The organism is bacterium (assembly GCA_037127815.1).
GTDB lineage: Bacteria > Patescibacteriota > Minisyncoccia > Phycocordibacterales > CAIZLB01 > CAIJKW01.
This window is the reverse complement of the sequence record JBAXXP010000004.1, coordinates 1-57252: the sequence shown is the minus strand read 5'-3', so window position 1 is coordinate 57252 and position 57252 is coordinate 1. Positions and strand designations below refer to the sequence as shown.

At 36.3% G+C, this 57252-nt stretch carries 62 protein-coding genes, 7 tRNA genes and 1 other RNA gene (1 of these 70 only partly in view); 29 read left to right on the top strand and 41 right to left on the bottom strand.

Translation table 11 applies throughout. The annotated features are described in order from the left end of the window. The 3 genes from WCQ00_03665 to WCQ00_03655 all read left to right on the top strand — a co-directional run. Positions 1-1114 carry the 3' portion of a hypothetical protein gene (locus WCQ00_03665; GenBank protein MEI6042632.1) on the top strand. 980 nt of this gene lie to the left of the window's left edge, so 1114 of the gene's 2094 nt are visible here — the last part of the coding sequence; its start codon lies beyond the left edge, outside the window; the stop codon is at positions 1112-1114. Positions 1115-1192: 78 nt separating this feature from the next. Continuing rightward, entirely contained in the window at positions 1193-1777 is a 585-nt protein-coding gene (gene def, locus WCQ00_03660; GenBank protein MEI6042631.1) for a peptide deformylase, read from the top strand. Between the two features lie 78 nt (positions 1778-1855). Then, positions 1856-2818, top strand: a complete 963-nt coding sequence (locus tag WCQ00_03655) for a methionyl-tRNA formyltransferase (GenBank protein MEI6042630.1) — start codon at positions 1856-1858, stop codon at positions 2816-2818. Between the two features lie 97 nt (positions 2819-2915). On the opposite strand, the gene raiA is transcribed toward WCQ00_03655, so the two are convergent. Together raiA and WCQ00_03645 are read right to left on the bottom strand one after the other, a co-directional pair. Then, positions 2916-3266, bottom strand: coding sequence for a ribosome-associated translation inhibitor RaiA (raiA, locus tag WCQ00_03650; protein ID MEI6042629.1), 351 nt, complete (start codon positions 3264-3266; stop codon positions 2916-2918). 91 nt (positions 3267-3357) lie between these two features. Further along, the gene (locus WCQ00_03645) at positions 3358-3528 is read right to left on the bottom strand and encodes a hypothetical protein (protein ID MEI6042628.1); all 171 of its coding nucleotides are present in this window, start codon (positions 3526-3528) and stop codon (positions 3358-3360) included. A 120-nt stretch (positions 3529-3648) separates the two neighbouring features. Here WCQ00_03645 and WCQ00_03640 point away from each other — a divergent pair, with 120 nt between their 5' ends. Together WCQ00_03640 and WCQ00_03635 are read left to right on the top strand one after the other, a co-directional pair. Then, complete coding sequence (locus WCQ00_03640; GenBank protein MEI6042627.1) at positions 3649-4293, top strand: NAD(P)H-dependent oxidoreductase; 645 nt, start codon at positions 3649-3651, stop codon at positions 4291-4293. Between the two features lie 204 nt (positions 4294-4497). Further along, complete coding sequence (locus WCQ00_03635) at positions 4498-4959, top strand: hypothetical protein (protein ID MEI6042626.1); 462 nt, start codon at positions 4498-4500, stop codon at positions 4957-4959. Between the two features lie 162 nt (positions 4960-5121). On the opposite strand, the gene WCQ00_03630 is transcribed toward WCQ00_03635, so the two are convergent. Continuing rightward, complete coding sequence (locus tag WCQ00_03630; GenBank protein ID MEI6042625.1) at positions 5122-5484, bottom strand: type II toxin-antitoxin system PemK/MazF family toxin; 363 nt, start codon at positions 5482-5484, stop codon at positions 5122-5124. 199 nt (positions 5485-5683) lie between these two features. Further along, the gene (locus WCQ00_03625; protein MEI6042624.1) at positions 5684-5989 is read right to left on the bottom strand and encodes a hypothetical protein; all 306 of its coding nucleotides are present in this window, start codon (positions 5987-5989) and stop codon (positions 5684-5686) included. Positions 5990-6396: 407 nt separating this feature from the next. On the opposite strand from WCQ00_03625, the gene WCQ00_03620 reads away from it, so the two are divergent. Beyond that, complete coding sequence (locus WCQ00_03620; protein ID MEI6042623.1) at positions 6397-7608, top strand: MFS transporter; 1212 nt, start codon at positions 6397-6399, stop codon at positions 7606-7608. Between the two features lie 184 nt (positions 7609-7792). Here WCQ00_03620 and WCQ00_03615 read toward each other — a convergent pair whose 3' ends face one another. Beyond that, positions 7793-8278: a hypothetical protein gene (locus tag WCQ00_03615; GenBank protein MEI6042622.1), complete on the bottom strand. Its 486-nt coding sequence runs from the start codon at positions 8276-8278 to the stop codon at positions 7793-7795. 143 nt (positions 8279-8421) lie between these two features. On the opposite strand from WCQ00_03615, the gene WCQ00_03610 reads away from it, so the two are divergent. The 3 genes from WCQ00_03610 to WCQ00_03600 all read left to right on the top strand — a co-directional run bounded on the left by WCQ00_03610 (position 8422) and on the right by WCQ00_03600 (position 10052). Next, positions 8422-9699: an NAD(P)/FAD-dependent oxidoreductase gene (locus WCQ00_03610; protein ID MEI6042621.1), complete on the top strand. Its 1278-nt coding sequence runs from the start codon at positions 8422-8424 to the stop codon at positions 9697-9699. A 99-nt stretch (positions 9700-9798) separates the two neighbouring features. Continuing rightward, positions 9799-9871, top strand: a tRNA-Lys gene (locus WCQ00_03605). A 96-nt stretch (positions 9872-9967) separates the two neighbouring features. Continuing rightward, positions 9968-10052 (top strand) — tRNA-Leu (locus WCQ00_03600). Positions 10053-10367: 315 nt separating this feature from the next. Here the strand turns inward: WCQ00_03600 and WCQ00_03595 are convergent. The 13 genes from WCQ00_03595 to WCQ00_03535 all read right to left on the bottom strand — a co-directional run bounded on the left by WCQ00_03595 (position 10368) and on the right by WCQ00_03535 (position 19951). Then, positions 10368-10661 carry a hypothetical protein gene (locus WCQ00_03595; protein MEI6042620.1) on the bottom strand — a complete coding sequence of 98 codons (294 nt, stop codon included), beginning with the start codon at positions 10659-10661 and terminating at the stop codon, positions 10368-10370. 16 nt (positions 10662-10677) lie between these two features. Further along, entirely contained in the window at positions 10678-11001 is a 324-nt protein-coding gene (locus tag WCQ00_03590) for a hypothetical protein (GenBank protein ID MEI6042619.1), read from the bottom strand. Between the two features lie 119 nt (positions 11002-11120). Then, positions 11121-11420, bottom strand: a complete 300-nt coding sequence (locus WCQ00_03585; GenBank protein ID MEI6042618.1) for a hypothetical protein — start codon at positions 11418-11420, stop codon at positions 11121-11123. A 42-nt stretch (positions 11421-11462) separates the two neighbouring features. Then, entirely contained in the window at positions 11463-11777 is a 315-nt protein-coding gene (locus tag WCQ00_03580; GenBank protein MEI6042617.1) for a hypothetical protein, read from the bottom strand. Positions 11778-11829: 52 nt separating this feature from the next. Beyond that, positions 11830-12219 (bottom strand): hypothetical protein, encoded by a 390-nt coding sequence (locus WCQ00_03575; protein MEI6042616.1) that lies wholly within the window; start codon positions 12217-12219, stop codon positions 11830-11832. A gap of 9 nt (positions 12220-12228) precedes the next feature. Then, a complete protein-coding gene (locus WCQ00_03570) occupies positions 12229-12687 on the bottom strand; it encodes a hypothetical protein (protein ID MEI6042615.1) in 459 nt (152 codons plus the stop codon). A gap of 49 nt (positions 12688-12736) precedes the next feature. After that, a complete protein-coding gene (locus WCQ00_03565; protein ID MEI6042614.1) occupies positions 12737-14083 on the bottom strand; it encodes a hypothetical protein in 1347 nt (448 codons plus the stop codon). Positions 14084-14099: 16 nt separating this feature from the next. Then, positions 14100-14765 carry a methyltransferase domain-containing protein gene (locus WCQ00_03560; protein ID MEI6042613.1) on the bottom strand — a complete coding sequence of 222 codons (666 nt, stop codon included), beginning with the start codon at positions 14763-14765 and terminating at the stop codon, positions 14100-14102. A gap of 27 nt (positions 14766-14792) precedes the next feature. Beyond that, positions 14793-15536: a hypothetical protein gene (locus tag WCQ00_03555; GenBank protein MEI6042612.1), complete on the bottom strand. Its 744-nt coding sequence runs from the start codon at positions 15534-15536 to the stop codon at positions 14793-14795. Positions 15537-15652: 116 nt separating this feature from the next. After that, complete coding sequence (gene gyrA / locus WCQ00_03550; GenBank protein MEI6042611.1) at positions 15653-18121, bottom strand: DNA gyrase subunit A; 2469 nt, start codon at positions 18119-18121, stop codon at positions 15653-15655. Between the two features lie 32 nt (positions 18122-18153). Then, the gene (locus WCQ00_03545; protein ID MEI6042610.1) at positions 18154-18666 is read right to left on the bottom strand and encodes a hypothetical protein; all 513 of its coding nucleotides are present in this window, start codon (positions 18664-18666) and stop codon (positions 18154-18156) included. A 77-nt stretch (positions 18667-18743) separates the two neighbouring features. Further along, positions 18744-19385: an MBL fold metallo-hydrolase gene (locus WCQ00_03540; GenBank protein MEI6042609.1), complete on the bottom strand. Its 642-nt coding sequence runs from the start codon at positions 19383-19385 to the stop codon at positions 18744-18746. A 173-nt stretch (positions 19386-19558) separates the two neighbouring features. Next, a complete protein-coding gene (locus WCQ00_03535; protein MEI6042608.1) occupies positions 19559-19951 on the bottom strand; it encodes a type II toxin-antitoxin system PemK/MazF family toxin in 393 nt (130 codons plus the stop codon). A 362-nt stretch (positions 19952-20313) separates the two neighbouring features. Between WCQ00_03535 and WCQ00_03530 the strand changes: the two genes are divergently transcribed. Then, complete coding sequence (locus WCQ00_03530) at positions 20314-21531, top strand: S1 RNA-binding domain-containing protein (protein ID MEI6042607.1); 1218 nt, start codon at positions 20314-20316, stop codon at positions 21529-21531. A gap of 172 nt (positions 21532-21703) precedes the next feature. Here the strand turns inward: WCQ00_03530 and pth are convergent, their stop codons facing one another. Continuing rightward, on the bottom strand, positions 21704-22324 hold the full coding sequence (gene pth / locus WCQ00_03525) for an aminoacyl-tRNA hydrolase (protein ID MEI6042606.1): 621 nt from the start codon (positions 22322-22324) through the stop codon (positions 21704-21706). A 38-nt stretch (positions 22325-22362) separates the two neighbouring features. Here pth and lepB point away from each other — a divergent pair, with 38 nt between their 5' ends. Both lepB and WCQ00_03515 read left to right on the top strand, forming a co-directional pair. Continuing rightward, entirely contained in the window at positions 22363-23004 is a 642-nt protein-coding gene (gene lepB, locus WCQ00_03520) for a signal peptidase I (GenBank protein ID MEI6042605.1), read from the top strand. A gap of 13 nt (positions 23005-23017) precedes the next feature. Next, positions 23018-24388, top strand: coding sequence for a His/Gly/Thr/Pro-type tRNA ligase C-terminal domain-containing protein (locus WCQ00_03515; GenBank protein ID MEI6042604.1), 1371 nt, complete (start codon positions 23018-23020; stop codon positions 24386-24388). A 74-nt stretch (positions 24389-24462) separates the two neighbouring features. On the opposite strand, the gene WCQ00_03510 is transcribed toward WCQ00_03515, so the two are convergent. Then, entirely contained in the window at positions 24463-24945 is a 483-nt protein-coding gene (locus WCQ00_03510; protein MEI6042603.1) for a hypothetical protein, read from the bottom strand. A gap of 160 nt (positions 24946-25105) precedes the next feature. Here WCQ00_03510 and WCQ00_03505 point away from each other — a divergent pair, with 160 nt between their 5' ends. The 5 genes from WCQ00_03505 to WCQ00_03485 all read left to right on the top strand — a co-directional run bounded on the left by WCQ00_03505 (position 25106) and on the right by WCQ00_03485 (position 29851). Further along, a complete protein-coding gene (locus tag WCQ00_03505) occupies positions 25106-25348 on the top strand; it encodes a hypothetical protein (protein ID MEI6042602.1) in 243 nt (80 codons plus the stop codon). A gap of 11 nt (positions 25349-25359) precedes the next feature. After that, positions 25360-25779: an rRNA maturation RNase YbeY gene (ybeY, locus tag WCQ00_03500; GenBank protein ID MEI6042601.1), complete on the top strand. Its 420-nt coding sequence runs from the start codon at positions 25360-25362 to the stop codon at positions 25777-25779. Between the two features lie 69 nt (positions 25780-25848). Next, on the top strand, positions 25849-27126 hold the full coding sequence (gene ftsA, locus WCQ00_03495) for a cell division protein FtsA (protein ID MEI6042600.1): 1278 nt from the start codon (positions 25849-25851) through the stop codon (positions 27124-27126). Positions 27127-27249: 123 nt separating this feature from the next. After that, positions 27250-28551, top strand: a complete 1302-nt coding sequence (gene ftsZ / locus WCQ00_03490; GenBank protein ID MEI6042599.1) for a cell division protein FtsZ — start codon at positions 27250-27252, stop codon at positions 28549-28551. A gap of 337 nt (positions 28552-28888) precedes the next feature. Next, positions 28889-29851: an FAD-dependent oxidoreductase gene (locus tag WCQ00_03485; protein ID MEI6042598.1), complete on the top strand. Its 963-nt coding sequence runs from the start codon at positions 28889-28891 to the stop codon at positions 29849-29851. A gap of 57 nt (positions 29852-29908) precedes the next feature. Here WCQ00_03485 and WCQ00_03480 read toward each other — a convergent pair. Then, positions 29909-29982 (bottom strand) — tRNA-Val (locus tag WCQ00_03480). A 54-nt stretch (positions 29983-30036) separates the two neighbouring features. On the opposite strand from WCQ00_03480, the gene WCQ00_03475 reads away from it, so the two are divergent. The 3 genes from WCQ00_03475 to WCQ00_03465 all read left to right on the top strand — a co-directional run bounded on the left by WCQ00_03475 (position 30037) and on the right by WCQ00_03465 (position 31853). Continuing rightward, a complete protein-coding gene (locus tag WCQ00_03475) occupies positions 30037-30834 on the top strand; it encodes a DUF1653 domain-containing protein (protein ID MEI6042597.1) in 798 nt (265 codons plus the stop codon). Positions 30835-30850: 16 nt separating this feature from the next. Further along, positions 30851-31420, top strand: coding sequence for a hypothetical protein (locus WCQ00_03470; protein MEI6042596.1), 570 nt, complete (start codon positions 30851-30853; stop codon positions 31418-31420). A gap of 121 nt (positions 31421-31541) precedes the next feature. Beyond that, the gene (locus WCQ00_03465) at positions 31542-31853 is read left to right on the top strand and encodes a hypothetical protein (protein ID MEI6042595.1); all 312 of its coding nucleotides are present in this window, start codon (positions 31542-31544) and stop codon (positions 31851-31853) included. A gap of 112 nt (positions 31854-31965) precedes the next feature. On the opposite strand, the gene WCQ00_03460 is transcribed toward WCQ00_03465, so the two are convergent. Continuing rightward, positions 31966-32052, bottom strand: a tRNA-Ser gene (locus WCQ00_03460). 169 nt (positions 32053-32221) lie between these two features. Here WCQ00_03460 and WCQ00_03455 point away from each other — a divergent pair. Further along, a tRNA-Glu gene (locus tag WCQ00_03455) sits at positions 32222-32293 on the top strand. 282 nt (positions 32294-32575) lie between these two features. Here the strand turns inward: WCQ00_03455 and WCQ00_03450 are convergent. The 3 genes from WCQ00_03450 to WCQ00_03440 all read right to left on the bottom strand — a co-directional run bounded on the left by WCQ00_03450 (position 32576) and on the right by WCQ00_03440 (position 36270). After that, positions 32576-34051 (bottom strand): peptidoglycan-binding protein, encoded by a 1476-nt coding sequence (locus WCQ00_03450; GenBank protein ID MEI6042594.1) that lies wholly within the window; start codon positions 34049-34051, stop codon positions 32576-32578. A 136-nt stretch (positions 34052-34187) separates the two neighbouring features. Beyond that, positions 34188-36110, bottom strand: a complete 1923-nt coding sequence (locus WCQ00_03445) for a DUF2207 domain-containing protein (protein MEI6042593.1) — start codon at positions 36108-36110, stop codon at positions 34188-34190. 34 nt (positions 36111-36144) lie between these two features. Next, entirely contained in the window at positions 36145-36270 is a 126-nt protein-coding gene (locus tag WCQ00_03440) for a hypothetical protein (protein ID MEI6042592.1), read from the bottom strand. Between the two features lie 171 nt (positions 36271-36441). On the opposite strand from WCQ00_03440, the gene tsaD reads away from it, so the two are divergent. After that, positions 36442-37827 (top strand): tRNA (adenosine(37)-N6)-threonylcarbamoyltransferase complex transferase subunit TsaD, encoded by a 1386-nt coding sequence (tsaD, locus tag WCQ00_03435; GenBank protein MEI6042591.1) that lies wholly within the window; start codon positions 36442-36444, stop codon positions 37825-37827. A gap of 99 nt (positions 37828-37926) precedes the next feature. On the opposite strand, the gene WCQ00_03430 is transcribed toward tsaD, so the two are convergent. Continuing rightward, entirely contained in the window at positions 37927-38247 is a 321-nt protein-coding gene (locus tag WCQ00_03430; protein ID MEI6042590.1) for a hypothetical protein, read from the bottom strand. A 35-nt stretch (positions 38248-38282) separates the two neighbouring features. Beyond that, positions 38283-38594 (bottom strand): hypothetical protein, encoded by a 312-nt coding sequence (locus WCQ00_03425; protein ID MEI6042589.1) that lies wholly within the window; start codon positions 38592-38594, stop codon positions 38283-38285. 196 nt (positions 38595-38790) lie between these two features. Between WCQ00_03425 and WCQ00_03420 the strand changes: the two genes are divergently transcribed. The 6 genes from WCQ00_03420 (at position 38791) to WCQ00_03395 (ending at position 44735) form a co-directional block, all read left to right on the top strand. After that, positions 38791-41196: a valine--tRNA ligase gene (locus tag WCQ00_03420; GenBank protein ID MEI6042588.1), complete on the top strand. Its 2406-nt coding sequence runs from the start codon at positions 38791-38793 to the stop codon at positions 41194-41196. Continuing rightward, positions 41181-41918: a PrsW family glutamic-type intramembrane protease gene (locus WCQ00_03415; protein MEI6042587.1), complete on the top strand. Its 738-nt coding sequence runs from the start codon at positions 41181-41183 to the stop codon at positions 41916-41918. The genes WCQ00_03420 and WCQ00_03415 overlap by 16 nt, the downstream gene beginning before the upstream one ends. 151 nt (positions 41919-42069) lie before the next feature. Continuing rightward, the gene (locus WCQ00_03410; GenBank protein MEI6042586.1) at positions 42070-42405 is read left to right on the top strand and encodes a hypothetical protein; all 336 of its coding nucleotides are present in this window, start codon (positions 42070-42072) and stop codon (positions 42403-42405) included. A 152-nt stretch (positions 42406-42557) separates the two neighbouring features. Then, on the top strand, positions 42558-43091 hold the full coding sequence (locus tag WCQ00_03405; protein MEI6042585.1) for an Hsp20/alpha crystallin family protein: 534 nt from the start codon (positions 42558-42560) through the stop codon (positions 43089-43091). 134 nt (positions 43092-43225) lie between these two features. Then, positions 43226-43699 carry a hypothetical protein gene (locus WCQ00_03400; GenBank protein MEI6042584.1) on the top strand — a complete coding sequence of 158 codons (474 nt, stop codon included), beginning with the start codon at positions 43226-43228 and terminating at the stop codon, positions 43697-43699. Between the two features lie 307 nt (positions 43700-44006). Continuing rightward, a complete protein-coding gene (locus tag WCQ00_03395) occupies positions 44007-44735 on the top strand; it encodes a hypothetical protein (protein ID MEI6042583.1) in 729 nt (242 codons plus the stop codon). Positions 44736-44817: 82 nt separating this feature from the next. Here the strand turns inward: WCQ00_03395 and WCQ00_03390 are convergent. The 13 genes from WCQ00_03390 to WCQ00_03330 all read right to left on the bottom strand — a co-directional run bounded on the left by WCQ00_03390 (position 44818) and on the right by WCQ00_03330 (position 56423). Next, a tRNA-Phe gene (locus WCQ00_03390) sits at positions 44818-44893 on the bottom strand. Positions 44894-44916: 23 nt separating this feature from the next. Continuing rightward, positions 44917-45213: a hypothetical protein gene (locus WCQ00_03385; protein MEI6042582.1), complete on the bottom strand. Its 297-nt coding sequence runs from the start codon at positions 45211-45213 to the stop codon at positions 44917-44919. A 50-nt stretch (positions 45214-45263) separates the two neighbouring features. Beyond that, on the bottom strand, positions 45264-46346 hold the full coding sequence (locus WCQ00_03380; GenBank protein MEI6042581.1) for a class I SAM-dependent methyltransferase: 1083 nt from the start codon (positions 46344-46346) through the stop codon (positions 45264-45266). Between the two features lie 303 nt (positions 46347-46649). Beyond that, a tRNA-Arg gene (locus WCQ00_03375) sits at positions 46650-46721 on the bottom strand. Between the two features lie 85 nt (positions 46722-46806). Next, positions 46807-47334 (bottom strand): FKBP-type peptidyl-prolyl cis-trans isomerase, encoded by a 528-nt coding sequence (locus WCQ00_03370; protein MEI6042580.1) that lies wholly within the window; start codon positions 47332-47334, stop codon positions 46807-46809. A gap of 26 nt (positions 47335-47360) precedes the next feature. Then, entirely contained in the window at positions 47361-47597 is a 237-nt protein-coding gene (locus WCQ00_03365) for a glutaredoxin domain-containing protein (protein MEI6042579.1), read from the bottom strand. Positions 47598-47621: 24 nt separating this feature from the next. Beyond that, a complete protein-coding gene (locus WCQ00_03360) occupies positions 47622-48005 on the bottom strand; it encodes a septum formation initiator family protein (GenBank protein MEI6042578.1) in 384 nt (127 codons plus the stop codon). A 151-nt stretch (positions 48006-48156) separates the two neighbouring features. Further along, entirely contained in the window at positions 48157-48315 is a 159-nt protein-coding gene (locus WCQ00_03355) for a hypothetical protein (GenBank protein MEI6042577.1), read from the bottom strand. Positions 48316-48385: 70 nt separating this feature from the next. Beyond that, positions 48386-49417, bottom strand: a complete 1032-nt coding sequence (locus WCQ00_03350) for a Fic family protein (GenBank protein MEI6042576.1) — start codon at positions 49415-49417, stop codon at positions 48386-48388. Between the two features lie 131 nt (positions 49418-49548). Beyond that, complete coding sequence (gene lepA, locus WCQ00_03345; GenBank protein ID MEI6042575.1) at positions 49549-51378, bottom strand: translation elongation factor 4; 1830 nt, start codon at positions 51376-51378, stop codon at positions 49549-49551. 123 nt (positions 51379-51501) lie between these two features. Beyond that, the gene (locus WCQ00_03340) at positions 51502-52164 is read right to left on the bottom strand and encodes an NYN domain-containing protein (protein MEI6042574.1); all 663 of its coding nucleotides are present in this window, start codon (positions 52162-52164) and stop codon (positions 51502-51504) included. Between the two features lie 69 nt (positions 52165-52233). After that, complete coding sequence (locus WCQ00_03335) at positions 52234-53919, bottom strand: lipid II flippase MurJ (GenBank protein MEI6042573.1); 1686 nt, start codon at positions 53917-53919, stop codon at positions 52234-52236. Beyond that, complete coding sequence (locus WCQ00_03330) at positions 53919-56423, bottom strand: hypothetical protein (GenBank protein ID MEI6042572.1); 2505 nt, start codon at positions 56421-56423, stop codon at positions 53919-53921. Before WCQ00_03330 ends, WCQ00_03335 begins: the two co-directional genes overlap by 1 nt. A gap of 199 nt (positions 56424-56622) precedes the next feature. Here WCQ00_03330 and rnpB point away from each other — a divergent pair. Next, positions 56623-56991: RNase P RNA component class A (rnpB, locus tag WCQ00_03325), an RNA gene on the top strand. A 52-nt stretch (positions 56992-57043) separates the two neighbouring features. Here rnpB and WCQ00_03320 read toward each other — a convergent pair. Continuing rightward, on the bottom strand, positions 57044-57252 hold a 209-nt coding region (locus WCQ00_03320; GenBank protein MEI6042571.1), incomplete at its 5' end, for a peptidoglycan-binding domain-containing protein.

Below are 57252 nucleotides of genomic sequence, written 5' to 3'. Positions count from 1 at the left end.
ACTTAGAGTTGAAACTTTATATAGAAGAGAACGCGGAGAAGTCTTTGATTTCTTCCCTATTTCAATGCGCATAGAGAAGCGTCCAAATACTATTATTGTCGATATGGCCGAGCCAATCAGAAAGGAAAAATCAAAGAAAGAAAAGGATAAAATAAATTCAAAAAATAATTTAATTTATTCTGAAGAACTAGAATCCCAGGTGGAGTATGCCGGTAAGAAGAAAGAGAAAATGATAATTTTCACTGCCCGCCGCGGTCTTGCCCCTCAAACTGTTTGCGGAGACTGTGGAACAACTGTCACATGCTCTGTTTGTGAAGCGCCAGTTGTTTTACATAATTCTAAAGTTGAAAGTAAAAGATATTTCTTATGTCATCATTGCGGACGAGAAAGAACAGCCCTTGAAGGGTGTAAAAATTGTACAAGCTGGAAACTTATCACGCTTGGAATTGGATCAGACACAATACATGAAGAAACTCTAAAGAGATTCCCTGATAGACAGATTTTTAGACTAGATAGAGATACAGCAAAAACGGACAAGCAAGCAAGAGACATCGCAAAAAGATTTAATGATAGTTCAAGTGGAATTTTAATTGGCACAGAATTTTCTTTAAATTATTTGAAACCTGTTAAGCATGTTGCTATTGCATCGCTTGATAGTTTATTTTCGCTTCCTGATTTCAGAATCAATGAAAGGATTTGCCACATTCTTTTACAGGCTCAAACTTTAGCTGAAGAATATTTACTTATTCAAACAAGAAATGCTACGCGCCCACTTCTTGGTTATATTCAAAGTGGAAATTTGAACGATTTTTACAAGTCAGAAATTGCAGACAGAAAAGCTTTGATGTATCCCCCATTTGCAATGTTTATAAAAATCACAATTGAAGCTGAAAAAACTATTGCAGCAAAAGAAATGGGTAAGCTTCAAATATGGCTTGAGAAATGGAACCCGACAATATTCCCTGCCTTTATTCCCTCCGTTGCAGGTAAGTCAATTCTTCATATGCTAATCTCCATGAATCCAAAAGCATGGCCCGATGATGAATTACGTGACATTCTAGTTAGTCTTCCTCCTGAGTTTACGGTTAGTGTGCATCCGGAGAGTTTGTTATAGATGGGACCAATTTACACATCTTTATCCCTACCCAATCTATGGAATTTTAATAATTTCTTAATATGCTACAATAGCAACATGCAAAAGTTTAGTCATTTTAAGCCTGAAAATAAGATTGTTACAGAAGAACACCCTGCCTTAAGACAGGTTTCTATTGCTATACCAGTAGAAGAGATCAAGGGCGAGTATATTCAAAGTCTAATCGCTCATATGGATAAAATGCTATCAGCTCAAATTGACGGTGTGGGTCTTGCAGCACCTCAGGTAGGCGTTCCTCTTCAGCTATTCATGGTATCTGGTAAGATTTTCCTTACAGCAGATGATAGAGAAAAAGTTATGGATGCTGAAAAAGCAAAAAAGAAACATAGAATAATAATTCCAGCAAATCTTGTTTGTATAAATCCTGAAATAATTAAAACGTCAAAAGACAAAAAATGGATGGACGGTGAGGGTTGTCTTTCTGTTAGATGGTTATATGGAAAAGTTCAAAGAGCACTGAGAGTCACGCTAAAAGCATATGATGCTGAGGGTAAATTATTTACAAGAGGTGCAAGCGGATTATTGTCTCATATTTTCCAACATGAGATTGACCATTTGAATGGTGTTTTATTCATCGATAAAGCAAAAGAGGTCAAAGAGTACGATCCTGAAGACATACTATAATTAGAGAAAGAATAATTACGGTATACTACAGACACTCTAAAAAAATTGTCAAAATAGCCTAACATTTACAAAATCGAAATGACTAACTCAAATCAAAAACAAAACTATTCTCCATTAATTTTCTTTGGCTCATCTGTAATGTCCGTCAAAGTACTAAATGCAATGCAGAGTTTTGGTATGCAGGTTGATGCAATTGTAACCGTTCCAGATAAGCCACAAGGTAGAAAATTAGTACTCACAGCTAATCCAACAAAGTTGTGGGCTATTGAACATAATATCCCCCATTTAGAATTTGCAAAATTAAATGACGAAGCCTTTGATAAGCTAAATAATTTTACAAATTCTTCAGGTTCACCAGAAAAACCAAAACTGTTTATTGTAGCATCATACGGAAAAATTATTCCAGAAAGATTTTTAGAAATCCCAGATTTTGGAGCTCTGAATGTTCATCCATCTAAGCTTCCAGAATTCAGAGGCGCTTCCCCATTACAATCAACAATACTAGCAGACAAAAACAAAACAGCGGTTACTGTTATTAAAATGGATAAGGAAATGGACCATGGCCCAATTTTTGCCCAAAAAGAAGTAGATATTGCAAGCATTGCAGATTGGCCAGTAAAATATTCTGAGTTTGAATCAATCACAGCAAACATTGGAGCGGAGCTTATTTCTGAAAATATAGATGCATATATAAATAGTGAATTAAAACTAATAGAACAGAACCATAGCCTTGCGACATTCACAAAGAAAATAACAAAAGAAGACGGACAAATTGACCCATGGACAACAGACGAATCAGAACAAAGACAAAATATTTTGAAAATTAGAGCCTTTGAGGAGTGGCCTGGAGCATATTTTTTCATTGATAAGTTAATTAAAGGAGAAACTAAAAAACTGCGTGTAATTATAAAGGATGCTGAATGGATAGATTATGCAGAAGATGGCCGCAAACTACATATAACCAAAGTGGTACCTGAAGGTGGAAAAGAAATGACCTGGAAATCTTTTCTTCAAAGTATGGAGGGTACTGGTAAAAACTAAAGCAAAAAAAATAGCCCTCATACTAGAGGGTTATTTTTTATCTTATTGTTTCTAATTATTTCGAATGCATTTTATATTGCCATCGCCCCATCTTTATTTATCCTCTTCTAAACATATTCTTAATCTTCTGTGCCCCTCTTTTAAATAGGGTGTGGCTTTTATCCTTTTCAGTAGACAAAAGATCAAATAATTCATTTTGCATCAAATCAATTGCAGAATATATATCTTCAGAAGTTCTCTCTACCCTATTTAGTTTTCCCTTACTCCAAACATTAACTTCTGCCATAAATATATCACCTGTCTTATGATGGTTAGTTGTCTTTTTCAATTCAACTTCAACCTTAGTGGTATCATTAATAAACTTCTCCACAGAGGACATCTTCTTATAAAGATAGTCTTCGATTGGTTCTGAAATATTAATGTTTGTACCTTTTATGATGATTTTCATATTTTTTCTGTTATCTAATAACAACTATATTATACACCCATCAATCGATTTTGTGTCAATTGAAACAAAATAGCGTTTTTTAACGTTACACCTAGAAATTCCGACCAAGTTTATACGCTAGATATATTCCAAGAAAACCACCTACGGCAGTCAGAACAACAGAGGTCATTGAGAAAAAACTATCACCCCACAATAATGGCAAATATCCACCAGCCGTTGACCCCACCACCATGAATATATAAATTAAGGTTTTTCTGCTCATGTAAACATTCTAACACATTTTTCTGTAGTAAATACTAATTTATTCAGCATATTTCGTTTACCTTTTATATCATAGGATATATAATAACTATCCATTATCAATTAATAATTTAAAATATTTATGACACAAACTTTAGATGCAATGAACTGGAGATACGCCACAAAAGCTTTTGATACAGAAAAGAAGCTTTCAGATGAGCAATTTAATAACCTACTCGAAGTTACAAGATTATCAGCTTCATCATATGGACTACAACCTTGGAAAATCATTGTTGTAAAAAATCCAGAAACAAGAACTGAGATTAAAAATAATTCATGGGGTCAGACACAAGTAACAGATGCTTCACATCTTGTTGTTTTTGCTATACCTACGGATTTGAATGACGCCTTTGTTGATAAGTTCATAGGTACTGTTTCTACAACTCGCGGAGTTGATGTAGCAAATCTAGATGGATATAGTCAAATGATTAAGGGAGCAATCAAATCAAAGACAGAACAAGGTGGAGTACAGGCTGTAAAAGATTGGGCTGCCAGACAAGCTTATGTTGCCCTTGGAACACTACTAACAGCATGTGCTGTAGAGAAAATTGATTCATGTCCAATGGAAGGATTTGATAGCAAGAAAGTTGATGAACTTCTTGGACTAGCTGAGCTTGGTCTTGAATCAGTTGTAATGTGTCCAGTTGGATACAGATCAGAAGCTGATACAAGTGCAAATGACAAGAAAGTTAGATTCTCAAAGGAGGAAATAGTCATTGAAAAATAATCGATTTTTAAAAATCACAAAACAAAAAACTCGCTAGCATTTCTTGCAGCGAGTTTTTTATTTAGACATAGATCGATAAAACTATTTAAATCTACTGGCGAACAGTTTGACATTTACCTAAAACATGTTATTGTCATTAACGAAACAGATCAGGAAAGCACACCGCTTTCCTCCTTTAAATTCAAACAAGAGAAACACAAAAAAATGATCAAACAGATTCCATTATGGCTTACCCCATACGTTATCGGACAGGCAAATCTCACTTACGCCGGAGAGATTTACACCTATGCCATAATCAGCGCAGAGTTTTCAACAGGAAAATATGCACCCGCAAACTTCGTCATTTTCAAAGATGGAGTACTTGCGATTAGCGATGCTTATCCGAAGGAATATCGGGAACTCGGGTTAATCCATGAAATCATTGAACCCACTAGAGACCACGATGACGGAGAGTGCTTATACGCACTGAAACAGGAACTGGAAATGGCAGAACAAGAAGAAGGAGTTAATTTACGCAAGTACATTAGCTTTAGACTTGCGTTCTTTAACGACTGGGTTACCTACTATGGTCAAAAGGAGCGGTCTCCAAAAGAGAGTTTCCTTCTTCGTAAGCTGGAGGTGAGTTACAACCACCTACTGTCATTGGTGGAGGCTCCAACAAAATAGCCAAATCATCAAAGAAGGATGACTTCTTGGAACAAAATTGTCATCGGAGTTTTGCAAATGCAATACTTCAAACCGCCGCCCCTCGAATGAGGGCGGTTTTTTATTCACCTAAATAAGCCTCCGCCACACCAAAGTACTTATTGAAGTTATGTAGCAATCTATTTAATCTATCAAAGTTTTAATTTTAGCTAAAATATTCCACACAACAATCTCTTTCAATCTACCTGAAAAATTAACTTTTCTTGCTTTATAGTCTGCAGACTTAATATGGTCTGTTAATACTACTCCGGAAATGTCGCTCACCAATCCCAGATTATCGTTATCAGTGAACCCCTCCATCTCGATGGTCACTTCATACGGATAATTCTTAATTTTACTAGTGATTGGACAAATCAAAATAGTATTAGATTTAGAATTATATATCTTTTTGGTTATTACTACAGCCGGTCTGTATCCACCTTGCTCGTGTCCTTTAATTGGATTGAAGTTTAGTTTGATAATATTTCCTTGTTCAGGTATATACATATTATATACATTGTCAATCTAGTGGTTATAATAAAAAGATATTCAATGCCTATGAAGAATACCAAACAGACATGAAGTTCCTATAAATAAATTCTAGAGAAAAACAAAAGATTTTCAGCATAACTAGTAAAATAACATCGAAGTCAGAAAGTTTTTGCTAATAAAAATGTGGCGGCGAGGGTTTCCCTCGCCGCCACCACTAAAGATCGTCCTCATGTCCAGTAATTCTGAAGCCCTCGACGAGTGCTTCTTGATTTTGTCTTGCGCCACACTCTATTTTTTCTGAATAGAGAAACTCTAAGATTTCCCGCCTTTCACGCAACTTTGCGGCCTGAGCCCGCAAACCTAGTTCCCTTCCAATTTCTGATGCTGTGACTCCGTATTCATTTGCCACAATGTGAATTACTTTTCCAATAGGTACGCCTTGATTTTCAGCTCTTTCTACAACGAGGTCTGCCAAATCACCTATAGACGGCAGAGTTTCATTTTGATCTGATGGTCTCATGATTTTATTCTCCTTTGATTAAGTCTTCACTCTTCCAATAATAGTATATCTTAAAAAACTAAAATATAAACAACATCACTCCACATTTAATTTTATAGAATCAAAATACTAGACATACCAACAACTCCGTGTTAGCATTTTGGTATGACTCAAAGTTATCAACAAATGAATAAAGGAAATTCACCCATTCACAACATTGGTGCGTTTTTTGCCATGTTCCTATCAACAGACGCAGGAACATCAAAACTTATATTCAGCCGTGATAATTTTAACTCAAACTCTTAGATACAAAATATTTAATCAATTTTAGAACTATCTCGGCTGAGTAAAAGCCGAGATTTTTTCTTGTATTTTTTTACTCAGCACTAGCCAAAAAAAACGACACCAACAATAGAATAAAATTGATTATGAACCTACAAAAACGGACAATCGTCCAATATGTCACACTCACGTCACTCCTGAGCTTCGCAAGAGGCGCAATTGCGGCGGTATACGTATCATTCCTCATTTCCAATGGTTTAAACCTACTTGAAGTGAATTTGGTAAATTTAGTCTATTTTTCAACCCTATTTATTTGTGAGATACCAACAGGTGCCTTTGCAGATATTTTTGGAAGAAAATCTTCATTTGTTATGTCGTGTTTACTCACGACAATCGGTGGATTCATGTACGCCTATTCAAAATCATTCTGGGGCTTTGCAGCATCAGAAGCAGTTTTGGCAATTGGTGCAACTTTTGCAAGTGGGGCCTTTAAAGCCTGGCTTGTCGATAAACTACAACATCATGGATACACAGAATCACTGCATAAGGTCTTTTCCAGAGCACAAATTTTTAGCTTAATCGCTGGAATTATTTCTGCTTTAATTGGATCTCAACTTGCAGACATCAGTATTGAATTGCCATGGATATGGCTTGGGTTTTTCTCGCTTATAACGGGAATAATCGCAATGTTCTGGCTTAAGGAAGAGTACTTCGTCAAAAAAGAATTTTCCTTCAAGCTGGGGCTCTCGGCGATGAAAGAAACCACCAAGCAAAGTATTGAATTTGGTATCAACAACAAAGTGATTAGATTCCTTTTGGTTGCTGGTCTTATTCAAGTCTTTGCCGTGCAAGCTCTAAACATGCAATGGCAACCATACTTCTTAGATTATCTTCATGACAAAAAATCTTTAGGATACATTTGGGCAGGTATGATGCTTGGACTAACGGCAGGTTCACTACTTGCTAATAAATTCCTAGCATTAGTTAAGGATGAAAAAAAGGCCTTAACTATTTGTCAGCTGTTAATTGGATTTGGGACATTAATTATTACGATAATACCATTTCCAGTAGGCATCGCAGTGTTTATTCTCCATGAAATTCCAAGAGGTATGTTTGCTCCGCTGAAAGATAAGTTCCTTCAAGATAACATTCCCTCACACGCAAGAGCAACGATAAGCTCCTTTGAAGCCATATCACCCCACCTTGGTGGTATGATTGGACTATTTGCGAGTGGATACGTTGCGAATCGTTTTGGGATTCCATCAGCCTGGATAATGTCGGGATCGCTTATGATTATTCTGACACTTATGGTTGCAAAAAATGGGCACAACAAAAAAGCCGGAACTGGAAGGCTCTAAATTTTCAGTCTGCACAGCTACCAAGCTGTGCAGTTTTTTTGCATATTTTATAACATGCAGACCGTACTTAACTTAGATAAATATTAAAATTAAATAAAACAAAAACCCCACCATACCGAAACGGAGGGGTTTCCGTTTGGATGATGAGGTAAATTTAGAAGGAATAATAATTAGCCACAAGATCTCAATCAGACGATCCTCCAAAAAAACAGACTTCATGGAACATAATTTGCTTTTCCGTGCTAATACGATACGCAACATCAAATCTGTCGCTTTCAGCTGGTATAAATGACTGAATCAATTCAACAATCAATCTCTCCAAAGTTATAACTTGGACATAAACACTACGGCGAATCGCGCCATCGTTCCGCAAAAAATTATTAAAACTTGGATTGTCATCATGAACCCCATTACCAATGTCCTCAAGAACACTTTCTTGTGACTGAAGACCTGTATTACTTTCAACTATTTTGAGAAGAGTTTGAAGACGAACGATTTTAAGCAAATCCTCCGCTAAGACATCAAATTTAGGAACGACTACTGTGCCCCAACCCGGTGAGTACGCCACTAGGCGTGACTCAGGTAAGCCGTGAATTTCTACTGTTTGAGCTAAAATATCTGATACGATTTGAATAATGTTCATACTATTATCTATTGTTTGGTACTTCATTGTTTAATTTGGGGTCAGGCACCATGGTGCCTGACCCCAAATATTATCTACCTGACAGGTTATGCTAATTGTAATCAATAGTCAATGAGATGTATTTTACTATCTATTTGGGTCAACGAGCAAAAAATGCTAATATAACCTCAATGGAAACTAATACCCCATGGGACGTAATAGTAGTAGGTGGTGGACCTGCTGGCATGATATCGGCAGGAAGAGCAGCAGAATGTGGCGCTAAGGTTCTTCTTATTGAAAAAAATGAAACACTAGGTAGAAAACTTTTAATTACAGGAGGAGGAAGATGCAATGTTACAAACTCGGAATTTGATATTAGAAAGTTTCTAGAAAGATTTAAAGACGATGGTAAATTTTTATTCTCTGCTTTCTCGCAACATAGTGTAAAAGACTCGCTGGATTTCTTTCACAAATACGGAATGGAGACAAAGGTAGAAAATGAATTACGAACCTTCCCTGTTTCGAATAAATCACAATCCGTCTTGGACGTACTAGTGAATTACATGAGAGAAAATAAAGTTGAAGTTTTATCCAACTCCCCAGTTATGGGTATTGCTGTAGAGAATGATGAAGTTGCAACTAGAAAAATAGTTGGAATAACACTAAAGGGCAAAAAAGTGATATATGGAAAAAGTGTAGTCATTGCAACCGGTGGTGCTTCCGCTCCTCTTACCGGCTCAACCGGCGATGGCTTTGTGTGGCTAAAAAGTATAGGACATACTGTAATTGACCCTATTCCCTCACTTGTTCCACTAGCAATAAAAGACGAGTGGGTTCCAAAATTAGCTGGTATTAGCATGACAGATATAAAGATTTCCATTTTTCAAAATGGTAAAAAACATTTCTTTAAGAAGGGAAAAATTCTTTTCACACACGTGGGCGTAAGTGGACCAACAATACTAAATATGAGTAGAGATATTGGAGATCTTCTGAAGTATGGAGAAGTTACTGTCTCCTTAGACCTATTACCATCAGAAGACTATGGAGTTTTAAATACTAAACTTCAAGAGCTATTTAAAGAACATGATAAAAAGAAATTTAGAAATGCTCTTGTAAATATCGTACCTTCTGCTGTCGCACCCATCATTGTAGATCTATCATTAATTGATCCAGAAAAGGCCTGCAATAGCATTACCAGAGAAGAGAGAATCAGACTTATAAATCTACTAAAGGATGTACCACTTCATGTTGAAAAACTGCTGGGAGTGGACAAGGCAATAATTACAAGCGGAGGAGTTTCTCTTGATGAGGTCGATTTTAAAACCATGTCCTCTCGCCTATTCCCCAACCTATACCTTGTTGGCGATATACTGAACGTTGACAGGCCTTCTGGAGGCTTTAGCCTTCAGTTATGCTGGACAACAGGTTTTGTTGCCGGCGAGGCTTCTGCTAAAGGGCTAAGGCGATAATAGTAAGGGTAATAAGGAGTGGTAGCACAAGGAGATAACAATGATTAGGATAAGGGAGGTTGTATTTTGTGCACTTTCTTGGTACTATTGTGAACATATCCGCCCGTAGCTCAGTTGGTAGAGCAGTCGCCTCTTAAGTGAACGGTCGTAGGTTCGAATCCTACCGGGCGGACAAGAGTTCAATAACTCTATAATACTATAGGATCTTAAAACATCTTCTGGTATTATATAAATATTGAATTCTTAAATTCAGAAGAATCATAAATATGGGCGAGTGGCGGAATTGGTATACGCGCTAGTCTTAGGAACTAGTTCCGTAAGGATTGAGGGTTCGAGTCCCTCCTCGCCCACCATAAACAAAACAACATACACACCCGTGTATGTTGTTTTGTTTAATATGAAGGGAGAGAGGGTGTGCTTTGAGGCACATACGTGAGGGACGAGAAAAGCTTTGCTATATTTTGAGAACCTGAAAGATTCGATAAAATTGCAAAGGTGTACTGGGGCAGTATGCACCGAGTCCTTCCTCGCCCACAGAAAAAATACACAGACGCAAGTCTGTGTATTTTTATTTTGTTAAAAGTAGAGCACTTTTCAAGACTATATTTCCTCGCCCATCAAAAACAAAACAGCATATACAATTTGTACGTGCTGTTTTATTTGAGTCTCTAGAGCTTCTGTATATTCTGAATCTGACTTGTCGGACCTCCAACTGTGTTTGAAATAACTCTCATTATTCCAAAAACAGAAAACATAATAGCGATACCAATAATACCCCATAAAATGTGACTCCTGCCTGTTTCTCTAGCTTTTGGATCTGAAGCTCCTTTTATATAATCAAAAACTCCCCATGTGAAAACAACCATAGCTACCGCGAAAGCAAGTACAATAAGTGGATTAAGAATATACCTACTAATTGAGGTTATAAGGGTCATCAATGCTGGTGGTACAGTTCCTGACATAATTAGTTATAAATTACTATTTAAGCTGAATTGAACCTCCTGCTTGTGGTAGACCAGGACCTGATGGAATATTTTGATTTAGACTGAATGTGCTTGTTAAAAGGTTAACTAGTCCCCATACAGAAACCATAACAGCAAGAGCTATAATCCCCCAAATTATATAGCCTCTAGCTTCTGTTCTAGCTTCGGAATCCTTAGCTGAGAATACCAATCTAAAAATACCCCATAGGAAAAATAGTACAGTAAGACCAATGATAAAGGGAATAAGTCTATTTGTGAAATCAGTAGCTTGGGCCAAAAGGCCGTAAAGTCCACTAATTCCAGTTGTTGAATTTGTCATAATTAAATTATTTTATTAAATACTAAGTTATCTTTTACTAAGCAACATAAACGTCACTTAATACTATTATACCCTATTATTTAAAAGTTATATACACAATTAAAGAAAAACTGTGGATTCTAAAATATAGAAGTATTTGGGAATCCCGGCACCATTGGAGTAACACTACCAAAACCAAAAGATGAGGTTAATAAATTAACTAGCCCCCATACAGAGACCATGATAGCTAATGAGATAATTCCCCAAACTATATACCCTTTAGCCGTCTCTCTCTCTTTTGAATCACTGCTCGCAAAAATCAATTTGAAAAGTCCCCATATAAAGACAACTAGAGTTAGGCCTATTATAAAACCTACAACTCCATTTATAAATGAAATTAGAAATACTATTACTCCCTTTGCTCCTATTTCTCCTGTCATTGTATTTTATAATTAATAATAATCATATTACCATGTATCAGATTAATTTAGCTGAGGTATCATCAATCCGCCTGAAAAGAATGTAGTGGTTAGAAGATATACCAAACTCCAAACTGAAATCATAACAGCCAAGCCTATTATCCCGTATGTAATATATGCCAGACCCTCCTGTCTTTTCTTACCATCGCCAGCAGCTGTCATGGTTCTAAATATTCCCCACAAAAAAACTACAAGTGCTAATGCAACGATGAATGGTACAACGTAACTTCCTAATATATCTATCATGCCAACTACAAGGCTTTTCAGGTCTGTTACATTACCAACCTGAGCTAAGAGTGAATTTTTACTTTCTAACATTTTTTTAAATTATATTGATAATAGTCTTATTTGACTGATGATGTAAAACACTTTATTGCCCGCTACCAACCTGCTTAATTGTTGTCTGAACTACTATGGCAATAGCCTGAGCACCGAATATTATCGCAATACCTATTACAACATAAAGCAGCATTGATTTAGCTGTCTTTATCTTTGCAGGATCACCATTTGCCAATACAAACTTAAGACCTGCGATTATAATGAAAACAACAGACAAAACTCCAGCAATAACCTGAACGGAAGATATAACAATGCCAAGCACCTGACTGAGAGTTGTTGTTGAACCAAGGGGGTTATGAATTTTACCATCATTTATTTGAGCAAAAGCAATTGAGTGGGCGGTTATAAAGTCTACACCAAAGATAACAAGAAGCATTAAAGCTCCTGTAACCATGAATAAGATTAATCTAGTGTTTTTCATTTTATGTTGTTATATAATTTTTTCGTAAAAAGTTTGGTCAACGCCTAAGCTTGTTAGTATAAAGTATACAATAATCCAAGCACAAAGGGTATATACCATTCCCCAAACAACTTTATACAACATATCCTTAGCTTTCTTAACCTTTGATGCATCTCCACCAGAAGTTATATACATCATACCCGCATACAATAGAACTATAACAAAGACTATACCTATTAACTCAATAGCATATTGAACCATGGCATTTATTAAATTAATTAAATCTTGCCATCCACATGGAGTTGATCGGGTTGTACAGATAAGTAAAAGATTTGAAACAGGGTTTGAACCCGTACTTTGCGCAAAAACTTTGCTAACATTTAGAAAACCAAATAATACAACCGCAAGTGTCAACAAGGTAGACCAAACTGTATTTTTGCTTTTCGCAAAGTTTTCCTTTTTCAATAATTTATTTTTTATTATTTTCATCAAATCTATCTATTATTATAATTATCTAAATTGTAACATATTCTATATATTAATTCCCTGTAGAATTAACACTACTTGGGCTTGCCCCTGAGACAAGAGCCTGAAGCTTCTGATTCAAAATATTTCTAGCCTCTCCACTTGTTATTTTACCCGTTGTAATTGTGTCAATTAATTCTCTAAAAATTGAATCGGTCGCAGTGGAGCTTGGGTCATACCACGTCTTAGCTTGAATAGCCGCTTTACCAAAAATATCTATGTACACGTTCTCACCATTTGGCACTTGAAGCAGATCTCTTCTGGCAGAAGGCAAGTTTGTTATTTTTACAAACTCTGCCTGAGCAACTGAGGCAACCAATTGTGTCATTACACTTATTGCAGCAGCTTGATTTCTTGATTGTTTGACAAGAGCTAGAGCATTTATTTTAGCGTACGATGCAGATTGTACATTTGCAGACCTTAACTCATCTTGTGGCATAAGAGCAACATCAAAGTTAAGATTAGGATTCTTTCTTTGTAGAACAGGATATTCACTTGCAAAACCAAAGTACATTCCTAGATTTCCAGAAATGAAATAATCTCTTGATCTTACCAGAGATTTATTCCATGAATATCTCTCATTATTAGGATTTGAAAATGAAGTATAGAAATTTGTGGCTGCTTCAAAAATATTTGTGCCACTTGGAGAAAGTACATCTACGGTAGACATATATCTACTTACGGCAGGGTCAAACTCTACTAAATTGTTTCCGCCTTGAAGCATTAAATTAATAAAAATTTCTTTGGAGTGGTCAATATTGGAAGACTCCCCTAGGGCGACAGCAGATTTTATAATTTCTGATCTATCAGTTCTTTGAGTTAAACTTGGAATTGAAGCTGTGAGCTGTTGCCATGTTTTTGGCGGCAACACAATTCCACCATCGCTAAACATGGTCTTATTCCAATACATAACCAAAGGATCAACGTTTAAAGGTAGTGCATAAATTCCATCTGCCATTACAAAGATGTTTGCAGCATCTATAAAAGTGTCTGAGAATGTTCTTTGAGGCAATGTTTTAAACGGAATAGGCTGTAGCTTGCCCTTCCAAGAGAAAATTTTTGAATCATCAATTAAAACAATGTCTGGTCCTTTTCCTTCAGCTAATGCATTAACAAATTCTGCTTCAAATGTATCAGCACTTTTTTGTACATAAGTTACATCCATCGCTTTTTTTTGAGGATCGATTATTGCAAGGAGATTTTTGAAATCAGCCTCAGCCTCTGTTCCCCAGATAGTTGCTTTTACAGCAGTATTATTTGAAGAGTTAGTAAACGCAGAAAAGATTATAACTCCAACAATGGCTGCAAATATAAATACTCCTATAAATATAATTTGAAATGGGCTTGATGATTTGTTCATACGTAAATATTATAACTTAATCTACAAATTTAAACACTAGTCCATAATGATAGTCCCCTGCATCAAATTCTTTCTCTAAAATTAAGTTCTCTTTTGCAAACCAAGCTGTTACATGTTTCTTTGAAACAACACAGTCTGGATGTGGACCAATTTGATTAGATGAGTCTATCCAATCTATTACACCGATCTTACCTTTTTTCTTCAATATCCTAATGGCCTCTTTAACCACTTTCTCAGGATGATCACACACAAACAATGTATTTGCTAAAATAACTCTATCCACACTTTCTTTGGAGAGTCCTGAGCCGTTTAACGATTCTACGTCCCCTCTTATGACTTCAACATTTTTAAGATTTAAAAGCTTTGACTCATTTGCAATCCTTGTCAACAAATCCGCCCTAGTATCAATTGCAAAAACCTTACCATACTGTCCAACTTTTTTTGCAAGAGCCATAGTGTAGTACCCTGCGCCTGCATCAAAATCAGCAACAGTCATTCCTTCTGCAATATTCATGTCCTGCAATGTTTTTTCAGGTTTAACAAAACTCATGTAAATATTATAGCACAAGTAAAATACAAAATATCTGTATTTTTTAAATTTTGTTGATAGATCATAATCTGTAGATAAATCAGTAAACGAAATATCGCGCAGGCATGGAATGCCTGCGCGATGAATATTCACCCCTGATCCGTTGTTACGAGCATTCCATCAGAGTTTCAAAATTATTTGGCAATCTCTCGGTATCCAAATTTTATTCAGCACCTTAATGAACGCAGGTAAAGTCTTCAGTCTACCCAAGGAGTGATCGTATGCAATCCTTTTAAGTGCTAGGTAAATCTGTGTAATGAATCGCCGAATATCATTTGCATGAACTGCTCCAAATTTTATACCAGCCCACTTTGCAACATTCCCAATAAAAGCGGGACTCAACTTATTAAAACTACCAGTATGCAGCAAACTTTTCAGACTCTTCATCTTTCGCGTCACAGGGTTTGTCATAAGTCTCTCCAGTGACGGATAGACCTTTTTCAAAAAAATAGCAATATGCTTAGTTTTGACTTCCGCCTCTGACATTTTGAACCATCTGGAAATGACAAAAATCAGCTTATTGTAACTTGTATGTGACTCAATATCGACATACGATAAATTATGACACTCCGTTACGCCTTTTTGACATCTAGGCCTCCTGTGATGACGATTGAAACATCTAATCAAATAATCAATCTTGGCGTTTGCATCCATGTGCCAGAAAGCATTCAATTCACCGTTGGTTAGATGATCAAGCCTGTATTCACGAGACCTAATATTCTTCCAATCGATGACAACTATTCTGGGTAATCGGCTCCAAGTCAATTGGACTACTGGAAATATCTTAAGCGTCTCTCTTTCCTCCTTTTCTTCCTTCCTTCTTTCTTTGTTCGTTTTTGTTCTATTATTAGTATCATTGTCCACAAAGCCTCCTTTGTTGTTTTGGATCCTTTTGAATATTGCTCTTTTTTTATTAATTTTGCAAGTAATAAAAAACCCCAGTATTATCACTGGGATTTCCTAATTTTGAAGCAAATTTTTTATAGACAGATCAATGAAGCCAAACTATCACCTTCTCTTAACTTCATAATTCTCACTCCTTGTGTATCACGCCCAAGTGCTGGTACCTCCTTTAGATCACATCTAATAACCTGGCTTTTCTTTGAAATTGCAACAAGTTCTTCAAGTTCTGCTGTCAGGATTCTTGCAGAAATCAAATCTCCAGTCTTTGGGGTAACCTTTACAGTTTTAATTCCAGAACCTCCTCTTCCTTGAATCTTATATTCTTTAATTGGAGTTTTCTTTCCATATCCATTTGAAGACATAACCATTACATATGCATCAGTTACATCTTTTGCAATTGTGTCAGCCCCAACAACGCTTACATCCTTATCCAATTTCATAACACGTACCCCACCAGCAGAGCGTCCCATCTCTCTAACATCGCCCTCATCAAATCTAATAGATTGACCATCTGATGCAACAACCATTACCGAATCCTTCTTTTCAACAAATGATGCAGAGACTAATTCATCATTAGGATCAAGTCTAATTGCAATAATTCCACTTCTTCTAACATCAAGGAAACTTTCAATAGAAACCTTCTTTCCAGTTCCTTGTTTTGTAATCAAAAATAGACTTAGTCCTCCGCCTTTTTTAATTTGCTTTGGCATCGGAAGAACTGAAGTTACTTTCTCATTATCAGAAAGTGACAAGAAGTTCATTATTGATTTTCCACGAGTAGCACGCTTTCCCTCAGGAATATCGTACATTTTAATTTGATACGCCTTACCCTTATCTGTAAAGAATAATAAATCACTATGAGTTGTGGTTGTTATAAGATGAGTTATAAAATCTTCTTCCTTTGTATCAAGGTCAACAACACCAACACCACCTCTTCTTTGCTTCTTGTATTCATCAGGATCAGTTCTCTTGATATACCCTCCACTAGTTAATACAAGAACACTTTCTTCATCAGGAATAACATCCTCAATACAGAAGTTTTTTGCAGCATGCTTAATGATTTTTGTCCTTCTATTATCACCAAATCTTTCTCTAATATCTGCAAGCTCGTCCTTGATTATTTTTAGAACTCTTTTTGGATTTTTTAGAATATCTTCACACTCTTTAATAAATGCTTGAACGGCCTTTAATTCATCCTCAATTTTCTTTCTCTCCAAACCAGCAAGTCTTTGAAGCTTCATTTCCAAGATGGCGGTTGCTTGTCTATCTGAGAATTTAAATTCCTTCATCAAGTTAACGTGAGCTGTAGGAGTATCTTTTGATGCTTTAATAGTTTTAATAATTGCATCGATATGATCCAATGCTTTCTTAAGACCAAGTAATATATGCTCTCTATCTTGTGCTTCTTTTAGATCAAATTCTGTTCTTCTTCTTACAACCTCCTTTCTATGTTTAATAAACTCTTCAAGACAAGTCTTAAGTGAAAGAGTTTGTGGAACACCCTCAACAAGTGCAACCATGTTGTAGTGAAATGTTGATTCAAGTTGAGTATGCTTATACAAAAAGTTAAGAATGTTTTGAGGATAACTTCCACTCTTCAATTCAATAACAACTCTAATATCTTTTGTTGATTCATCGCGTAGATCTTTAATACCTTCAAGTTTCTTTTCACGAACCAAGTCAGCAATAGCTTCAATAAGAGTAGACTTATTTACTCTATAAGGAATTGACGTAATTATAATTTTAGATTGACCAGCTTTCTCTTCAACAATTTCAGCCTCACCACGAACAACAACTCCTCCTCTTCCGTGAATGAGTGCTGCGGCAATATCCTTTTCATTATAAGCAACACCTCCTAGCGGAAAATCTGGTCCTTTCACAAATTCTAACAAATCTTCAGATGAGGAATCTGGATTATCAACTAAATGAGTTGTGGCATCAACAACCTCTCTTAAGTTATGGGGTGGAAAGTTTGTTGCCATTCCAACAGCAATACCCAAAACTCCATTTAACAAAAGGTTTGGAACAACAGTAGGTAAAACAGTAGGTTCTTTTGCCGAACCATCGTAATTAGGAACGAAGTTAACTGTTTGCTTATTTATATCTCTCAACAGCTCAGATGAAAGACGTGACATTTTAGCCTCGGTATAACGCATAGCAGCAGGTGGATCACCATCAACTGTTCCAAAGTTACCTTGACCAATTATCAATGGGTAACGCATTGAAAAAGTTTGAGCCATGTTAACCATAGACATATAGATAGCAACGTCTCCATGAGGGTGATAATTACCCATAACGTCTCCAACCACCTTTGCTGACTTTACAGTTTTTGCAGATGCAGTAAGACGCATACCACTCATAGCATAAAGAATACGACGGTGAACTGGCTTAAGTCCATCTCTAATATCAGGAAGTGCACGGTCTGTAATAACAGACATGGCATAGTCAATATATGACTTCTTCATTTCCACAGTTAGATTTCTGTCTTGAATTTTGTCTGAGTTTACTGGAACTACTTCAACTGTTGTTTCTATCTTTTTTGCCATTGTTTTATTTTATCTGTACTTAAATATTATAATTAATTCCCCAATAATGCACTATTCTCAACATTACTACTGTCAATATTAGCGTTAACATCATTACCATTACTTACACCATCTACTTCTACAGTAAATCCGCTTTCTGTTGTCGTGGAAATTATTGTACTTGGTGGAGTGATTATAGGAGACTCTAATGAAGCATCCGTAGACGAACTTTCTATAGTAGAATTCTGCGACATACCAAGTGTTCCATTATCAAATTGCACCTTATATCTTCCACCTAGAAAATTATCAGTAGTTAGATTTTTAATACTATCAAAAATACCGCCAATCTCTTGCTTCACAATACCAGTTGGACTAATTTCTTTTGATCCATCAATGGCACCTGACACAGAAGCACTGTTTGCAACACCTCCCATGTTTGGAATAAAGAATGAAAAAACCCAAAAACTTGCAACTACTCCAGTGAATAGAACCGATGCCGTAAAGGCATAAACTGTTCTATAGTTTTCTGATTTTTGTTTTACGTTTTCAATATGTTTTGATAACATGATGTTTTGTTTTTATTTTTTATGTATCCTCGTCAGAAACCACTGATTCTGATGCTATTTTTGCGCTTTAAAAACCCTTATTGCTGTGGCGACAACACTATTATATCACCATTTTTACCTTCTAGGTCTTTTTTCTTAATTGTTAATTTATCAACAGGCTCACTGTGATCTCCGGCTTCCTTTAGAAAGGCAATCAATGCTTCGTCTTTCTTACTATCAAAATGAATTGGAATAATAATTTTAGGCTCAAGATTTAACGCCATTTTATATGCAGACTTTGCATCAAGCACACCATTTCCTCCAATTGGCAAAAACAACACATCTACAGAGTCAATTGCATCAGCAGCATCTTTTGGAAGTGGACCGTCCTGTGCACCAAGAAACAACATCTTGATTCCCTCAACTGTTAATGCATAAATTGTATTAATAAGCTTCTTATCATCCTTATCTATATCGTATGAGGACTCACCAGCTAAGCCTTTAATAAATATACTATTAACTTCATATTCCCCAGGACCTGACACAACAAAGGGCTTTTTGTCCCCATATGTTAATTCAGCGCCACCACACATATCCTCATGAGGTAGAGTTTCAAGTGCAATATCTGCACCAAATTTATTAATTTTGTAGGATGAAGTCTTCGCTGGTGGATTAAAAGCAATAACCAAATCACCATATTGAATCTTCACGGCTTCACGTCCAAGGTATGTAATAATCATGTCGGCATTATACCCTATTATTCAATTCTTGTTTAGTCTCCCCTTCCGTTTTGCCATAAAATAGATATGGTGTAAAGCAGCAAATTTTGATTGACTTATTTCTATCATTTTATATAATAACAAGTATCTTTCTGGGGTAACCCACTGATCCAGAGCAATAGTTCTGGTGACAATTAGAAAAGCTCAAGTAACAACCTGAGCTTTTCTTTTACACTTTCAAAACTTGAATCATCAAGAACTGAGATTCTCCAATACATACGACTGGAGCTAAACATTTTAATTTGATAAATAAGGGCACATCCTTTTTTACCATTCACTTCTAAATCTACGAACCATGAGCCCTTCTTAGCTTGCGTTGAAAGAGGTATCCCAATGAAACCTTTTGCAGATAATTTTCTCAACACAAGTACAGGGCGTTTATAATCATCACCCTTTCCACACGACTCAATTTTAATGTTCAAGCCAACATAACACCACCAAATTTCCTTTGTTCTAAATAATACCTCGCAATCAGAATCCTCAATCGCCTTTTTTCTTCTGTTCCATTTATCAAAATCTTTTATCATATGAATAAGATTTTATTACTCAAATATAAAGAAAAACCAAAGTTTTCAAAGACTTATCCACTTAAATCAAAATTACATATGCAATAATTAGGCTTATTTTGAGAGACTTATTCGCCCTCCAGCCCCAAATTATCATCCTTGAGAAACTTGCGAGTGGCAGTGAGCAGGTGATTGCGAAGGAAATTAAGGGTTTCAGCAGAAAACTGGCGTGTTCTCAAGGATGATAATTTGGGGCTGGGGTGTTGTATTTTCCGCCAAAATATGCATAATATACCAGTCAGATTATTAGCAATCACAAGGACTGTAACCCCCGCCGTGCCATTCAGAAACTCAAGCGGGAGCAGTACTTGATTTTTTATTTCATGACAACAGATATAAACGATACGGCAAAAGATATAATTAGCAATGAAGAGGTTGTAAAAACTGATTCTGAGGTAAAAACAAAGGCTCCTAAAAAAGCTATTTCAGCGGAAGTTGAGGCAGAGATGGCTGCAAAAATCGCACAAATGAACGCAAGTGTGATGGGAAGAATTATTGCAGATTCTCATACCCCACCAAGTGTTACAGATATTGTAGAAGGTAAGGTTATCGCTATAGATAAGAAAGGTGTTTTCATCGATCTTAGACCATACGGAACTGGAATCATCTATGGTAGAGAGTACATAAGTGCTAGAGACATACTAAGAAAGGTTAATATTGGAGACAGTATTGCTGCAAAGGTTGTAGAAGTTAACAATGCAGATGGTTACATAGAACTTTCTCTAAAGGAGGCTAAACAAGCTCTTATTTGGAGTGAAGCAGAAAGTGCTATCAAAAACAATACTGTTTACGATGTTCCTGTTCTTGAGGCAAACAAAGGAGGTCTACTTATGTCATGGCAAGGTATTCAAGGATTTCTTCCTGCTTCTCAATTGAAGGCAGAGAACTATCCAAGAGTAGAAGAAGGAAATAAGGACAGAATCCTTGAAGAACTTAAGAAACTTGTTGGTCAAAAACTTTCTGTAACAATTATTGCAGCTTCTCCAAAGGAAGGTAAACTAATTTTCTCAGAAAAGAATCTAGGAGATGGTGGTGAGAAAGAAAAGGTAGCAAGCAAGTATGTAGTTGGCGATGAAGTTGAGGGCGTTGTAACAGGCGCAGTTGACTTTGGAGTCTTCGTTAAACTTGAAGAAAACCTAGAAGGTCTTGTCCATATTTCTGAAATTGACTGGGCTCTTGTTGAAGATCCAAGAACAATGTTCAAGGTTGGAGAGAAGATAAAAGTTAAAGTTATTGAAATCAAGGATGGTAAAGTTTCTCTATCTATCAAAGCTCTTAAGCCAAATCCATGGAAAGATGCAGAGAAGAAGTACAAGAGAGACGATATCGTTACTGGAGTTGTAATCAAGTACAATAAGCATGGAGCTCTTGCAAGTATAGAAGAAGGAATTGCTGGACTTGTACACGTTTCTGAATTTGGAAGTGAAGCAAAGCTAAAGGAAGCACTTGAGCTTGGTAAAAGTTACACATTCAAGATAAATCTATTTGATTCAAAGGATCAAAAGATGGCACTTTCTTTTGTTGACAAAAACAAGAAATAGGATTAAAAATAGGAGGTGCAGGGCATATTTCCCTTGTTGTATGGCTAGTGTTGGAGTCAAACTGCTGTTTGATTCCAGCACTAGCCATATAACGATGTGAAGCGCGCCGACGATGCACAACAACAAAACCCGCATGAAAATGCGGGTTTTGTTGTTGTTTATAGAGGTCTACTTAGTTTGCTGTATTAAGACTATTCATCGCCTTAAATCTATCTTCTGTAACCGTCACATACAACCCTTCTGAAACTCTTTTTGCAATCTTTTTTAATTCATTCATTTCATCATCCTTAAACTTTCCTAGAATAAATTTAACAACCTTCTCTTCCCCCTTTGGTTTCTTAATTTTACCTGTCGGAGTTGTTGGAGATACACCGATTTTTACTCTTATAAAAGCGTCAGTCTTAATTGCCTTTCTTATGGATTCCAGACCTCTATGTCCGCCCATTCCTCTATTGAAAACCATTTTAATTGCACCAAATGGCAAATCTAAATCATCTTGAATTACGATTAACTTCTCAGCCTTCTTTTCACTTGTTATCAGATCTGCAAGTGACTTGCCACTTTTATTCATAAAAGTTTCAGGTAATATCACGGTAACTTTTTCAACAATCTTTGACTTCCCTTTTCCAGCCTCAATTTCTCCTTTTGAAACTAGTCCTAAAAACTTCTTATCATAAGAAAAATCTGGTAATTCATATTGTTTTGCAAATGATGTAGCAATGAATCTTCCAACGTTATGTCTTGTTGATTCATACTCTTCGCCTGGGTTTCCTAATCCTACAATTATATACATGCATATACTATAACATATGCTATAATTTTACCCATATTATGCATACACATGAAAAAGACATTATAGAGACTGATGAGCAAGTAAGGGAAAAAGCAAAAAACTTAGTTGTGGAGGAAATTAAAAAAGATAAGCCAAAGAAAGACGAGGGTTTTTGGAAGTTTACTATTGTAATGCTTTTAATTTTTCTTGGTATTAGATTTTATGTCGCTGAACCATTTCTTGTCGATGGTGCATCAATGGATCCAAATTTTGCAACTAATGATTATTTAATTGTTGACGAACTAACCTACAAATTCCAAGAACCCCAAAGAGGTGATGTTGTCGTATTAGTACCTCCAATTGATGCAAGTAAATATTTTATAAAAAGAATTGTCGGTTTACCTGGCGAAAGAATTGTAATTGAAAAAGGTCAGACGCACGTGTACAACAAAGAACACCCTGAAGGTTTTGTGCTTGATGAGCCCTACGTAAAATTCAATAGCGATAAGACAAAAGACGAAACTCTTAGCGATACAGAGTATTTTGTTATGGGAGACAATAGGTCCGTGAGTTTTGACTCAAGAAGTTGGGGTGCTCTTCCAAGAAAAGAGATCACAGGAAGAGCCTTTTTACGACTCTATCCATTCGCTAAAATCGGTCTTTTCCCTGGAGGGCTTGATGTCTTCGATAAAAAACAGTAAGGTATAAGAAAATATGCCTAATAACAACAATAGTAAAAATGTGTCAAAAAGTAGTGGTAACAGTCATTCACCTAAAAAAATACATGAGAAGGCTACAAATATAACTAAAATCTCTAATAAACCAATGACAAAAGTAGCTAAAGGCAAAAAAAGTAAGATTCCAGAAATAGAGAAACCGGACCCAATAGACAAGGTTCATAAAATAGCAGAGTTCTCAGCCCGTCACTATGGCTTTGTTCCTTTTGCTGGACTTGAAGTTCAAAAAGAGGATATCGTTAGAGCCAAAGGCTTCAAAATGGGAACAAAGAGAGCTAACAAGGACGAGGTGGCAACATCACTAAATTTTGAGAATTTTCTTGAAGAGCATATTGCTATCACAAGAACTTACATAAACAAAGGAATGTCTGATTTAGTTCAACCCCCAATGATTTGTTACAGTGGACCACTACACGGAAATCATCATTTTGATAAACATAAAGATCACATATTTTCACTACATGTTCTTGGTAACTCAAGAAGTATTGCTGATGCGATGATCATTGAAACTGCTTATGTTATTTTAAAAGATCACGTTGATAAAGGAGAGCTTTTAATTGAAATAAACTCTCTTGGGGACAAGGATTGTTTTACAAAATTCAGCAAGGAATATGTAACTTATTTTAAAAAGAACATTGGTGAGCTATCTGCAACATGTAGAAATGCTTTCAAAAAGGACCCAATGAGTGCTGTATCTTGCGATCATGAAAAGTGTATAGCAATTCAAGATGCTGCTCCAAAGCCAATCAGTTATTTAACAGAGGCATCAAGAGACCATTTTAGAGAGGTTCTTGAATACATTGAATCATTAAATCTTCCTTACATAATAGACCATAATTTAATTGGTAGCGGACTTTATGCTGGAGGGACCGTCTTTCAGATCACTGCCCTTACAGTAAAAGGAAAACAAGATAAAAAAGAAGTACTAGCTATTGGAGAAAGATACAACTCAGTTTCAAAAAAAGCCTGGGGAAAGAAAGATGTTCCAGCAATTGGAGCACATATACTAGTTGAGGCTGATCCATCAAGAAAGGTTCCAAAAATTGTAGCGGTTGAAGATATTAAATTTTACTTTATACACCTTGGGTATGACGCTAAATTAAAATCACTTTCTATTTTGGAAATGCTTAGAGTTGCAAAGATACCAGTTCACCAAGCACTTTCAAGAGATAAGATTACTAGTCAAATTGCAGCTGCAGAAAAATTAGCTGTTCCTTATATATTAATTCTTGGACAAAAGGAAGCAATTGAGAACTCTGTTACAATTAGACATATGAATTCTAGAGTTCAAGAGACTGTGATGATTAAGGATCTTATTGATCACTTGCAAAATCTACTAGATAGTTAGACAAAAAAAGACCCCGCTCATGCACGATTTGAACGTACTATAAACGAGGCTGTGAGTCTATGAAGTTTTGGAATCTACTTCTTTTCAAAACGCACAATGATTGTCTTTGGAATAAAATCTCTGTTACCAGGATTCTCCTCAAAAACAAATACCGTGTTATTAAACTCCTTTCTGATACCCATCAAACGTATAGATCCATCCTTATCCCTGCACCAAAACCTGATTGTACCGAGAGCTGATAAAAGCCAAGCCCTTTTCAGTATCAGCAACACCTCACTCAGCATCAAAATCCTCCGATGCTGTCTTTCTGTGTCTGAGGTAAATATTTCTCTTTCCTGACGGCAGGTTTTAAGCCTGGTAATGACGAAGGTTTTTTTCCTTACATTCTCAACAATTCCACTGAAGCGATTGGCAACACCAACCTCAATCTCGACTTTTTTTGCCCCAATCATTCCTTGAATCCAGCCCTCCATTCTTGCCCGACCGGTTGGTATTTCCATTTCACCGGTTTCATCCTCTTCAAAAGATATAGTTATGTTATCAAATGATGTACTCATGTCCATGTTTCCTTTTTTGTTTGCTTGTTTCGGTTTGACGCCTCATCGACGTTTTCTGTGACAAAAATAGCCCCATCTGTGGGGCCTTCGTTAATATGACACATAAGACCATTTATAGCAAGTGGCTAGGATACAAAGTATGTGTTAAATTATAGCCTATATGACAAATGTTTCAGTAGACAAACACGCAAATGAAAGCGGATCATCAGTTTTAAGACGCTTTACAAAGCGTGTTCAAGAATCTGGTATCCTAAATAAAGTAAGATCAATCAGATATTCTGATAGGTCTCTTTCACCTTACAAGGTTAAGAAATCAACTCTAGAAAGACTTCGCCGTCGCACAGAGATGGAAAAACTTGCAAAACTAGGCAAGCTTCCAGAATCAAAGAAAAAGAGACGATAATTCCAAAAACAATGAAAGTTCTTTTTGATAAGGATAATTTCATGATCTCCTCTACTCTCAAAACAACACCCAAAAACGATTGGGTGCTTTTTGATAAAATAAAAGACAAAGTAATGGGTTCAAACTATGAACTCAGCCTAAACTTCATCGGAAAAGAAAGGATGAGGACTCTAAACAGAACTCACAGAGAGAAGGACTACACAACAGACGTGCTAAGCTTCCCTCTTGATGATTTGGGTATAAAAAGTGAAATGGGTGAAGTTTTCATAAATCTAGACGTTGCAAACAAGAAATCTAAAGACTTCGATAGAACTCCAAAGAACTATTTATTGTTCTTATTTGTACACTCACTAATGCACTTGAAAGGCTTTGACCATGGTGATAAAATGGAAAGCGAAGAAGAAAAAGTTAGAAAGTTTTTTACTATATAAAAATAGTGTATAATGTTTGAGTAAGTGTTGGATACCAACAAAAATTAATCTAAATAAAAATCGTACATTATGGCAAAAGGTCGAAACATAGCAGTTGGAATAGATGTAGGCACACACCAAATAAAAGTATTGGTGTCTGAACTTGAGTCTGCAGAATTCCAATCAGAAAAAGACTCCTCAAGAACAAATGGTTCAAACCTTCCAAAAATTTTAGCTTCAGCATCAATTGAAACAAGAGGTGTTAGACATGGATATGTTACTAATGTCACAGAGCTTGCAAAGTGCATTAGATCCGTTGTAACTATTGCAGAAAAAAATTCTGGTATCCCTATCAAAAAGGCATACGTTTCTGTAGGTGGAGTTGGACTTGGTGCAATCGTTTCAATTGGTTCTGTTGTCACAACAAAAGCTGATTCAGAGATTACAGATCTAGATGTAAAGCGTGCAATAGAAGAAAGTGATAAAGAACTGCCAAACGCCTACATTTTAAATAGAAAAATAATTCACACTATTCCACTTGAATATAAAGTTGACGGAAGAAAAGTATTAGGAAAACCACAAGGACTTAAAGGCATCAAATTAGAAGCAAGAGTTTTATATATTACATGTCTCTCACATCACTTAACAGATTTATTAAGTGCCTTTGATGAAGCAAATGTAGAAATTAAAGATGTTGTTGCAGCACCAATTGCAGCAAGTTTGGTTTCATTAACTAAAACTCAGAAAATTGCTGGGTGTGTGTTGCTAAACATTGGAGCTGAGACAAGCTCAATAATAGTATATGAAAATAATATTCCAGTTTCTATGGAAGTTTTTGCCGTTGGCTCAAATGATATAACAAATGACATTGCTCTTGGCCTTAAGGTTTCTATTGAGGATGCTGATTTAATAAAAATGTCAGTCTCGGGAAATATAGGTGTTGCTAATTCCTCCAGCAACGCCTCCCTTCCTGCATTCTCAAGAAAGAAGCTTGATGAAATAGTTATAGCGAGACTTTCTGACATATTTGATTTAATAGAAAGTCATCTTAAAAAGATTGATAGAAATGGTCTATTACCAGCAGGTATAATTCTTACAGGTGGCGGTTCCGGACTGCAAAACATTGAAGAATTAGCACGGGAGGCACTTAGACTTCCATCAAAGAGACATAGTCTAAAACTTGAGGGTAATCTTAAGGGTATTGCTAGAGAATTTGAATGGGCTGTGGCCTATGGCCTTACAATACTTGCCTTTTCTTCTCCTGATGACAAATCTGGTGGAATGGGTTTTGGTAATCTAAACGCATCAAATATTGTAAAGAAAGTTGGAAATAAAATATCCTCTTTGTTTAAGCAGTTTTTGCCGTAGACTCTTAAATAAGCCTTATTTCAAACCTAACCCCCTAAAAGTCAAGATTGCCTTGATTTTGCGTAAGTGGTAATATATAGCCCAAGTAAACAAGTTAACCATAATCCCAATAACAGAAATATTATGCCACAGGTAAAAACAGACGTAGAGACATTTGCAAGAATAAAGGTAGTCGGTGTTGGTGGTTCAGGAAAAAATGCAATTAACCACATGATTAACAATAAAGTTAAGGGTGTTGATTTTCTTGCTATAAATACTGATGCCCAAGACCTTCATCACTCACTAGCAAAGCGTAAAATTCACATTGGGAAGAACCTTACAAAAGGACTAGGTGCTGGAATGAATCCAGAAGTTGGACGACAAGCAGCTGAGGAGACAAAAGAAGAAATTCAAGAAGCTCTTAAAAATTCTGACATGGTTTTTGTTGCAGGAGGACTTGGCGGAGGAACTGGCTCAGGTGCTTCTCCAATCGTCGCAAAGATTTCAAAAGAAATGGGTGCACTTACTGTTGGTGTAGTTACAAAACCATTTTCATTTGAAGGACAACAACGTATGCGTCTTGCAGAACATGCACTTGAAGAATTGAGTAAAGCAGTTGATGCACTTGTAGTTATTCCTAATGATAAGCTTCTAGCTGCAGTTTCAAAGGACACAACAGCAAAGAATGCTTTTGCAATGTGTGATGAAGTTCTAAAGCAAGCCGTTGAAGGTATATCTGAACTTATTACAACTCCTGGAACTGTTGGTAACATTGACTTCGCTGATATCAGGGCTGTTCTTGAGAACGCAGGCCCGGCACTTATGGGTATTGGATCAGCGTCAGGTGAGAAGCGTGCTGAGGAAGCAGCAAGAGCAGCTATTAGCTCTCCTCTTCTTGACGTTTCAATTCATGGTGCAAAAGGAGTTCTATTTTCTATCGCAGGAAATGATGATCTTACTATGTGGGAAATTCAAGAAGCAGCAAAGCTTATTACAGACTCAGTGGATCCAGACGCAAAAATTATTTTTGGTACTGTAAAGGACGAGAGACTAAAGAAAAATGAATTAAGAATTACTGTTATTGCAGCAAACTTTCCAGATAACAGCACAATCAGAAAAACTATTTTTGATAGCATGTCATCAAGACAAGAAGCTTCACCATCTGCATTTGTAGCAAACAGCAACGTTCAAAAACCCGTATCTCAAAATGTTGAGGTTAGTGCATCAACTCAAAATGTTGAGGTTTCTGTTCAAACAAAACATGAAGAACCAAAAGGAAAGATTCATAACTCAATTCACAATCCATCAACAGCAAATGCGAATAGCACTCCTGCTGTAAAAGAAAACGTTAAAGAAGAGGATCCTAACGCTCCACTTCAAGGTGTTCAAGATGACGACGATGAATGGAATTCAATTCCTGCATTTCTAAGAAGAGCGAAGAAATAATTCATAGATACAATACAAACATAAAATGACACCTGCGAAGGTGTCATTTTTAATATAAAAAATTGGCCTCCCGCGCGAACGCGGGAGGCCTTTTGGGTTTGGTTTTTTTGCAGCACACAAGATTGGGTTCTACTTGCTTGCTTGCGGATAGCATCTGGAAGGTCTGAGCTATCTTATTCCGTTCATCTTAATCTCCAATACTAGGAGTCCCTCGATGTGAGTGCGTTCAGTAGGTCACCCTTTTGAAATCACCATCACGGATTCAAATAGCAATATACACTGTGTATTGTACTTTGTCAAGCGATATCAAAAATAATACTTGTTATAATACAACCCTATGAAAACATATGATCTTTTAATTATTGGCGGTGGGCCAGCTGGAGTTGCGGCGGGCGTTTATGCTTCTCGTAAAAAATTACAAACCCTACTTGTTACAGAGGACTTTGGCGGACAAAGTATTGTATCTGAAGGTATAGAAAATTGGATTGGAACTGTTAAAATTTCAGGAGCAGATCTTGCAAAGTCACTTGAAAACCATCTTAAGGCGTATGCGGGAGACATCGTAGAAATAATGACAGGCAGCAGGGTTATTTCAATAAAAAAACATTCTGACTACACAGAACAGAATCCCCTTTTTGTTTCAACAATAGGCAGTACAATTGGTGGAGAAAATATTGAGGCTATTTCTAAATCTATTCTAATTGCAACAGGTAGTGCACATAGAAAACTTCCAGCAAAAGGCGCAGATACTTTTGAGCATAAAGGTCTAACATATTGTGCCACTTGTGATGGTCCCCTATTTTCTGATACAGATGTTGCTGTAGTTGGCGGAGGAAACGCAGCGCTTGAAGCTGTTGCTCAACTTTCTGCATATTGTAAAAGTGTAACTTTAATAAATAGAAGTAAAACATTTAGAGCTGATCCAATTACCGTAGAGAAAGTTCTTGCAAGACCAAATGTGAGTGTATTAACACCTGCTGAAGTTTTAGAAGTTAAAGGTGAGAAATTTGTAAATGGTTTAACATACAAAAATATAGAAACAGGTGAAGAAAAAGAGCTGTCTGTTAATGGTATTTTTGTTGAGATTGGAATGCTACCAGCCACTGGTTTTGCAAAGGACATTGTGGAGCTAAATGAATACAATAAGGTTATCGTTAATCCAATCACTCAAAGGACCAAAACTACCGGTATTTGGGCTTCTGGTGACTGTACAGACGGTTTATATCATCAAAACAATATTGCAGTTGGTGATGCAGTTAAGGCACTGGAGGACATCTACATCAGCTTAAGCAAGAGATAATCACCTAATCTTTATTGGTCAAAAAACAGCATGAATTACTCATGCTGTTTTTAAATGTGGGCGATACAGGGCTCGAACCTGTGGCCTCAGACACGTCAAGTCTGCGCTCTAGCCAACTGAGCTAATCGCCCATTATTGTTTTTCTACCTTTGCCAAATCTACCTTTATACAATATCATATAACATATGAATCAATCAAACGAAGCAATAATGTCAATCGCAAATGAAGTGCACCCTATGAAATTTACAACCGGGGAAATATGTAAAACATCTGAAGGTAATGAATATAAAATTAAGAGTGTTGCACGTGACTCTGCTAACCCTAGTGAATTTTTTGTTGTATATGAGCAACTTCATACGACTGAAGAGAATAATAGAAAACAAAGCTTGGTAAAAAATCTATCAAGTTTCAAAAGCCTAGAAGATTTTGACAAGATTGATACTGAACCAACAAATCAAGCATCGCAAGCAGAGAGCTCAATGAATGCAAATGTCGAGAACTCAGAAAATAATAATGCAATTTCTATTGGACAAAGATACGTCCATTTTAAATCAGGAGATGTTTATATTATTAAAGATGTCGCAAAAAATCCTTCTAACAAAACAGAGGAATTTGTAATATATGAGGGACAATATAATTCCCCTGAGTTTGGAGACCATCCAGTTTGGCTAAGAAAACTTGAAGATTTTACTGGTCTAAAAACCTTCAATGGTGATGAAAAAGACGAAGAAGGAAATATCAAGAAACCTGTAAAAAGATTTACATTAATAAATGAACCGGAAATAGAACACAAAGATGATAAGAAGGCAGCCCTAGATATGATTGGTTTTCTTTGGCAGCAGATGGGTATTATGGGCGCAAATGATAGAGAGAACCCAATAGTAAATGAGACCATAAGAAGATTAAGAGCAAATGAAATCGAACCAAAAGAAGCTGTTGGAATAGTTCAGGAACTTTTAGATAACAAGCAAAACTACCATTAATTAATTTAGTATAAAAATGAACGAAGCTCATGAAGAAAAGAAAGTTGGTGAAGAAATGTATAAAGCATTAACAAAGAAAATTGATACTCTGACAGAGAACATTGATCTACTAATTGAGTTGATGGATATAGACGAAAAGAACGAAGGAGAAAATATGTTTGACCCAAACGAAACAGCTGAAATGTTCGATAGACCAGACATTACATTACGCCAATATTTTGAAGCTGAAGGGAAAAATCTTGATGCTGGTATTGAGTTATTCAAAGGTAATCCTAAGGAAGAAGAAATTTTAGAAAAGTACGATGATTTGATGGTTAGTATTTGTAGAGTTTTTAAACCTGAAAAATTTATAAGCTACTCTATTGTCCTTATAAATAACTTACTTAATAGACTAAATAAATTAAGTGACTCATCTAAAGACGAGGAAAGAGCTGAACTTTATCTAGAAAATCTTACCGATATTATACTGGATTTTAATTCATATATGGAGAAAAATGGAATGGAGATTCAGGTGGATGCAAGGAAGAAAATAAATGACCTGAACAAAAGTTTAAAATTCTTTTCTCTTCCATTAATTCAAATATAGGTCTTTTTTGAGAAACAAATTTGCTTTGAAATTTACCATTAATGTTGTATAGTTGTAATTGGAAAAAATACACGTAATAGTTCTAATACAACCTTAACTCAAACAAACAGAAGTACTCACAATGGAAATACTAGAAATACCACTAAACCTGGAAAATATTGTTATAAACATCATCAAAGAAGACGGAAGAATCTATTTCATAACCACCTGGAGCGCCGAAGGGCATGGAGATTTTTATGAAAAGGATTTATTTCACACAACAGATGATGTAATCTTTGGCCGAGGCAAAGGTGGAGATCGTTACAACATACGCATAGATCTATCAAAAGATCATGACAATGTTCAATTTTTGGATGGACCGATTTTCCACAGCGGAGGACTCAGAGCAACCATATTAATTGATTCGAGGATCATTCGGAGTTTCGTAGGTTGAGGCCTATCGACAAAACGGGGAGGGTGTCCAAAAGACACTCTCCCCTGTTTCATTTCTGGTGGAATAAAGAAGATTCACCTAAAAATCATCTGAACTCATTTGCGAATAATTGCGGAGAGAGAGGGATTTGAACCCTCGATAGGGTTTCCCCTATGCCGTTTTTCGAGAACGGTGCCTTCAACCACTCAGCCATCTCTCCAATGTAACTAACTCTGCAAGCATATCATCAATGGTATGAATGTTGCAATTTTACTCCCTAAAATACTAGATTTTAAGTAAATTTTTGATTTTTCCTGAAAATATGTTATATTCTCTTCATTGCTTTGAGGTTCAAATGAAGGCAAAGAAACATAGAATCACACATTATTGGCCCTATCGTCTATCGGTTAGGACGAAAGCTTTTCAAGCTTTAAAGCCGGGTTCGACTCCCGGTAGGGTCACAGAATTTACCGAACGAAGTGAGCATAAATTCGTGATGCAGCGGTACTTTATATTTTTGAGCTTTGCGAATAAAATATTCTAGTACCGGCTGTTCACAATTTTTAAGGAGTGCGACGACTATAAAAATGTGATGCCGATGCACTTGGTTTGTTGGAGCGTAGCGAACAAAAACCTTAGTGCAGGCGGCGCAACAATTTTAACGAGCTAATTTTATTGAAGTGCAGCAAACAAAAAACTCATGCAATAATTTGCATGAGTTTTTTGTTTTATTTTTTAGCTATTTATATAACTGGATTAACCACAATACTCGTTACCTTACCGTGCATGTAACTAGAATCGTTTATCTTATATTCGTAAAAATTAGGAACAACAGTTTGAGGTGTAGAATTTGTATTTCTAAAAATCACCTCCGCTGTAGATGGTGTCATTGGGAAATCCCGCCAAACATTACACAAATCCTTACCACTAGTGCCAAAAGAAGACGTGACTCCAGATGGACAATACATAAGCATTTTTGAAAATATTCCAACCTCGTCATTAATAGCAAAACTTAAAGTAACCTTATCACCTGAATTAACAATAGCCTTATCTGACTTTACGGAAAGCAATCCAAAATCTCCTATTGAAGTACCAGATGAAATCGTGAAATAACCATTACTATCATCAGAAATATTTCCTCCATTTAAATCTAGAACTCTTATAGCGTAGTCTTTGCCATCAGGTAAAGAAGTTGGCACTTTCCAGTCAAAGTATCCTTCATTAGCATTTACACGTAATGCAATTGATGCCTCATAGGAATTGTAATCTGGATTTGGATTATGATACGTGTCATTTCCCTTCCTTAGTTTTATATATACACTATCAATACCCGGTGCATTCCATTTTATTCTGACAACAGAACCTTGCTTTATCACCTCTCCACCATTTGGTGAAATTACATTTATAAACGATGTAGTTGGAGTATTTGCTACAGGAGGTGGCGCAATTTTAAAATAACTGTCACTGTAATCAATGTACGATGCTATACTCGAATTTCCTTGAACTGAAGGGGTGTATGCCAACAAAATTCTATAAGCTCCAGATAAATTTGTAGGTATTTGCCAATAGTAGCCTGAGGTTGATTTTCCAAGATAAACAGCTGAAGATGGAATAGTTTTTTGACTTCCAATTATACTTTTTTGATAGTTTTCTTCGGTAATATAATAAATAGAAAGTCCTTCATTTTTAGCAGGCAATAAAGACCAGGTAATTGGAATTGCACTACCTGAAACTAACTTTTCGCCACCATTTGGAGAAAGTAACGATATAGTAGTACTAGTTACAGGTGGTGTAACGGGGGTTTGTGTTGGCGTGCGATTAACTATAGGTGTTGTCGATGTTGGAATTTTTGGAGCTACCGGAAAAACCACATCGCTGCTTGTAGAACATGACTGATCTTTAATTTTTTGTCTTGTTATTGGACCGACGTATCCTGTTGGGCTAATATTATTTTCTTTTTGAAATTTCTTAACAGCAGCTGTGGTCATAATACCAAAAAAACCAACTGGGTTTGATTTAAGATATCCCCCAGCTTGCAGGAAATCCTGCAAAACAGACACTTCAGCATTAGTATTTGCATCCGTTGCTCTATATCTCAAATTATTAAAAATAGACACGCACAATGAATCTCCTTGTGGATCAACATCCGCCTGTTGAGCAAATCCTACTAGTGGAATTACAATCAACAATAAGAGTGACAGAAATATTTTTTTATTCATTTATATTAAATTATAGTAAGTAGAAATATTATATCACATATTGCATATCACATATCTTATCAACCTTCGAGAAGTTGGTAGTTATTTTATTATTGTTATCATAGTCAGTTATTAGTAATTGACTATGATAACAATATCAACTCGCACCACCCCCACCTCCTCCACCCCCACCACCTGACCCTCCACCGCCTGAGGCACCAGATGAAGCAAAAGCTGAAGATAAGCTAGAACTAAATGATGTTGAGAATGCAGACGCAGAAAAATTACCAACCCCCGCCGTACCAGAAGCCATACTCCCAACGTATACACCATGACTTGCACTTCCATACCAAGAAGGCTCACCTTTAACAATTGAATCAAAATTTTTCGCCCACTGTTTTTCTACCTTAAAAATAATTGCGTAAGGCAGATATTTTTCAAATATTTCTGGTGTAAGATTTTGCATTCTATATTTCTCAGCTGTTTCTAAATATAATTTAAAACCTAGCCATTCTTCCCTTAAAACTATCCCTTCCTTTGAAAGCCTTGGGTTATATTTAATAAAAAATCTTATTGTAGCCAACGCCCAAAGAATAACGGCCGTTAACACCAAATAAGGAGTAGAAGCTTCGTCTTGAAAATTAGCTACAATTACAAAAACAACGGTGGCACAAATAAATGGTAATACATATATAAAATTAAACCTAGACTGCTCCTTTATTGAAACATCGTATTCAGCCGTTTCATCAATACTAAGTTCCTCTAAAAGACTTTTTGATAGCTCAACCATATCTCGGTGCATCAATACCTTTTCAGAATTTGAAGCAGCCTTCATTTCCGATGTAGAAAAACTCTCTCTTCCTGCAAAAAGAACTCGTAGAAAGCCTTTTTCATAATCATGTAATATTTCATCTGACTCAAAGTTTTTTAATTTTAAGACCTTGTAATCTTTATCTTTTTTAAAAAGAGTACTTACAACAATAATAATAAAAATAACCGCGACAAACACACCACCAGAAAATGACTTAGCATCAGCAATAAATATCAATGCCATAAATAAAATCAAAAGAGATGAAAATATTAATTTAATAATCTTTCCTGAATAAGATACAGTTTCTTCCTCAATCTTTACATACCCCCTAACAGCTAGATCAACAATTGTTGCAGACCAAGCACGAGGGGTATTTCTCTCTGTAACAATTAACTCTGCCATTGCGGGAGGTAGACTGTGTGGAGGTTCATATTCCGCGATTATTGTTCCCCTACCTTTCTTTAATTTTTCCTTAAATAGCCAATATATAAATAGTCCAATTATTGTAAGAAGTACGATTAAGCCCGATGCAAGATAAGACCAATTTGCAGAAAACCAATATTTCCAAAAACTAGACTCATCAATTAGTCCCTTTGGCCAACCAAGTGCAATTGTAAAATTTTCTTTAGATGAAAAAGGTCCAGCGGTGAAATACTCGAACATATGATCAGAGTCACGATACAACTTACGGGGATTATTTGCAGAACTATTTGTATAAGCAGCCGTTGTAAAGTCAGTCGATACAAAACTATTCGGAGGTAAATTAACATAAACAGTAGATGATGCAATTGGAACATCATAATTTGTAAATACATTCCAGTATACCTCGTCATGATCATTGTAAAATCCCAAGCCCCCATAAACCTTGTAATTTAAAATCCAAAGATAGTCTGTATCAGCAAGATTATAATACCATTCTATAATCATCTCTCCATCTTTTTTATAATATGTATATTTTCCCCAACTTGATGGGTCTGTCTTATCTAATATTGACGATGAATAAATAAGTGCCTGACCTGTTTGTCCATCGATTACACTAATATCTTTTATATCACTTAACTTATCAAGTGGGATATCTCTGTAACCTTTATTAAAATTACCCTTATATGAGTAAAGTTGTTTTTCCTCTACTGTAAATGTTGCATCCTTTTGAACCGATATGTTTACATCAAAATTTTTATAAAAATAGACCTTATTTTCCTGGGCCTTAACGGAGTGTGACGATAATAAAAATAGAAACAGGAAAACAAAATATAATGTTTTTTTCATTACTAATTATTTTAACACAAAAGACAATAATATATTAAACTATGACTATTTTCTTTGGCTTCTTTACAGCTCTATTTCCAGCCTTTTTAGTCTTAGCCTCTAGTCTTGCTGCTTGTGGTCTTCCATTACAACCTCTGCTTCCTCCTCTTCCATTACTCATATATTTATTTAATTAGCTTAATAATTATTTCTGATTAATTTACATTACTATTATACTCTTTTTTTATACTTGTAAATAGTGATAAAACTTTTCGTAAACTTGGTTTATTAAAACTCGGCCTATTAATTGCCAACACTATACTAATCTAGCAAAATATAGTTAAATAGGAACATGAGAATACTATCAGTTGAAACAAGTTGTGACGAAACCGCAATATCTATAATTGAGGCTAGTTTTGGTACCAACGCCGTAGATGTGACTGACAAATCTGATACAATAAACAACACGCTCGGTGCAATAAATCAGGCCTCAAATAAAAAGCTAATTTTTAAAGTACTTGGAAATGCATTATATTCACAAGCTGAAACTCATGCAGATTTTGGTGGAGTCTTTCCTACTCTTGCAAAGCGTGAGCACATAAAAAATTTCACACCTATTTTAATTTCTGCACTTCTTGATGCTGGAATGCTTATTGAAAAAACTCCTAGTGTAGTTGAGGTTAATAATATAACTGACTCATTATCATTCCTAGGTGAAAGAGAACAAATAATGCACGATGATCTTCTAGACTTCTTTGCAAAATATGAAGCTCCAGAAATAGATGCTATTGCGGTGACAGTAGGCCCTGGTCTTGAGCCAGCACTATGGGTTGGAATAAGTGGCGCAAAAGCCCTGGCGTATATTTGGCAACTTCCAATTATTCCAGTAAATCACATGGAGGGGCATATTACATCTGTTCTTTTGGATTCAAATGCAAATACATCTGACAAAGAAGATGTGATTGCAAAAGATATACTATTCCCCGCTGTCGCCCTTCTTATCTCAGGAGGTCACACAGAGCTAGTACAGGTTAACGGTTGGGGTGATTACAAACTACTAGGACAAACTAGAGATGATGCAGTTGGTGAAGCTTTTGATAAGGTTGCAAGAATTATTGGATTAAAATATCCCGGTGGGCCAAAAATTTCAGCTCTTGCAAAGAAATTTAGAGATGGAGAGTTTCCATTGCAAAACAATCCTACTGGCATTGCATCTATAGGTATTGCTTGGAACTTACCTCGTCCAATGATTACAAAAAAAGATTGCGATTTTTCTTTCTCTGGTTTAAAGACTTCTGTTCTATACGCTGTTCGTGATAATACAAAAAACAAAGTTGCTGGTGAGCTGGAAGAATTAACAGAATCAGACAAAGCATCGCTTTGTGCAGAATTTGAACAAGCTGTAACTGACGTTTTAATTTCTAAAACAAAACGAGCGCTAGAGATAAGCTCAGCTAAGACATTAATTATTGGTGGCGGAGTTTCTGCAAACACATACATCAAAGAATCTTTTGTAAAAATGATTGCTGATGAATTTACATACGCCAATCCAGAGCAAAATGTCACATTACTTGTTCCTGAAAAAAATCTCTCAACCGACAATTCACTAATGATTGGTATTGCTGGATTTTTACAATATTCAAATGGTCATTTTATTTCAAAATTAAATAAGAGCGATCTAGCTTGGAATCAAACAGAATATCCGGGGCTTAGGGCTAATGGGAATTTGGGACTTTAGATATCTAAATAAAAGAAAAAGCGCCGTCCGAAGACGACGCTAATTTAGTACAAGGAATTGAACCTTGATAACGGTAACTATACCGAGTAGAGAATACTACTATTTTTTCACTGACTTACGGGGATTGTTAGCGTGTCGTTCAGAACGACCGTTACAGTCAGGACAGACGCCCGACAGAACAAATTTCTTCCCAGTTGCAGCTCGGCAGATTTTGCAAAGAACCGCCAACTCATTCATCAGCAATGCGGAATCGTCCATTTGATTATTTCCACTCCAACCAGACTCGGAATATTTTGAAAATGGTCGGTAGGGATAAATCTCACGTGCTTGTTCAGAGGTCATCGGCTTTGTTGCAACCAACACCTCCCTTTCGTCAACGATTTGCTTTTCAAAAAACGCTAGAATTTCTTCTGGGCTCATTTAATTATTTTTTCTTTGTTTGGGATTTGATTGAATCAATACGGACCAAAGAGACGAAAAATTGTCTCTTGATCTAAAAGCTTAATAGGTTTTTGTGGAGCAACTGTTGTAAGCCTGTTTCCACACTGCCTACAAAAATCGTCCTCTTTTGCACGTATCACTCCCGTTTCAAGCTCCTCAGAAAGTATTAGATCGCATGAAGCCCCACAAACCGGGCAAGAGCCAAGATAGCTTATCGCCAGCTTGGTAATTCTCTGCCCCGGTAGAAAACAGCACTGCTCGAATAAAGCATAGGCATGTTTCATATCTGTGTTAACAACAGCCCTTTGACCAACTACAATATCCATAAAATACTTCTATCAATTAAGTTCTAAAATGATCTGGTCATAATGGAACATCGGGTTCCACTTCCACCAAAGACAATACAATATTAATCATAGTACGTCAATTATTTTTGGGTAGATTTTAAGCCTATTAAATACCAACTTTATACCTTTATAATCCCCTACTTTGTGATAATATAAATATATAAATAATAAAAATATGAGCCAAGATACAAACATCGCATCAAACACAGATGCAAATACTGAAAATAATAAGAAAACGGACACATCAGAGCAAAAAACTCATTATGCCCCAAATATCCCAGCTCAACTTCTAAAGCCTTATGATCCAACTGAGGTGGAACCTCGAGTTCAAAAAGAAGAACGTGAAAGTGGATTTTACAATCCAGATGTTTGTATTAAAGAAGGAATCACTAAAGCTGATGCTCCTGTTTATAGTATTATTCTCCCTCCTCCAAACGTAACTGGAACACTTCATATGGGACACGCTCTTGGGTTCACTACGCAAGACATCGTAATTAGATACAAACGAATGAAAGGAAATAGAGTACTTTGGATTCCTGGAACGGACCATGCCTCAATTGCAACACAATCAATGGTTGAGAAAAATATTCAAAAGGCGGAAGGTTTGAATAGACATGATTTAGGTAGAGAGGAGTTACTTAAGCGAGTTGATACTTTTGCAAAGCAAAGTCACGATACAATTGTTTCTCAACTTCAGACAATTGGGGCTTCTGTTGATTGGTCAAGAGAAGCCTTCACATTAGATGAGGAAAGAAACTTTGCAGTTAGAACTGTTTTCAAAAAAATGTATGACGATGGTCTAATTTTCAAAAAAAATAGAGTTATTAACTGGGACCCAAAAGGTCAAACAACAATTTCAGATGATGAAATAGTTTATGAAGACAGAAAGGCAAAGTTTTATACTTTCAAATATAGTAAAGACTTCCCTATCGCTATTTCAACAACTCGTCCTGAAACAAAACTGGGAGATGTTGCTGTTGCAGTAAACCCGGAGGACCCTCGTTATAAGGAGTTTGTTGGAAAAGAATATTCAATGGATTTTTGTGGTGCTCCAATTAAAATAAAAATTGTTGCAGACCATGAGGCTGAAATGGATTTTGGAACAGGTGCTGTTGGTATTACCCCAGCACACAGCATGACTGACTATCAAATTGCAATGCGTCATGGTTTACCTATGGTTCAGGTTATTGATGAAAAAGCTCGCATGATGATTGGTTCTCCTGAGATTGTTGGTAAAAAAGTTGCTGAAGCGCGAGAGCTTGTTGTTGCTTGGCTTAAAGAAAATGATTTACTTATTGATGAAACTGAAATTGATCAAAGAGTATCTACTGCCGAGCGTACTGGTGGAATTATTGAGCCACTTCCTAAGCTTCAATGGTTTGTTGCTGTTAATAAAAAATTCAAACTCCCCCATTCTGATATTGATGGAATAGAATCTGGATCAGAAACTACATTAAAGGAAATTATGCAAAAGGCAGTTCTGGGTGGCCAAATTGAGATGATGCCTGAGCACTTCCTTAAAACATATTTTAATTGGATAGATAATTTGAACGATTGGTGTATTTCTCGCCAAATCTGGTACGGACACAGAATTCCCGTTTGGTATAAGAAAGGTTCTAATATAAATCAGGAGGCAGATTCTGAGGCATCTAAATCTGATATTTATTGCGGACTAGAAGCTCCAACTGGCGATGACGCAGATCAATGGATTCAAGATGAAGACACGCTAGACACATGGTTCTCTTCTGGTCTTTGGAGTTTCTCAACAATGGGATGGCCTGCAAAAGCAAATGATCCACAAAGTGATTTTGCAATATATCATCCAACAAACCTTCTTGTTACTGGACATGACATTATTTTCTTCTGGGTAGCACGTATGATTTTAATGACAGGTTATGTCCTTGGAACAATACCCTTCAGTAAAGTTCTATTCACTGGAATGGTTCGTGATATGAAAGGAAGAAAGTTTTCAAAGACATTAGGTAATGGAATCGATCCAATAGAAATTGCTCAAAAATTTGGAATGGATGCCGGTAGAATGTCACTTGTTTTTGGAACAGCACCAGGAACTGATAGTAAAATCGATGAAAATAAAATTAAGGGATACAAACACTTTGCAAACAAAATTTGGAATGTTACTAGATTTATTTTAACTTCAACCGAAGGAATGCATGATGTTGCAAGTAACGGTGTGGACGAAGATAAGACAAATATATCTTTCACTGAAGCTGATTTAGCGTTAATTGAAAAGAGAAATGAAGTTTTTAAATCGATATCAACAAATATGGACAATTTAAAGATTCACATTGTTGCAGAAGACCTGTATAATTATACATGGAAGGAGTTTGCTGATGTCATTTTAGAAAGTAGTAAAGAAATTTTTGCAAATAACGATGAATCAAATATAGAAGCTGTTGCGATGAAAAAATCTCGCGCAAAATTCTTACTTGAAACACTTGCGATGATTGTAAAGACACTACATCCATTTATGCCTCATGTAACTCAAGAACTTTGGTCACTTCTTCCAAAAGAGCTTAAAACTCGAGAATTGATAATGACCGAAAAATGGCCAACTACTTAATAAACCAATTACAAGGAGCTCCTCTGTTTGCAATAGAGGTTTTTGCCTATGCCTTAGTGGGAGGTGTTTTACCTGCTATGTTTTGGTTATGGTTTTGGATGCATGAAGCAAATGATCACAAAGAACCTAAGGATATTATCTTTTTGTCCTTTGTTGTAGGAATGTGTGGAGTTTTTGTTGTGTATCCGCTTCAAAAAATATCTGTTGGACTTTTTAATTTGAAAGACAGTGACTTACATGCCATTTATATTTGGGCATTAATTGAGGAAGCTGTTAAGTTTGGCGGGGCTTGGTTTATTGCATTACGAAGTAAGACAATTTTTAATCACCCTATTGATAGTTTTATATACTTAATGAGTGTATCACTTGGTTTTGCGGCCATGGAGAATACTTTATTTTTATTAACTCCATTATTTAGAGGAGACCTGGTTGCAAGCATAATGACAGGAGCCGCTCGTTTTATGGGAGCTAGTCTCCTTCATGTTGCAGCATCCGGGGTATTCTCTATTTTTATTGGATATGGTTTTTATAGGGGAAAATTTGGTAAATTCTCACTAGCCTTTCTTGGGCTACTTGTTGCGGGAGTTATACATACTATTTTTAATTACATAATTGTAATAAGCGATGAGCAGAATATGTTTATTGCATTTTCATTTGTTTGGATATCTATTATATTGTTGATTTTGTCACTGGAGAAAGTTAAGCAGATAAAGCAGTTCTAGTCTTTGCCTACTCCTTAAACTATCATTTCGATCAGCCAAGCCCAGGTGTAAATTAATTTATTGACTATACGCTCAAATAGTATAGTCTTCTATTGTTGTTCCTTAACGTACTGATTGAAACCATAAACACCAAACTAGAAACGAACTAAATATGAATGCAACTATTACGGCCTTTAACGCCATTTGTATTGATCTCATGCGTCAATTCCCATACCTTCCTGAAGTTGAACAGAACATGATTATGGAGCGCATTAGCGCTATTTCTATCAACATAGAACCTGTTGCCGGAAGATTTGATCGAGTGAAAGCAAAGAGAATTCGTGAGAATCTTTGCATCCCAATCCAGGGACTGGTGCAACTGTTCGGTGGTAAACCAGAATATCTCGACATTCTCAAGTTTGAAAGCGGAGAGTCAGGGGCAAAGCCTGACATCAACAACCCTGATCATTTGAAGTATATTTACTGGTTGGAACAGAATGGGTTTTAAGTTTCAGCCGAGAAGTTGATTCAGTTAGCGAGAAACGATTTTGTAAGCGCCGTTCCCACAGGGAACGGCGCTCTTTATTTATCTATATTCCAAATTAATGTAGCATTTTTCTTTTATATGATTTATAATTAGAACATAAAAAATTTACACATATGAAAAAAAGATCCTTTTTTGAAAGACTAACAGGCGCGGTAAACATCGATGAAGATGAGCAATTAGAAGAGGCTGAAGATTTTGATTTTACAGCAGCCAGAAACGTAAGACCTTCTATTACAGCAGTTTCTAAAAAGAGTGCACAAATTTATCCAAAGTTTGATGATAAAAATAGTTCATCGTGGGTAGATGATTCATCAGCTGATAGTGAGCTTTCTGTAGATGTGTATCAAACACAAGATGATGTTATTGTGAAAGCTATGATTCCAGGTGTTAGAAAGGAAGATTTGGAAATTAATTTAACTAGAGACTCCATTACACTTAAGGGAATAAGGAAGGAAGAGAAAATTGTTTCCGATGATGATTACTTTCACAGAGAATTATACTGGGGTTCATTCTCAAGAACTATTCAACTTCCTCATGAAATTGATATCGAGCACGCAGAAGCCATAGAGTCACAAGGTATTCTAACTTTAAAACTTCCAAGAGTTGATAAGGACAGACAAATGAAGGTTAGGGTTAAAAGTATTTAACACAAACAGTAAAAGATTGAAGAATGAAATTTGGGGTCAGGCACCACAGTGCCTGACCCCAAATTTTTCATTCTTTTTTTGTTGTTATTTAAATATAAGCATGTTAATCTCTCACCGAGAAAGAACAACAAACAATGACAACTGAAAGTACATTAAAGTCTATGGTGAAGCCATTTACTGCACCTGATGCAGAATGGCAAATTATTGGGTCAGAAGACTGCGGAGACGAATTAGAAAAAGAATTGGGGCTCGATATAAATAAAGCAACAATTACTATCGAGATTATTGAAGGAAAATTTGGCATATGGTTTTTGCTTTGGGAGAGCTGGATTGATATCAATATTCAAAATTCTAGCGGGAAAAAGTTACCCACAACGTACACCTACAGGATAAAGGCTGCAACAAAGAGACCTGTCTTTACTGAACATGGAATGAACTTAGGCAACATCCTGTTTCAGATAGTCTGGGATTCTACTGCAGAAAATTGTCTGAAGATGATAACGGCTGATTTTGCAATCTATGAGCCTCACCTAAGAGATACTAATTTGTCACAATACGTTCTGGAGGCTTTTGAATCCATTATGAAGACAAATTCTGAGGTCAGGTAATTTGTGTATATAAACCCTGATTTTGACGAGTTTCGATGCGGCGCAAGGCTTTGCCTTGCGCCGCATTATCATATCAACCCATTTTAGGCTCTATCTTACAGCCCAACAAGAACACCAAACCAAGCTCGCCTTGCATGCTTGACAAAACAGTGTAATAGTACTATAATATATACAGTTCTTTGATTAGTTTCGTCGGATTCCTGATAGGAAGTATTGTCATTCATCTCTACATTTTTATGGCTTTTGGGCAGATATTACTTAGTTAACAGAGGTTAGCTAGATAATATCTGCTCAACACCAAAACCAGATGAAAAAGATGAACACAATACTCGTCTCCACCACCGTGTGGAATGTCATGAATCCAATCAGCAGGGCATTGGCTGCAAAGCTAATGTTCGCAGCTATCGTAAGTCTTGCTGTGGCATCAGGACTCACCTCCTGCGTCATGGCGCCACCGCAAGGTGGTTATGCTCAACAACAACGCAGACAGCCTGCTCCCCAGCAATATGCTGTGGGTCAATATGTCAGCGCCAGTTGCTTCGGCAACCAACCCAAATCACCGACTCCTGGATCCGTTAGGATCTTATGGTCGGAAGTCTTTGGTCCACGCGGACCAATGGTCAATGATATGGGCGGTAATCGTGCCATGGTTCAAAACGTGCCAGTAGGGTTGGTGATCATGTACGATCGTCAAACTCAGCAGGCATGGAAGGAAAACTGTGGTAACAGGCTGATGCTTGCAGAAGTGCAAGCGCCACAGCAAGAGGAGGTGGTGCAAGAAGCACCACAACGCCGTTCAGGTGGTTGGCAAATTAATGGGTCGCTGATTAACATCGGCTTCACTCCCCCATACCGAGACCCTCGTGGTCTTCAACCTTGGGGTGGAAACTGCTATCAACAGCAGTATCCACAGCATTCCTGGGGTGGCAACTACTATCAGCAACAACGGAGGCAAGTAATTGTCGTCCAGCCATATCCGCAACAATATGGCGGATGCCCTCCATATGGGTATCGCCAACAACGGCACGGGTGGTAACAACCACCCGGGTTCAATCCCCAAAACAACTCAAATCGCCCGGCCCCACTTGGGGACGGGCGATTTTTTCTTGCCTTACATTTGGTGCCGAGAGCCGGATTCGAACCGGCGACCCCTTCCTCTTCAGGGAAATGCTCTACCAACTGAGCTATCTCGGCATAACTATCAAACCTTCAACTTACTATATATTCTTCAACGCCTTAAGGATATCAATTCCTCCATTATTTTCAACCCCTCCCGTCAAAGAATTTACACTACCATATAACTTCATAACACTTTCAAGATATGGTTGAAGAAAATAAAAGGCACCCAAAGTGAACCCTATTATTACTACCCATTTAATTATAGAAATAGCATAAGATAAACGATACGCACGATAAAGATATTTTAGCATTACACTATTATCTTTAGACATGTTCTCAAGCTTCTCTAATCTTTCGCTTATTTCTTTAATTTCTTCTTCAATGTATTCATCCATATTTTGAATTTTAATACTATTACACAGCCAGGTACAACTATATCATAAGACTAGAGACTTTTCCAGCGAGCTACAATTCCACATGGAAGTACTATTGGGTCAAGTTTTGACGATGTATCCATGCCCACAGTAGCACCATCCATCATCTTCTTAAAATCGTTCAAATCTTGCTCAATACACAATTCACCATGTTCAACTTCCCCACCTCTTTTTGCAATAAGATTTCTAAAGTTCTGTGAATACGCAATAGATGAATATCCAGCAGCATAACCGTTAAGAATAACAAACAACGCTTTATCTGAAAGTAATTCAAAAATCAATTCTAGGAATGGTAAAAAATCTCTTTCGATTTTCCAAACCTCACCCTGTGCACCTCGCCCAAAAGCTGGAGGATCTAGGATTATTCCATCATACTTATTTCCTCTTCTAATTTCTTTCTTAATAAATGAAACAGCATCTTCCAAAATCCATCTAACTGGTTTGTCCAATACTCCGGCTAGTTCTGCATTCTCATTTGCCCAAGTTACAGCCCCCTTTGATGAATCAACGTGAGTAACATGAGCTCCTGCCAAAAGACAAGCCACAGTTGCAGCACCAGAATATCCAAAAAGATTTAATATTTTTGGTGGGTTTTCTTTTGTGAATTTTGCCTCAGCACCTGCAGTGTCATTTTCCATTGCTTTATTAATCAATTCCATTGACCACTTCCAGTTTGTAAACTGTTCTGGAAAAATTCCAGTATGCTTAAATGGAGTCAATCTTGCATATATGTTTAATGCAGGAAGGCCATCTCCCATCTCAAACTTAATAGGCCATTTTTCAGGGATAGCTCTTGTCTTAATCCAATTACCAATGTCATTATCATCATCCGTTTGAGCAGAAGATGAAGACGAAGAACCACGCCCACTTGAGCCTCCAAACCCTCCCTTAGCAAACACAGCATCAATGTTAGGCCAAAGGTTGATGTTATCATTATTTATCTTTACAACGGCAGACAGGGCGCTATAAACAGCCTTAGGCCACAGTGCTTGAGGATCTGGTCTTGCAATTAGATATTCTCCATATCTTTCTAATTTGAAGCTATTTCCAGCATCAATCAGTGCGTATTCTTTTTGTGGTTTACATTTAAACATGTTGTTGATAATACTAACCCAAAACCATGCATTTGTATAATCTCCAATGAAACAAAGGTGTATCTGAGGAACTTGCGAACGGCAGTAAGCAGAGCCAATTCTTAGCAGAGAATTGGCGTATCCTCAGATATACCTTTATTGAGTTCTGTGCCACCAGCAGGAATCGGTCTCTACGAGACCAGTACAGGTTTCCCATTTTCTCAAAGCTCGCTTCTCGAAAATACGGGAGAACCTTTTCGATTCCTGCCCGCAAGCCGAAGTATCGGCTTGCTTGTCGTCCCAAAATTCACTTCGTTAATTCTGTGCCACCAGCAGGAATCGAACCCACATCAATCCCTTAGGACGGGACTGTTCTATCCATTGAACTATGGCGGCGGCGTAGAACAGTGAAGGTAGATTTATAATTTATTCAAGCTAAAATCGTATCATCACCATTCCACTACTTTCCTATTCTCCTACTTTATTTACTCTCTATTCCCAACATCTCAACTTCAAAAATCAAAGTTGCATTTGGTGGAATCATGTATCCCCCATTACCATCAGGAATACCTCTTGATCCATAAGCCTTCTCTCCAGGGATAACAAGACGCTTCTTCTCCCCAACCTTCATTCCAACCATTCCTTCATCCCATCCTTTTATAACTTGCCCAATACCAACAACAAACTTAAATGGTGTACCTCTATCAATTGAACTATCAAATTTTGTTCCATTCTCAAGTGTACCAACATAGTTAACTGTTAATGTATCTCCGGCTTTTGAAACTTTTTCTGTATCCATATTTTTTGTAGAATTATTTTTAATATCTGTACTTGGTGCAGTCACCGTAGTGTCTTTAACTGAAACATCTGATGTTGTAGCCAAATTAACCTCTAGATTAGAAGTTATTGGCGTTCCCACCACATCATCTTTATCTGATCTATATTTAACTATGTATACCGCTAATAAAATTATTGCGATTATGATAACTGCGTATAATATTTTTTTCATATTTTACTTTTATTATTTTATAACGATTAAATTTTAATACCAACCTTCTGTGCAATCAATTGCTTATCGAAACCAATCAAAACTGATCCATCAATATCTATAACTGGAACTCCCATCTGGCCAGTCTTCTCAATCATCTCTTTGCGCTTTTCCAAATCAGCTGCAACATTAAATTCTTCAAATGGGATATTGTTTGCTTTTAAAAAATCCTTGGCCATTACACAAAATGTACATGATGGCGTGCTGTAAATCATTATTTTCATAATAGATATTATATACCACTGAGTCTATTTCTTGAAGACCCCAACAACACCATTCCACAGTTTTTTGATAATGCTAGTTTCTACAGGGATTGGTGCTGAAACCTCCTTGTCCACAACCATAATTACACTCTCACCAGGCTTAACTACATCAAATTTGGACCTTATCTCCCTTTCCATCCCTTGATCAGTTTTTAATTCATTAACCTTTTCCGACAAAACATCATACCTTTCCTGAAGTTCAGCTCTTTTAATATCGACCAGTTTTTTCTCTTCCCCACTTTCTCGTTGTTTAATAGACATGCTAATAAGACCCTTTATTACAAGGATAATCATTATCAAAAGTACAAGTAAAGCCCATTTAGAGTATATTTTGTCTTTTCTATCGTTTTCTTGTTGAAATTCTTTCATTTACTGGTATATTATAGACTATATGTTTCTTAATCCAAAACACCAAAAAACAGTAAAGATTATATGGGGTATTATTTGTGTCCTAATCATAATCTCAATGATTCTTCTTTATATACCTGTATTGTCTAGAGGTCTATAATTTGATTATAAGTTATTTCATGAACCAATTCCACACTCTTTGAAAAAGAGGTACTTTTTCTGTATTTTTACTTGTTTGATCCTTTTCTGTTACTGTGTTTATTTTTTTATCAATGGAAGAACCACTAGCATTTATTGCCTTAACATCCAAAGTAAGTGCTCCTGCTTTCAATGTATATTTACTATATATTTTAACATGGGAGGCAGGAAAGGACTATGAATAGTGATGTATAACTATTATCTTAAATCAAGTAATTTTCTGTTGAGAAAATATATTGCTCAAAAAATATTTTCTTGAATGATGCTATGGAATTTAGCTCATAAAAAACCATTACCGACTCCCTGTATGTTTCTTCATCAACAATCCTATATGATAGTGGAGCCAAACCATATGTAAGTAATATAGCATTCCCCATGAGCCTAGAGGTTCTTTTATTGCCGTCTTCAAAAGGTTGTATATAACTTATCCCAATAATCAAGAAAAGCGCCTTACTATAGACATCAGCCATTTTAGATATAGCTTTACATAATTTTTCTGCCGATTCCTCAATTTGAAATTTATTATCCAAGGGTTTATACTTTGAACCCAAAACTCCAACGGGGTTTGACCTTAGGTTGTTTGTAACACCCAGATCCTTTATCAAAATCTTATGTACATCTTCTATTTTTGATACAGAAACCTCCTTAAACATATTTTTATTTTTATATATGAAATCAAAGGCATTTTTATGGTTGATAATCATAACAGCCTCGTCTTTCGTTTTTCCCTTAGCCTCGATACCGTCCTTAAGTAATTTCTCTGTATCCAAAAGTGTATAGGTATTTCCTTCTATTTTGGATGACTTCCAAGAAAGTTCAATAACGAAACGTTCTAATTCTTTTTTATGAATTACTTCAGAAACATTTAGAATTTTTTTATGATATTTTTTACTTGCAGAATCTAGTTCCTTAATTTCCTCCTTAGAAAAAAAACTTTCTGGTAGCGAATCAAACAGTTCAAAATTATAATCGCGAAGACCAACTCTTTTGTCCACCTCAATACTACAATATTTTTCAATATCAATTTCCAAATTTAGGCGTCCAAGAGTTGATATTTGATATTTAACAGACCTACCTTTTCCAGATTTGATTAAAAAACCCTGCACCACCAACTTTGAAAGAAGTCTCTTTACAGAAACGGCTGACGTCACCTCTTTAGTTATTATGTATTCGTATATCTCTGATACTGAAAAAACACCACCTTTGATCAAAAATTCAAGAATTTCGTTTGTCATATTGTTTTATTTGATTTTAATCCATTATTAATTAATCGTATCATTTTAGTAGCTTAATCGTATCATTTTGATACGATTAAGTACAGCTTTTGATACGATTAAATCACCTACAATTAACATTCCATCACAAACTACTCCCCCGTCTTCATCATCTTCAAAAATACATCGTGAGGAATATTTACAACTCCACGGGCCTTCATTTTCTTCTTTCCTTTCTTTTGTTTCTCGCGCAATTTCATCTTTCTAGTAATATCTCCTCCATATAAATAGCCTGTAACATCTTTTGTCATGGCAGATAATGTACGTGAGGCAATAATTCTTCCGTTAATTTTTGCTTGGATTTTTGCAACGAACATTTGCTTAGGTAGCACATTAAAAAGCCTATCTACAGTCTTATTTGCCTCTTCATCAGCTCTTCTTTCAGCAATAACTTTGGTAAATGCCTCAACAGGTTCATTTGCAACCAAAATATCCATTCTAGTAACCTCAGCAGAGCGCATTCCCTCAAATTCATATGAAAGTGAAGCATAGCCCGATGAAACAGATTTTAGTTCATCAAAAAAGTTACGCATAAGCTCACGTAGTGGCATTCTAATTACAAGTTTTGTCCTTCCGTCTCCAAAAGTTTCTGAATCCCCCAATTCTGCCTCATGATCATAAAGCAATTGATAAATTGAACCAACATAAGCTTCTGGGGTAATAATATTTGTTATAACCCAAGGTTCACGTACAGATTTATATTGCCCATGCTCTGGAAATAATGATGGCGAATAAACCATGACAACTTTTTCATTTGCCATAGTAACTTCATAGGTAATGCTAGGTGTTGCGATGATTAGATCTAGCCTAAACTCGCGCTTAAGACGCTCTGTAATAATTTCAAGGTGAAGTAGTCCAAGAAATCCACATCTAAATCCACGTCCTAATGAGCCTGATGATTCTTCTTCAAAGGAAAAAGCGGAATCAGAAAGCTTAAGTCTTCCAAGTGCTTGCTTTAGAACTTCAAAATCATCTGCGTCTTCTGGATAAACTGAAGCCCAAACAACAGGAGCTGGATTCATGTATCCATGAAGTTCAGGAAGTTGTTTTCTAAAAAGTGTAATTGTGTCCCCAACCGATGCGATACCAGGACGTTTTATACCAGTTGTGATATATCCAATTTCACCAGCATTTAATATATCTATTGACTCTTCATCTGGTGTAAAAATTCCAACATCAAGTGCTGTAAATTTTTCATTAGCAATTTTGAAAACTAATTCATCACCCTTCTTAATACTTCCTTCCATTACTCTAATGTAAACAATTACACCCTTATGATTTGAATATTGAAAGTCAAAAACTAATGCGCGACAACTTTGTGAATTCTCTATTTCCTCAACAGGATGTGGAATTTTTTTAACGATTTCCTGCAACAACTCCTCAACACCCTCTCCAGTTTTTCCTGAAGTTCCCAAGATATCTTCCGGCTTACAACCCAACAACTTACACATTTCATCTTTTATCTCAACAGGACGCGCAAGTGGTGAATCAATTTTACTCAAGACTGGAATAATAGTTAAACCAATTTCTCTTGCAAGCCTAAGTGTTGTCAAAGTTTGCGCTTGTACGCCTTGTGTTGCATCTACAAGCAAGATACATCCTTCTACAGCCTTAAGTGCACGAGAAACCTCGTATGAGAAGTCAATGTGACCTGGTGTGTCAATTAGGTTTAATTCGTATTGTTTACCCCCTTTAGATTGTCCATCGCCCACCTCGGCGAGATTTTTATATGCCATTCTAACTGGACGCATCTTAATTGTAATTCCCTTTTCACGCTCAAGTTCCATGCTATCCAGCACCTGATTCATCATCTTACGCTTCTCAATAGTGTTTGTAATTTCAAGCATACGATCAGCCAGCGTGGATTTACCATGATCAATGTGAGCAATAATACTAAAGTTTCTGATATTTGAGAGATTCATTTGTGCTTGTACTATATCGTAAAAGCTGATATTTGACAACGAAATGGGCTTTGATATACTTATATCACTACACCGCAGAAAGGCCTATTAATTTGTCCTTTCTAGTGGAAATCTCTAGCATAGCTAGAGATTTTTGCTTTTAATTACAATAAATTCTATTTGTTTTCTAAGTGTCCCGATTTCAATAAACCTAATAGAAGCTAGGTGAAGTCTGACTTCCTTTGCTGTTCTTGATGTACGAGAAATTATAAACACCTCTTTTCCTTGCTGTTCCATGTACTTATATAAAGGCAAGAAATCCCCATCTCCTGACATCACGATAGCTCTATCAAATAATTTGATGTTCTTCATGACTTCTATTGTTAAATCCACATCGCAGTTTGCCTTACTTTGCGAGAGGCCAGTACCGCCAAAGTGTTTAACTGGTTTCAAGAAAACTTTGTATCCAAAAAACTCAAGTTTGCTATAAAATTTCGCCCTCTGAATAAGCTTTTTAATGAAATTATTTTGCTCGTAAGAAAGTCTTTTATCCTCCTCTAAAATACACCTTAAGTGACGAGTAAATACCTCTAGGTTTACCGTGTCATTTTTAGAATAATCATAAAAATATTCCTCATTTTTCTGAATTCCTATTGTGATGTCAATTCCTCCAAAATATAGTACAGAAATAGCATTGTATTTTTTCTCTAAATACTTCTTCAATAATTCATAGTCGATTTTCCAGCCATATTCTATATCGAATCCGTAGAAGAGGTTTGAGGCATCGATAAATATATAAGTTTTCATCAACACATTTTACTATGCAGGAACCACGATTATGATCAAGAAATCCTAAAGAAAAACATGAGAAAAATACTAGAACTCAATGTTATCCGGTTCAGAAACAATCAATTTATTTTTATTCACCTTTGAGATTACAGCCTCCCAGACTTCATCAAGCTCTCTGGTACCTAGTAGTTTATAAATTAGTATTGTAACCGCAATACCTATTATTCCAGCAAAGAATCCTTGTAGAAATACCCCCATTGAAGTTGTTAAATTGAATACTAATGCAAATATATTCAAACCAATATATGCAAAGAATGCACCTATAACACCAGCGCCCAGCGAGTGAACCAAAACCATTGCAGTACGCTTCGTGAACCCCCTAAAGTCCCTTTCAAATATTATCCAGAGCATTGCAACATTAAAAATCGTTCCGATCGTATAACCAAGTGGGAGCATCATTACAGCTGTTCCTTCAATTCCAGAGACCTTAAATAGTGACTCGAAGAAGAATCTAAAAGTCTCTACGTTTGCAAAAACCTTTAGCAATAAAAATGGGGAAAGTATTGTAACAAAAGAACTAATCAAATTTATAAATAATGGTTTTCTGGTTTTTCCAGCTGCATAATAGGCTCTTATCAAAAGCAATTCTAGAGATTGTCCAAAAAGTGAAAGGGTAAATAGAGCAAGGCATGCTGCCGTAAGCCTAGTATCTTGCCAATTAAATGATCCTGAACCTAAAATAACTCTAACGATTTGTGCACGTAGAACAATAAACAGTGACGTGATTGGAAAAGACCAAAAAATGATATGCCTTGCCGCTGCTACAACGTGGCTCATAAATTCCTCCTTTTGTCCTTTTGCAAAACAAGCAGACAGTGTTGGAAAGGCAGCTAATGTGTAACTTACTCCAACAATTGCAAGTGGCACTGACTGCAAATTAAAAGCAAAACTAAAGATAGTGATTGAACCAACAGCTAAAGTTGATGCAAAAGCTGTAATAAAAACTTGTTCAAGTGTATAAGTTGAAAGTGTTAAGGTTCTTGGAATTGAGATTTTAATAACCTTCCATACTTCTTTATAATCAATCTTTTTTGTAAAAGTTGGCAGAAGCCCATATTTGAAAACAAAAGGAACTTGAATTAGGAAATGTAAAACCCCTCCAATAACAACACCATAAACAACACCTGTAATTCCAAAAAACGGATAAAGAAAAACTATTCCAAAGATGATTGAAAGATTATAAAGAATCGGACTTAGCGCATATAAGAAAAATCTTTTCTTGATTTGTGTAATAACACCAAGCATATTTGAGATACCCAAACAGATTGGTTGTAGCAATAATATTCTAGACATCCAAATAACCTGATTCAATGAATCAGAATCTACAATTCCTGGAAAAACAAATTCCGCAATATACGGCATTGCAATAAATGCAATTATTGCGACAAACACTATCGCTGAGAAAAATACAGTAAATACGGAATCCAAAAATTTCCTTGTATCCTCTTTTTTATTTTCTAATTTTTCACTTAAAAAAGGTATCAAAACAGAAATAGAAACCAGAGATGCAACTGAGGCAAAAATAAAATCTGGAATTCTAAATGATGCATAGTAAAGGTCAAGTGAATGTGTTGCACCAAAATAATTTGCCAAAACCCTATCCCTAAATAATGCCAATACCTGAGACATCAATGTAAAAAAACCAAGAATTGCTGCCGCTTGATGCATTCCTGAAACCTCGCTATGAAATAATTTGAATAATCTTTTAACCATTATTTTTTAGCGTTAACTGTCTTTGTAACACTTGATGTTGTAGTACTTTTTGTTTTTGACTTTGTGCTAGTTGCTACTGAAGGCTTAGGTGAAATAGTTGCTGGTGTAGAACTAGCCTTTGGCGACGAGGATACAGCGGGAGTGGATGTTGATGAAGCAGATTCATCGATCAAAAGTTTTTGATACATCTCCGTAGCTTCGACAAAGTCTGGTTTTATTTTTATGGTTTGTTCTAAAACGATTTTTGCAGAAGTCTTATCTCCTGACAGCACATATAAATTAGCAAGTGAGTATAATGGCAAGGGATGATTTGGAGCAAGATTTACCGCTTGCAGAAAGGCCTGTAATGCCAAATTCCCAGCTTCTTGATCCCCAGTAATCAGAGCGGCTGATTGTAATGTTGAACCAAACTGAACAAGGTTTCTAAAGTCATTAGGATTTGCATTTAATGCAGCCTTTCCAGATGAAATAGCAAGGGCAAGATACGCTGACGTTGATGATGACATATGAATCTGTTGGCCGGCTTGCAGCGCTTGAAGATTTTGATTCTCTGGGTCGGATGAAATATCGTAATTAAGTTTAACTATCGCTAAATTATTTATTGACCTAGCATAAACGTCAGCTGGGTATATGTCATATGCCTTCTGTAATAAATCTAATGCTTTTGGTACCATAGAAATATTTGCATTCTTTGCGTAAATCATCTGCACTGCCTCCGTAGAATATATTTGTGCCCTAGTTCTTTGAACCCATGTAAAAGCAAGACAAAGAATCACTAATGTAAAAGCAATGAATATTATTTTTGCGATTTTCTTTTTAGAGATACCCTTATCCTTATTTTTATTCTCGTTCTTGCTATCGTTCTCGCTATCGCTCATATTATCCCCCGCCCTGTCCCTCTTGAACATTAATCCGTCAAGGGAAACGTCTATCATTTGTAATTTTTTATCAGAGACAAGACTTCCAATTAATAGCCCTGTGAAGATGAAAGTTAAAATAAGAACTGCAGAACTTGGATTCTCTATTTTTATACTTGCCCATAGTAAAAGCGCAGAGAGAATTGTAACCACTCCCATGTAATTTGGAATATCTTTTCCTGCTTTCTTTTCTTTATTACGTCTTCCAACTAGAGAAAGGAATCCAACAATAAACAATGCTCCCAAGCTTATCGCCCAAAGCAAGAAACCTAAAATTCCATTATTTACTATTATTGTCATCAAATATCCAACTCCAGATGGATATTCTGTATTCCATAAATCTAATTTATTTACATAATCAGGCCTGTATTTATTCCAAGCTATACCAAAGCCGTGTGGTCCAACTCCAACTAATGCATTTTTTATAGATGACCTCAGCACAGCCTTTGATACTATGTAAGTATCGCTAATTCCAGGCCTAATATTAACCACGGATTCATCAGGAACTCCCACAAGATGATTAATTTTCTGATTAAGAGCGAGTGGGGAAATCATAACTATTATACCAAGAATAATTAAAATGAGACTTGCAACAGGAAGATTTATGGTTATAAGACCGTCACGCTCAGACCCTACTGCCTTTTCATTTTCAGCAACACCATCTTCCGCCAATTCTTTAGACTTACTTTCCGCCCTACTTCCCGCCTTCTTATTTTTTTTAATAATTTTGTTCTTACAAAATAATCTAGATAGAGCAAACACCAATGCAATAATTCCAACAAATGTCATTGAAGGAAATACGAGCTGTGAACCATTTGTTAATTGATCAATTCCTGATCCAATTAAAATCGATGAAGAGATAAAACTCATTGTTGCAAAAATTGCAAATAGTAACCAGAATGCTTTTCTAAATGCAGCCTTCAGTCCGTCTAAGTACGACATATCCAAAATTATTCCAAGTGAAAGTGCTGACACTCCAGCAATTATTGAAAAGTCTGTCCATGTACCAATTGTATTTACAGATGAATCTGTAAAAATTCCACCAAAATTAAATACAGCAATGAGCAAATCTGATTTAAATAAAACAGCGAGCATTCTTACGATTTGAAACAATGACGCCACACCAAACCCTGCCCAAAACAATGATAGAGCTGTGAAGATACGCTCTTTTGTATTTACAATTGATGCCACCAAAACTACCAAGAGTAGCAACAAAGAAATTACATACCAGGAATCAAGCTCGGTTCCAAGTCCAATTAATCCACCCCTATACGATGTAGATAGGAGCGACGACAAAAAAGTAAAGGCAGAAATTACAATTGCCGGTATCAAAACTTTTTTACTAATTATCTGAATTCTGCCACTGTATAATGATGACAACACGCTTGAAACAGTTGCGGCTGAAACAGATAGAATCAGAAGCCCTATTTTAGCTTGATCTAATGCAAGTGTAGGAGTTGGGAGAAAAAATATTGGAAGCAGGGCGACAAGAACATATATTGAGTATTTTGCGATTGAATCAAATAGTTTGATTTTTTTTAATATGTCCGATGGGGACGAAGATGAAGTTTTCAATTTTTTAGGCATTTTTATTTTTAAAATGAAATAGCAAAGCTACTGCTTGGCGATATTACTTGAATAATATCCTTATCTTACCAAGAATACGCCTAATTTAAAAGCTAGTTTTACCCAGTTTTGCACATTTGAATCCATAACTATTAGAAAATATGAGGTTCCACTTCATTCATTAATGACTAGTATTTATATTAAAAACATGTTATAATACTGGTGTGTCAGACAGGCGCTCGCACTGAAAGTAATTTCACGAGAGAGGAAAGTCCGAACACTCCCCCATCGCAAGATGAGGAGAAGGGTAGCAGGTAACGCCTGCCTAGGGAGATCTACGAGGTGCGAACAGTGACGTCTTGTTTTGAAAGGAATAAGACATCCTAAATGCAAATTTAGGATGAATCTCTTTGGAGACATAGAGAGTGAAACGGCTAAATCCTTACCTGAGTGCAAGTCCGTGCTTATCAAGCAATTGATAAGAGTGACGCAAAGAAATGTATGGTGACATACATTCAAGATAAATGCCTGTCGGGCAACCAAGCAATTGGATGTCGCACAGAATTCGGCTTATAGACACAAACATCATAAGACCCCGCCAAAAGCGGGGTCTTATGCATTTCACAAATGATGAACTTTTATTATTTACCCACCACCCCTCTCGTCATCCCACCAAAGAAACCTGTGTTTGGCAGGCCAACACTTTTCTGAAACCTCACAAGAGCAGCCTTGGTAGCAGGGCCAAAGTATGTAGTCTCCTTTCCTTTGGAACCAACACCAGTCTTTGCAATAGTGAAGCCATTGTTGTTCAAGAACTTCTGTAGTTGTAGTACATCATTGTTTCTCATAC

What these genes read in the sequence shown, in the direction of transcription:
- def (MEI6042631.1), top strand. Translation starts at nt 1,193, where the DNA reads ATGCAAAAGTTTAGTCATTTTAAGCCTGAAAATAAGATTGTTACAGAA.
- WCQ00_03655 (MEI6042630.1), top strand. Translation starts at nt 1,856, where the DNA reads ATGACTAACTCAAATCAAAAACAAAACTATTCTCCATTAATTTTCTTT.
- raiA (MEI6042629.1), bottom strand. Translation starts at nt 3,266, where the DNA reads ATGAAAATCATCATAAAAGGTACAAACATTAATATTTCAGAACCAATC.
- WCQ00_03645 (MEI6042628.1), bottom strand. Translation starts at nt 3,528, where the DNA reads ATGAGCAGAAAAACCTTAATTTATATATTCATGGTGGTGGGGTCAACG.
- WCQ00_03640 (MEI6042627.1), top strand. Translation starts at nt 3,649, where the DNA reads ATGACACAAACTTTAGATGCAATGAACTGGAGATACGCCACAAAAGCT.
- WCQ00_03635 (MEI6042626.1), top strand. Translation starts at nt 4,498, where the DNA reads ATGATCAAACAGATTCCATTATGGCTTACCCCATACGTTATCGGACAG.
- WCQ00_03630 (MEI6042625.1), bottom strand. Translation starts at nt 5,484, where the DNA reads ATGTATATACCTGAACAAGGAAATATTATCAAACTAAACTTCAATCCA.
- WCQ00_03625 (MEI6042624.1), bottom strand. Translation starts at nt 5,989, where the DNA reads ATGAGACCATCAGATCAAAATGAAACTCTGCCGTCTATAGGTGATTTG.
- WCQ00_03620 (MEI6042623.1), top strand. Translation starts at nt 6,397, where the DNA reads ATGAACCTACAAAAACGGACAATCGTCCAATATGTCACACTCACGTCA.
- WCQ00_03615 (MEI6042622.1), bottom strand. Translation starts at nt 8,278, where the DNA reads ATGAAGTACCAAACAATAGATAATAGTATGAACATTATTCAAATCGTA.
- WCQ00_03610 (MEI6042621.1), top strand. Translation starts at nt 8,422, where the DNA reads ATGGAAACTAATACCCCATGGGACGTAATAGTAGTAGGTGGTGGACCT.
- WCQ00_03595 (MEI6042620.1), bottom strand. Translation starts at nt 10,661, where the DNA reads ATGTCAGGAACTGTACCACCAGCATTGATGACCCTTATAACCTCAATT.
- WCQ00_03590 (MEI6042619.1), bottom strand. Translation starts at nt 11,001, where the DNA reads ATGACAAATTCAACAACTGGAATTAGTGGACTTTACGGCCTTTTGGCC.
- WCQ00_03585 (MEI6042618.1), bottom strand. Translation starts at nt 11,420, where the DNA reads ATGACAGGAGAAATAGGAGCAAAGGGAGTAATAGTATTTCTAATTTCA.
- WCQ00_03580 (MEI6042617.1), bottom strand. Translation starts at nt 11,777, where the DNA reads ATGTTAGAAAGTAAAAATTCACTCTTAGCTCAGGTTGGTAATGTAACA.
- WCQ00_03575 (MEI6042616.1), bottom strand. Translation starts at nt 12,219, where the DNA reads ATGAAAAACACTAGATTAATCTTATTCATGGTTACAGGAGCTTTAATG.
- WCQ00_03570 (MEI6042615.1), bottom strand. Translation starts at nt 12,687, where the DNA reads ATGAAAATAATAAAAAATAAATTATTGAAAAAGGAAAACTTTGCGAAA.
- WCQ00_03565 (MEI6042614.1), bottom strand. Translation starts at nt 14,083, where the DNA reads ATGAACAAATCATCAAGCCCATTTCAAATTATATTTATAGGAGTATTT.
- gyrA (MEI6042611.1), bottom strand. Translation starts at nt 18,121, where the DNA reads ATGGCAAAAAAGATAGAAACAACAGTTGAAGTAGTTCCAGTAAACTCA.
- WCQ00_03545 (MEI6042610.1), bottom strand. Translation starts at nt 18,666, where the DNA reads ATGTTATCAAAACATATTGAAAACGTAAAACAAAAATCAGAAAACTAT.
- WCQ00_03540 (MEI6042609.1), bottom strand. Translation starts at nt 19,385, where the DNA reads ATGATTATTACATACCTTGGACGTGAAGCCGTGAAGATTCAATATGGT.
- WCQ00_03535 (MEI6042608.1), bottom strand. Translation starts at nt 19,951, where the DNA reads ATGATAAAAGATTTTGATAAATGGAACAGAAGAAAAAAGGCGATTGAG.
- WCQ00_03530 (MEI6042607.1), top strand. Translation starts at nt 20,314, where the DNA reads ATGACAACAGATATAAACGATACGGCAAAAGATATAATTAGCAATGAA.
- pth (MEI6042606.1), bottom strand. Translation starts at nt 22,324, where the DNA reads ATGTATATAATTGTAGGATTAGGAAACCCAGGCGAAGAGTATGAATCA.
- lepB (MEI6042605.1), top strand. Translation starts at nt 22,363, where the DNA reads ATGCATACACATGAAAAAGACATTATAGAGACTGATGAGCAAGTAAGG.
- WCQ00_03515 (MEI6042604.1), top strand. Translation starts at nt 23,018, where the DNA reads ATGCCTAATAACAACAATAGTAAAAATGTGTCAAAAAGTAGTGGTAAC.
- WCQ00_03510 (MEI6042603.1), bottom strand. Translation starts at nt 24,945, where the DNA reads ATGAGTACATCATTTGATAACATAACTATATCTTTTGAAGAGGATGAA.
- WCQ00_03505 (MEI6042602.1), top strand. Translation starts at nt 25,106, where the DNA reads ATGACAAATGTTTCAGTAGACAAACACGCAAATGAAAGCGGATCATCA.
- ybeY (MEI6042601.1), top strand. Translation starts at nt 25,360, where the DNA reads ATGAAAGTTCTTTTTGATAAGGATAATTTCATGATCTCCTCTACTCTC.
- ftsA (MEI6042600.1), top strand. Translation starts at nt 25,849, where the DNA reads ATGGCAAAAGGTCGAAACATAGCAGTTGGAATAGATGTAGGCACACAC.
- ftsZ (MEI6042599.1), top strand. Translation starts at nt 27,250, where the DNA reads ATGCCACAGGTAAAAACAGACGTAGAGACATTTGCAAGAATAAAGGTA.
- WCQ00_03485 (MEI6042598.1), top strand. Translation starts at nt 28,889, where the DNA reads ATGAAAACATATGATCTTTTAATTATTGGCGGTGGGCCAGCTGGAGTT.
- WCQ00_03475 (MEI6042597.1), top strand. Translation starts at nt 30,037, where the DNA reads ATGAATCAATCAAACGAAGCAATAATGTCAATCGCAAATGAAGTGCAC.
- WCQ00_03470 (MEI6042596.1), top strand. Translation starts at nt 30,851, where the DNA reads ATGAACGAAGCTCATGAAGAAAAGAAAGTTGGTGAAGAAATGTATAAA.
- WCQ00_03465 (MEI6042595.1), top strand. Translation starts at nt 31,542, where the DNA reads ATGGAAATACTAGAAATACCACTAAACCTGGAAAATATTGTTATAAAC.
- WCQ00_03450 (MEI6042594.1), bottom strand. Translation starts at nt 34,051, where the DNA reads ATGAATAAAAAAATATTTCTGTCACTCTTATTGTTGATTGTAATTCCA.
- WCQ00_03445 (MEI6042593.1), bottom strand. Translation starts at nt 36,110, where the DNA reads ATGAAAAAAACATTATATTTTGTTTTCCTGTTTCTATTTTTATTATCG.
- WCQ00_03440 (MEI6042592.1), bottom strand. Translation starts at nt 36,270, where the DNA reads ATGAGTAATGGAAGAGGAGGAAGCAGAGGTTGTAATGGAAGACCACAA.
- tsaD (MEI6042591.1), top strand. Translation starts at nt 36,442, where the DNA reads ATGAGAATACTATCAGTTGAAACAAGTTGTGACGAAACCGCAATATCT.
- WCQ00_03430 (MEI6042590.1), bottom strand. Translation starts at nt 38,247, where the DNA reads ATGAGCCCAGAAGAAATTCTAGCGTTTTTTGAAAAGCAAATCGTTGAC.
- WCQ00_03425 (MEI6042589.1), bottom strand. Translation starts at nt 38,594, where the DNA reads ATGGATATTGTAGTTGGTCAAAGGGCTGTTGTTAACACAGATATGAAA.
- WCQ00_03420 (MEI6042588.1), top strand. Translation starts at nt 38,791, where the DNA reads ATGAGCCAAGATACAAACATCGCATCAAACACAGATGCAAATACTGAA.
- WCQ00_03415 (MEI6042587.1), top strand. Translation starts at nt 41,181, where the DNA reads ATGGCCAACTACTTAATAAACCAATTACAAGGAGCTCCTCTGTTTGCA.
- WCQ00_03410 (MEI6042586.1), top strand. Translation starts at nt 42,070, where the DNA reads ATGAATGCAACTATTACGGCCTTTAACGCCATTTGTATTGATCTCATG.
- WCQ00_03405 (MEI6042585.1), top strand. Translation starts at nt 42,558, where the DNA reads ATGAAAAAAAGATCCTTTTTTGAAAGACTAACAGGCGCGGTAAACATC.
- WCQ00_03400 (MEI6042584.1), top strand. Translation starts at nt 43,226, where the DNA reads ATGACAACTGAAAGTACATTAAAGTCTATGGTGAAGCCATTTACTGCA.
- WCQ00_03395 (MEI6042583.1), top strand. Translation starts at nt 44,007, where the DNA reads ATGAAAAAGATGAACACAATACTCGTCTCCACCACCGTGTGGAATGTC.
- WCQ00_03385 (MEI6042582.1), bottom strand. Translation starts at nt 45,213, where the DNA reads ATGGATGAATACATTGAAGAAGAAATTAAAGAAATAAGCGAAAGATTA.
- WCQ00_03380 (MEI6042581.1), bottom strand. Translation starts at nt 46,346, where the DNA reads ATGTTTAAATGTAAACCACAAAAAGAATACGCACTGATTGATGCTGGA.
- WCQ00_03370 (MEI6042580.1), bottom strand. Translation starts at nt 47,334, where the DNA reads ATGAAAAAAATATTATACGCAGTTATCATAATCGCAATAATTTTATTA.
- WCQ00_03365 (MEI6042579.1), bottom strand. Translation starts at nt 47,597, where the DNA reads ATGAAAATAATGATTTACAGCACGCCATCATGTACATTTTGTGTAATG.
- WCQ00_03360 (MEI6042578.1), bottom strand. Translation starts at nt 48,005, where the DNA reads ATGAAAGAATTTCAACAAGAAAACGATAGAAAAGACAAAATATACTCT.
- WCQ00_03350 (MEI6042576.1), bottom strand. Translation starts at nt 49,417, where the DNA reads ATGACAAACGAAATTCTTGAATTTTTGATCAAAGGTGGTGTTTTTTCA.
- lepA (MEI6042575.1), bottom strand. Translation starts at nt 51,378, where the DNA reads ATGAATCTCTCAAATATCAGAAACTTTAGTATTATTGCTCACATTGAT.
- WCQ00_03340 (MEI6042574.1), bottom strand. Translation starts at nt 52,164, where the DNA reads ATGAAAACTTATATATTTATCGATGCCTCAAACCTCTTCTACGGATTC.
- WCQ00_03335 (MEI6042573.1), bottom strand. Translation starts at nt 53,919, where the DNA reads ATGGTTAAAAGATTATTCAAATTATTTCATAGCGAGGTTTCAGGAATG.
- WCQ00_03330 (MEI6042572.1), bottom strand. Translation starts at nt 56,423, where the DNA reads ATGCCTAAAAAATTGAAAACTTCATCTTCGTCCCCATCGGACATATTA.